Below are 56,649 nucleotides of genomic sequence, written 5' to 3'. Positions count from 1 at the left end.
GCAAATGGCCGGGCCACCGCAATTTTGACGAGCTCTACCGTAGCCGGCGTATCGGATGTGCAAGCGATTTCCGGGGCGGCACATGACGACGTAGAAATTGCGTTTATCCCGGGTTCACCGGCGGTTGGGGCGAGCGGTCTGACTATAACCGCAACACCTGCAACCATTCCTGCCGATGGCGGTAGCACCTCGACCCTCAATGCGCTGGTGCAAGACCGGTTCGGCAACCCTGTCGCAGCCGGTGTGATGGTGACGTGGACCACCAGCCGCGGAACTCTGGCCAGCAGCTCGACCGCTACCGACTCCACAGGCGTGGCGCGCGTTCAGCTGACTAGCAGCACCGTGTCAGGCACGGCCAATATCGGCGCAAGTGCTGGCCCGGCGAACAATACTGGCGCGGTTACCTTCGGTGCGCCCGTTCCGGCTCACATCGCCGTAACGCCTGCCTCGGCATCCATACAGGGCGATGGCGCCAGCAGCACAGTGGTGAACGCGACGCTCTCGGACGCTCGCGGTATGCCAATGGGTGCTGGTGTGGTGGTTCAGTGGACCACTTCGGCCGGCACGTTAACCACAGATTCTTCCATTACCAACGCCCTCGGCGTGGCGACTACCACATTGACCAGCGCTCGCTCGGGCGATACGGCGTCCATCGTGGCGTCGGTGGGTAGTGTGGAGGGCACCGGTAAGGTGGTGTTTGTTGTAGGCGCGCCGTCCGTACTGACAATAACGCCTAGCCAGTCTTCGATTCTCGCGAATGGCAATTCAACATCCACATTGACTGCTCGCGTATGGGACGACAAGCGCCAGCCAGTAGGCGCAGGTGTAACGGTTTACTGGACCACTACAGCCGGAACGTTGAAGGACAGTTCCTCAACCACCGACGCAACGGGTGTCGCCACCATGGAGCTCACCAGTTCTGCTGAATTGGTAACCGCTGTGGTACACGCCACCGCAGACAGTGCCAGTAACTCCACCAACGTGCGGTTTGTAGCCGGTGTTACGACCTCGCTCGAGGCGTCGGCGTCGCAAACCTCAATTGTTGCTAATGCCAGCAGCACGACGCGCTTGTCTGCCGAGGCGCAAGACATTGGTGGTCACCCGGTTGCGGGCGCAACAGTTCAGTGGTCCACCACTGAGGGCACGTTGGCCAATAAGACATCTATTACGAACAGCTCAGGTGTCGCCACCATGGTACTGACCAGCTCGCGCAATGCGGGACCGGTTGAGGTGCTGGCGTCTGTCGGTGCGGTCGAAGCTAAAACCAACGTTACGTTTACGCCGGGCGTAGCGGGTGGCCTGGTTCTTTCACCGAGCCCGGCCGCAATCGTAGCCGACGGCAGTTCTACTTCAACCATCAGTGCTCAAGTGCTTGATGAACACGGTGTAGCGGTGGGTGGCGGCGTTGTTGTTCGCTGGACTACCAATGCTGGCACATTGGCTGGTTTGTCCTCAAAAACGGATGCCAACGGCATCGCCACGATGGTGCTCACCAGCTCGACAACCATTGGCACTGCTGTGGTTGAAGTGTCAGGGGGCAACACCGTTCGCACAGTTAATGTTCGGTTCACCGCAGGTGCCGCTGCATCGTTGACGGTTGCCGCCACGTCAGCGCGCATTCCAGGTGATGGGGCCAGCACCACTACCGTGAAAGCAACGGTTAAAGACGTAAACGGCAACCCGGTAGGCCAGGGCGTTACCGTCAACTGGAGCACTTCTGCCGGGACGCTTTCTGCCGCAAGTTCGCAAACCGACAGTTCGGGCGTCGCCCAGATTACGCTGACCAGCGCCAATGCCTACCAAACCGCGACTGTTACAGCCAAATCCGGCCCCGGAACGAACACCGCGCAAGTTGAATTTGTGCAAGTTGTTCTGTCTTGGAGTACCACTAATTCCCAAGCAAGTGGTCCGGTGACTTATGTAGTGTTGGTCAAAGATGCGCAGGGTAAAGCGCTACCTGGCGTGACTATTAATTGGCGGGCTGTGTTTACGCCGGTCCACGCCGTTGAGTCAGAAAAAGGTTTTAAGCCAGATTTGACTAGCTCGACCAGTGATAACGCGGGTTATGCGAGAATGATTTTTAGAGCATCGAGCGGAGGGGATAGTATTTTTGCTGCTCATTACGTTGTATCGGCAGGGGTTGGGAGTAATTTTCTTACACCGCAACAAACTACTACCTACGTTTTCAAATAAATAAGCGCAACAAGCCCCGGGTTAACCCCCGGGGTTTTTTTATGCTTTCGAAATCGACCCGTACCCAGCGAGGCCAATTGCAATCGCTGACGGCGACAGCTTTACCCCGGAACAACCCAGCGTTACCCCTCCCGATACAACCGATTCAACAACCCCAACAGCTGCTCCCTCTCCTGCGCACTCAACGCCGCCGTGGCGTCCAGATCGCTCTGCACCACCACGTCTTTTAACGTCTTCAACAGCTGCTCTCCGGCTTTGCTGAGAAACAGGCCGTAGGAGCGTTTGTCCGGGTTGCTGCGTACGCGCATTGCCAGGCCGCGTTCTTCGAGTTTGTTCACCATCAGCACCGCTTGCGGCGGTTCGATGGCGAGCGCTTTGGCGAGGTCGGCCTGCATCAGGCCGGGCGACTGCTCGATGATGCTCAGCGCGGTGAATTGCGCGGGGCGGATGGCGTGTTCTTCCAGGCGGGCGGTGAGGTGTTGGAAGATTTTCAGCTGCACGCGCCGCATCACATAACCCACCAAATTATCCAGCGCAGCGTCGAGCGTCGTCGGGTCGGCGGGCGCTGCCTGGGTTTTGGCTTTGCGGGGCATGGTGGCGTCCTGATGAGAAAAAGCATGGTCAACCTGTTCCCGCGCCGCGTGAGTGACATGCGCCCCTTGCTGGAATTTGCCCGCGAAGTGAACGCAGTGAAGGTCAACACCATCGCCCAGGTGATGCCGGTGAGCGTGGCCGGCGCCGTGCCGTTGATCAATCGCTGGCTGGATGAAGCGCAAAGCATGGGCATTGAGTTGCTGTTTGAAACCCACCGCAACGGCATCCTCAACGACCTGTACTTCACCCTCGAAGTGCTCGACGCCATTCCCGAACTGCAGCTCACCGCCGACCTTTCGCACTTTGTGGTCGACCGCGAATTTCCCCTGCCCATCAGCGCGCGTGACCAAGGGTTTATCCAGCGCATTCACGAACGCACCGACTGCCTGCAAGGCCGCATCGCCACCGCCGAGCAGGTGCAAATTCAAATCGATTTTCCGCAACACCAAGCCTGGGTCGAGCAGTTCAAAGTCTGGTGGAAACAAGGCATGGCCAGCTGGCGCGCGCGCAGTGCGGCGGATGCGACCTGCTTGTTTCTCTGTGAACTGGGGCCGCCGCCGTACGCGATTACCGGGGGCGATGGGTTGGAGCTGTCGGATCGTTGGCAAGAGGCGTTGGTGATTAAGGGGTGGGCGGAAGAATTGTGGGGGGAGTTGGACAGATGAGTAGTCGCACATGGCGCTTCACTGCGATTTTGGTCTGACTTTTTAAGTGCTTTTGTCGATGCGTGATTCCGGGACGCAATAGGTTGGTGGCGTCGGTGTCCGATTCGAATTGCGGAACAGTCTTACGTATCCAGCGGATGTCGATCCGGGTCGCGTTTTGAACAAAAGGCTTCGCCTCGGACGACCGATAGCGCCCGAGGCCAATGTATGCAAGGGCTAGGGGTCTCAGGGGAAGAGTCGTTCCTAATTTTACTTTGGTTTCCTTGCAGGCAAATACGTACGTTAAAACCGCCAGATCACCCAGTGTGCAAAAAGAATTCGGAGGTGGGCCATTCGGAATGGCCCTACCGGCCGTGTTTTCCCTTCTGACCGAATTCGCTTCGCTGTGATGGAAGTATTCGCCGCCTAACCGCCACCCGGCGCCCATAGGCAGCATATGACCATGACTCAACCGCAATCGTTTTTACGCAAGTCTCTTGCCGTATACCTATCTGTTTGCACGCTGTTTGCGCCCATCGCGCCAGCGTTTGCGACCTCCGATCCACCTCCTTGCTCGTGCGCCGCAAAGCAAGACCTACCTGAGTTGGGTGGCAGCGTTGGCAAGCCCTCGCCGAAGAGTGCGGACTCAGCATGGCTTGCCCAGCCACACGACGTTGACCTCGCGCCCAGCGTCCTGCGTGACCGCACCAAAGGTGCCGATGAAGCAGTAAGCATGGGCTCGGGAATGCTTTCCGGCGCTGCTAGCGCCGCTACTGAAAGTTGGCTTGCAGGGCACCACATCACATCGGCGGTCTCACTCAATATCGAGGACGGTGGCCTTCGTAGCGGCAGCCTCGACATGCTCGTACCGTTCTACAACGCGGGCAAAAATCTAGTCTTCACCCAGATTGGCATGCGCCGCGCGAACTCCTACACCGCCGACTACCGCTACACATACAACATGGGCCTTGGTTATCGCCACGAGACGAATGGCTGGCTTCTTGGCGTGAATAGCTTTCTGGACCGCGATGCGCAGGGCGAGCATGACCGCCTGGGTATGGGTGTGGAAGCGTGGACTGATTTCCTGAAAGTCAGCGCCAACAGCTACAAGCGCTTATCGAACTGGAAGGATTCTCCCGACCGTGCCGATTACCAGGAGCGCCCAGCTGCTGGCTGGGATGTGCGTGCGGAAGGTTATCTGCCCGATTACCCACAATTGGGCGGCCAGATGATTTTTGAAAAATATTACGGCGATGAGGTGAGCCTGTTCTCGGCCAACGATCGGCAGAAGAACCCCCACGCCATGACCCTTGGCGCTATATACAATCCGGTGCCGCTACTAAGTCTCGGCGTCAATCACCGCATCGGCCAGGACGGTCTGTCAGATACCTCTGCCAACCTTACGTTCAATTACCGATTGGGCGAGTCCTTCGCCAAACAGGTTTCATCGTCGAGCCTCATTGCCAGCCGACTGGTGGCCAACGCGCGGTACGACCTTGTCGCACGTAATAATGAGATCGTGCTGGATAACCGCAAAAAAGCGCTAGAGCTGAAACTTCCGGCGGCGGTTAGCGGCAAGGGCAATGAAACCGTAGTGTTTACGGTCACCGGAGCGAGCAACTTCGCGTCGCTTTCCTGGGTGGGCCCTGCTGCCAGCTTCGCCAGTTCCCCCTCTGTTGATGGTACTGCCAGCCTGACGTTGCCTGAGCATATTGACGGCGGCGTTAACACCTACACCTTGCAAGCCATGGGTATGGACCGTTCGGGTCGTAGCCAGCTGTCCAACGTGATGACGGTCAATGTGCTGACTACGGTTCTGCAGATTGACGCGGCTCCCGCCACTATCGCTGCCGACGGCTTCAGCACTACCACGCTCAGCGCTTATCCGGTGGATTCACTTGGTAAGGGCACGCGTACCAGTCAAACCGTGACCTGGACTACTAGCGCCGGCACGCTGGCTAGCGACACATCTGATACAGACAGCCGCGGCGTCGCGCGCGTGGTTTTGACCAGTCCTACGTCGGCCGGACTGGCCAAGATTGAAGCGCAGATGGGTACCGTCAAAGGCACGACCTCCGTACGCTTTGCGGCGGGTCTTCCAAGTGCCAATAGCAGCGCGCTCTTGTTGGAGGCAACACCGCTTTCCATCACCGCCGACGGCGTCAGCACTTCCTCGCTGACGGCGACCATTTACGACGACCTAGGCAACCCGGTCGATGCCGGCCATGCGGTGGCCTGGGAAACGACCTCTGGACAATTGGCCGATACAGCGTCGCTTACCGATGCCACTGGTGTGGCTAGGATGAAACTGACCAGCTCGATCAAAGCCGGCGTAGCCCAGGTTCAAGCCAGCATTGGCCCGGCCAAGCAGCGCGTCCCTGTGAGCTTCGTTCCCGGCATTCCAGCGACCGGCAATAAAGGTCTGGCGCTTAGCGCTACGCCTACGACCATAAAGTCAGATGGTATTAGCACTTCGACGCTAAGCGCGCTGATTTCGGACGACAAAGGAAACCCCGTGGAAGCCGGCGTAACGGTCAACTGGAGCGCCAATGCCGGCTCCCTCACTGGTGATGTTTCGTATACCGACACCGATGGCGTCGCCACGATGACCTTGACCAGCGAAGCATCGCCAGGCGCGGCGAAGGTCAAGGCAAGCGCAGGCGCGTCCAATAACGAAGTGACCGTTACCTTCGCCGCGGGTGTGCCTGCGGCAGGCAGCGCCGGGCTTGTTCTAGTCGCCTCCCCTGATTCGATTACAGCCGACGGTGTCAATACATCCGTGCTGACGGCTACCGTACTCGACAACCAAGGCGCCCCCGTCGGCGCCGGCGTGCAAGTGGATTGGAGTACCTCGATCGGTACATTGACGAGCGAGGCCACCAGTACCGATGTAAACGGTGTGGCCACGGTCACATTGATCAGTTCGACGATCACCGGCACAGCCACGGTAGACGCCTCTGCCGGCGTGGCATCCAACGCGGTGGACGTTACCTTCGCGGCGGGGGCTCCGGCCGCCGGCAACCGCGGTCTGGCGATCAATACTGCTCCTTCGGTGATTGAGGCTGATGGTATTAGCACCTCGGCGCTGACCGCTGTGGTTAAAGATGAACACGGCAACACCGTTGCCGCTGGCGTGAACGTGACCTGGACAACCAGCGCCGGCAGTGTGACTCCGTCTAACGCCGTCACCGATGCGACCGGTAAGGCTACTGCCGTGCTCACCAGCACTGCATTGGTAGAGACTGCGACCGTGCAAGCTGAAGCCGGCGCCGCGCAAAATTCTGCGGATATTCTGTTTGTCCTCGGCGCCGCGACCATCACCAGTGCGACGCTAAACCTGGCCGCTTCGCAAAGCTCGCTGCTCGCCGATGGAGCAAGTACGTCCAGCCTGACCGCGACGGTGAAAGACATTAAAGGTCAGCCAGTTGGCGCGGGTATTCCGGTGAACTGGACAACATCGGCCGGTCAATTGAACGTGACGGTTTCCACTACCGACTCGAACGGTCAGGCCAATGCCGTGCTTACCTCGTCGACCGTTTCGGGAAGCGCGGATGTGCAGGCTGTGTCGGGCGCTGCCCACGATCAGCTTGACATCACCTTTGCTCCGGGCGTGCCAGCTGCTGGCGCAAACGGTTTGACGATCACGGCTACACCTGCGGTTATTCCCGCCGACGGCGGCAGCACGACCATGCTCAGTGCGCAGGTGCGCGATCGGTTCGACAACCCGGTGGCGCCCGGCACTATGGTCACCTGGACCGCCAGCCGCGGCCTGTTGGCCAGCACAATTACCGGCACCGATGTCAACGGCGTGGCGCGCGTACAGCTGACAAGCGGGACGACTCCCGGCGCCGCCAATATTGGGGCAAGCGCCAACGCCGCCAATAACGCCGCAAGCGTGACCTTCAGTCCGCCCGCGCCGACCCATATAGCGGTCACACCCGCAGCAGCCTCCATTACCGGCGACGGCGTTAGCAACACCGTGGTGAGCGCGGCGCTGACAGATGTAAGGGGAATGCCGCTAGGCGCAGGGGTTTTGGTTGAGTGGAGTACCTCAGTGGGAACGCTTATGAGCGATGAGTCGATGACAAATGCAAATGGCGTCGCTAGTACCACCCTCACCAGTATTCCGGGCGCGCATGTTGCTTTGGTAGACGCCAAGGTGGGTGCGGTGCAGGGCTCGGCTAAGGTGGTCTTCACTGTGGGCGCGCCGGCAGCCTTGACGCTCAGTGCGAGCCATACTTCCATCGTTGCGGATAGCAACTCGAAATCTACTTTAAGTGCGCAAGTCTGGGACTCTAACCTACAACCGGTAGGTGCAGGCATCGTGGTTTACTGGACGACCACTGCAGGTACGCTTGGTAAGAGCTCATCCACGACTGATGCCAGCGGCGTTGCAGTTATGGAACTGACCAGCGCTTCAGAACTTGTCACTGCTACGGTTCATGCCACCGCACAGAGCGCGACTAATCTCACCAATGTGCGCTTTACCGGTGGCGTAACCGCGAACCTTCAACTGACGCCTACCCCTACAGTCATCGATGGGGACGGCAAAAGTACGTCGCTATTAAGCGTTGCGGCGACAGACATTAGCGGCAACCCTGTCGTTGGCGCAGTGGTTCGATGGACGACCAGTGCAGGCACCTTAGTAAATGATGCTTCAACTACAAACGCGTTAGGGATTGCCACTATGACCCTGACTAGCTCGAAAACCGCTGCGGTAGCTAAGGTCGTTGCGACGGTAGACAAGATAACTGGCTCGGCGGAAGTGACGTTTGCCCCTACAGTGAATAGCGTCACGGTCTCAGTATCGAATGCGGCGATTATCGCCGATGGTTATACGAGCTCAACTATCTCGGCTTCAGTCGTCAACAACCAAGGCAAACCGGTAGGCGCAGGTGTGGCGGTGCAGTGGACATCGAGTGCTGGCTCTCTCTCAGACAAAACGTCGTTGACGGACGCCGCTGGTGTAGCCAAAACAGAGTTGACCAGTTCCGACGCGGTTTCCAATGCTGCCATCGAAGCATCGGTGGGTTCGGTTAAAGGTCGTGCAAGCGTAGCCTTTACTGGCGGTCAATTGAGGTTTGGAACAATACCAGACTTGGCTGCGTCACTAAGGGGGCAGGCGACATTTAACGCGGTGGTAACTGATGATCAAGGGCGACCAGTTAAAGGAGTGAAGGTATATTGGAAAGCAACTTACGTTGATTTAGACCTGGATATTTGGAACAGCCATGTATCCGACATTCACTTCCTGCCAACCCAGTCATTTTCAGTCACTGATTCTGCAGGTAACGCGCAAATGACGTTTGCTCCCAAGCTGCATCACTACTGGGCTCAGGCATATACAGTTTCGGCTGGAGTCGGAAGCGGTTTCCGCTCTACCGTCGAGACACCAATCTTTGGTGTGTATAACCCTTATTAAGGTCCTGTTTTAATTGTATAAGAAGCCCCTGGATAAGCACCTGGGGCTTTTTTTTGCGTCTTGGAAGATGGAGTACTTGCCTGCCTGTGCCACGCGATAGCGAACTTGATTGATAACGCGCCGGGCGAGTTGCACGCCATTAGTGCCGGGCCGATCGCCATTTTGGCGGATTTGCATGGGCATCAGGACCTGATCGCTTCTGCGAGTGGCTCGCCGCGACTAACGACGATCGCGCCGGTATGGCATTACCCCTCCCGATACAACCGATTCAACAACCCCAACAGCTGCTCCCTCTCCTGCGCACTCAACGCCGCCGTGGCGTCCAGGTCGCTCTGCACCACCACATCCTTCAGCGTCTTCAACAACTGCTCACCGGCTTTGCTGAGAAACAGGCCGTAGGAGCGTTTGTCCGGGTTGCTGCGTACGCGCATGGCCAGGCCGCGTTCTTCGAGTTTGTTGACCATCAGCACCGCTTGCGGCGGTTCGATGGCGAGCGCTTTGGCCAGGTCGGCCTGCATCAGGCCGGGCGACTGCTCGATGATGCTCAGCGCGGTGAATTGCGCGGGGCGGATGGCGTGTTCTTCCAGGCGGGCGGTGAGGTGCTGGGAAATTTTCAGCTGCACCCGCCGCATCACATAACCCACCAAATTATCCAGCGCAGCGTCGAGCGTCGTCGGGTCGGCGGGCGCTGCCTGGGTTTTGGCTTTGCGGGGCATGGTGGCGTCCTGATGAGAAATGGTTAGGCATGTTAATAATTTTTCCGCCCAGATGCACAATCGGGACGAATATTTAGTTATTAGTATTAACCGGTTAGGCTCGAGATTGCCCTGTATTTGAGGCTATTACCAGCGTTTCTGCGGACCTCCAGCTAAAGGTGTAGATTGTTTTTCGAAACCTAGAACCGATTTATAGTTAATTGACATAACTAAAAATCCGGCTTAACTTCGCCTCATCCAACCCAGACATGAGGCAGTGACATGAGTACCTACGAAGGCCGGTGGCAAACCGTGAAGGTGGAAGTGGACGAAGGCATCGCCTGGGTCATTCTCAATCGTCCGGAAAAACGCAACGCCATGAGCCCCACGCTCAACCGCGAAATGGCCGACGTGCTGGAAACCCTGGAACAAGACGCCGACGCCCGCGTGCTGGTGCTGACCGGCGCCGGTGAGTCGTGGACAGCCGGCATGGACCTCAAGGAATACTTCCGCGAAGTGGACGCCGGCCCGGAAATTCTTCAAGAGAAAATTCGCCGCGAAGCTTCGTACTGGCAGTGGAAGCTGTTGCGCATGTACAGCAAACCGACCATCGCCATGGTCAACGGCTGGTGTTTCGGTGGCGGCTTCAGCCCGTTGGTGGCGTGTGACCTGGCGATCTGCGCCGACGAAGCGACCTTTGGCCTGTCGGAAATCAACTGGGGCATTCCACCGGGCAACCTGGTGAGCAAGGCCATGGCCGACACCTGCGGCCACCGCGAATCGCTGTACTACATCATGACCGGCAAGACCTTCGGCGGGCAGAAAGCCGCGGCCATGGGTCTGGTCAATGAAAGCGTGCCGTTGGCGCAGTTGCGCGAAACCACAGTCGAATTGGCGAAGAACCTGCTGGAGAAAAACCCGGTGGTATTGCGCGCGGCGAAAGTCGGCTTCAAGCGCTGCCGCGAACTCACGTGGGAGCAGAACGAGGACTACCTCTACGCCAAGCTCGACCAGTCGCGGTTGCTCGACACCGAAGGCGGTCGCGAAGAAGGCATGAAGCAGTTCCTCGACGACAAAAGCATCAAGCCCGGCCTGCAAGCCTACAAACGCTGATTCCGGAGGTGTTCCATGTTCGACGTGCCTTTACTGATTGCCGGCCTGGCCCGGCCCGCCGCTGACGGTCGCACCTTCGACCGCTTGAGCCCGTTCACCGGTGAGGTGGTGTCACGCGTGGCCGCCGCCACGCTGGAAGATGCCGATGCTGCGGTGGCAGCGGCCCAGGCCGCGTTCCCGGCGTGGTCGGCATTGGCGCCGGGCGAGCGGCGCTTGCGGTTGTTAAAGGCCGCCGAACTGATGGAAGCACGCGCCCCCGAATTCATGGCCGCCGCCAGCGAAACCGGCGCCGCCGCCAATTGGTACGGCTTCAACGTGCAACTGGCCGCCGGCATGTTGCGTGAAGCCGCGGCGATGACCACGCAGATTCTCGGCGAGGTCATCCCGTCCAACGTGCCCGGCAGCTTCGCCATGGGCCTGCGCCAACCCTGCGGCGTGGTGCTTGGCATTGCGCCGTGGAATGCGCCGGTGATTCTCGGCGTGCGCGCCCTGGCCATGCCGTTGGCCTGCGGCAACACGGTGGTGCTCAAGGCTTCGGAAGCCAGCCCGTTCACCCATCGCCTGATCGGCCAGGTGCTGCACGAGGCCGGCCTGGGTGACGGTGTGGTGAATGTGATCTGCAATGCACCGCAAGATGCGCCCGCCATCGTCTCCCGGCTGATCGCCAACCCGGCGGTGCGGCGGGTGAATTTCACCGGCTCCACACACGTCGGTCGTATCGTCGCCGAGCTGTGCGCGCGGCAGCTGAAGCCGGCCTTGCTGGAACTCGGTGGCAAGGCGCCGCTGCTGGTGCTGGACGATGCCGACCTGGACGCCGCCGTCGCAGCCGCCGCCTTTGGTGCGTATTTCAATCAGGGGCAGATTTGCATGAGCACCGAACGCCTGATCGTCGATGCCAAGGTGGCCGATGCCTTTGTCAGCAAGCTGGCTGCCAAGGTGGCGCAACTGCGCGCCGGCCCGGCGAACGAAAGCGGTGCCGTGCTCGGTTCGCTGATCGACGCCGCCGCTGGTGAGCGCATTCAAGCCCTGGTGGACGACGCCCTTGGCAAAGGCGCGACGCTGGCAGCCGGTGGCGGTGTGCAGGGCAGCATCATGCAGCCCGTGCTGCTCGATAACGTCACCGACAGCATGCGTTTGTACCGCGAAGAGTCGTTTGGCCCGGTGGCCGTGGTGCTGCGTGGCGAGGGCGACGAAGCGCTGCTGCGCCTGGCCAACGACTCGGAGTTTGGCCTGTCGGCTGCCATTTTCAGCCGCGACGTTTCCCGTGCTCTGGCCTTGGCGCAACGGGTGGAATCGGGCATTTGCCACATCAACGGGCCGACCGTGCACGACGAAGCGCAGATGCCCTTCGGCGGGGTGAAATCCAGCGGCTACGGCAGCTTCGGCAGCCGCGCTTCGATTGAGCATTTCACCCAGCTGCGTTGGGTCACGGTGCAGAACGGGCCGCGTCACTACCCGATCTGAAACACGCCGGTCCATCCCGCAATAACAAGAACAAACAAGCCCCCCCGCCGCCAGACCGGTGAGGGCGGGCGCGCACAGAGGAAAGGCTCGTGAATGGAGAATTCGTAGCTACCCGCGCTGACCACGTGGTGCGCTATCGCCAGGTGGCCATCGGCAATCCAGGGGTGAACATCACCCAGGCGGACGACGGCACCATCTACCTGCGCGCGCAGGAGTCACTCAAGCCTGCCCCGGCGCGCCTGCTCGACCGGCTGCTGCATTGGGCGCAGGTGAAACCGCAGGCCACGTTTGCAGCGCAGCGCGGTGATGACGGCAAATGGCAAACCCTCAGCTACGGCGAAATGCTCAGCAACGTGCGCGCCCTCGGCCAAGCGCTGTTGCGCTACGACCTGAGCGCGCAGCGGCCGCTGATGATTCTGTCGGGCAACGACCTGCAGCACCTGCAACTGGCCTTCGCTGCCATGTACATCGGCGTGCCGTATTGCCCGGTATCGCCGGCCTATTCGCTGCTCTCGCAAGACCTGGAAAAGCTGCGCCACATTGTCGGCCTGTTGCAGCCAGGCCTGGTGTTTGCCGCCGAGGCGCAGCCGTTTCAACGCGCCATCGAACGGGTGCTGGCCGATGACGTCGCGCTGGTGTTTACCCATGGCACCCTGCCTGATCGGCATAGCGAGCGCTTTGCCGATCTGCTCGCCACCGGTAACGTCGAGGCGGCCGATATCGCCTTTGATGCCACCGGCCCAAACACCATCGCCAAGTTCCTGTTTACCTCCGGCTCCACCAAGCTGCCCAAAGCCGTGCCCACCACCCAGCGCATGCTCTGCGCCAACCAACAAATGCTGCTGCAAACCTTCCCCGAATTCGCCGCGCAGCCGCCTGTGCTGGTCGACTGGCTGCCGTGGAACCACACTTTTGGCGGCAGTCATAACGTCGGCATCGTGCTCTACAACGGCGGCAGCCTGTACATCGACAACGGCAAGCCAACGCCCAACGGCATGGCCGAAACCCTGCGCAACCTCAAAGACATTTCCCCCACCGCCTACCTCACCGTGCCCAAAGGCTGGGAAGAACTGGTCACCGCCCTGGAGCAAGACGCCGAACTGCGCGCGCGTTTTTTCGCCAAGGTCACGCTGTTCTTTTTCGCCGCTGCGGGTTTGTCGCAAAGCATCTGGGATCGTCTCGACCGCATCGCCGAGCAGCACTGCGGCGAGCGCATCCGCATGATGGCCGGCCTGGGCATGACCGAAGCCTCGCCCTCGTGCACCTTCACCACCGGCCCGCTTTCCCTGGCCGGTTACGTCGGCCTGCCGGCGCCTGGCTGCGAGACCAAACTGGTGCCGGTAGACGGCAAGCTGGAAGCGCGTTTTCGCGGGCCGCACATCATGGCCGGTTACTGGGGCTCGCCGCAGCAGACGCTCGACGCCTTCGATGCAGAAGGCTTTTACCGCTCCGGCGATGCGCTGAAATTTGCTGACCCCGAGCGGCCCGAGTTGGGCCTGATGTTCGACGGCCGCATTGCCGAAGACTTCAAGTTGTCGTCCGGCGTGTTCGTCAGCGTCGGCCCGCTGCGCAACCGCGCCGTGCTCGACGGCACGCCCTATGTGCAAGACGTAGTCGTCGCCGCACCGGACCGCGAGTGCCTGGGCTTGCTGGTGTTTCCGCGCCTGGCCGACTGCCGCGTGTTATCCGGCCTGCCCAGCGTGGCCAGTGACGCGCAAGTGTTGGCCCACGAGCGCGTGCGCGGCTGGTTCGCCGACTGGCTCAAACGCCTTAACCAGAGCGCCACCGGCAATGCCACGCGTCTGGAATGGATCACCCTGTTGAGCGAACCACCCTCGATTGACCGGGGCGAAATTACCGACAAAGGCTCGCTCAACCAGCGCGCGGTGTTGCAGCACCGCAGCGCGTTGGTGGAAGCGCTGTACCGAGGCCAGGCGCCGCAGATCATCCGCTACAGCGCCTAAGCAAACGCCGCGCACAACAATAAAAATTGAGGTTCACATGCTCACTTCTACCGCGCAGAGCGACGCGTCGCTGCGCACCATTGCCCTGTGTTTTATCGTCGCCATGCTTGAAGGCCTCGACCTGCAAGCCGTCGGCGTCGCGGCGCCGGCCATGGCCCAGCACTTCGCCCTGAACTCGGCCGCGTTGGGCTGGGTGTTCAGCGCCGGCTTGTTCGGCCTGTTGCCGGGCGCGGTGTTCGGTGGCTGGCTGGCCGACCGCTTCGGGCGCAAAAGCGTGTTGGTGGCGGCCGTGGTGTTGTTCGGTTTGTTTTCGCTGCTCACCGCCCACAGCGCCACTTACGAGCAACTACTCGCGGCGCGTTTGGTCACCGGGCTGGGCATGGGCGCCGCGCTGCCGATTCTGATCGCGCTGTCCTCGGAAGTCGCCAGCCCGGGCTTGCGCAACCTGGCCGTGAGTCTCACGTACTGCGGCGTGCCGCTGGGTGGTGCGGTGGCGGCGCTGTTGGGGATCTTTTCAGTGTCGGGCGACTGGCGGCTGGTCTTCTACGTCGGCGGCTTTGCGCCGCTTTTCATCGCCTTGCTGCTGATGCGCTGGCTGCCAACGCCCGCCGCGCGCCAAGGGCAGTCGTTGCCGGTGGGCGCCATCAGCCGCGAACTGCTCGGGCAACGCCGTGGCGCGTCGACCCTGCTGCTGTGGGGCGCCTGTTTCTGCACGCTGACCATTCTTTACATGCTGCTCAACTGGCTGCCGACCTTGCTCATCCAGCGCGGCCTCAGCCGCCTGGATACCGCCACCATTCAAGTGCTGTTCAACATCGGCGGCGTCGCCGGCTCGCTGCTGGCCGGACGCCTGATGGACAGCGGCAAGGCAATGCTCGCGGTGCTGCTGGCTTACCTCGGCATGCTCGCCGCCTTGCTGGCGCTGGGCAGCGTTGAACAGGCGCAAGGGCTCTACCTCGCTGGCCTGGCCGCGGGTGCCTGCGCGGTCGGCGGGCAACTGATTCTCTACGCCCTGGCGCCGCGTCTGTATCCCGCCAACGTGCGCGCCACGGGCGTCGGCGTGGCCGTTGCGGTGGGGCGTTTGGGTTCGATGAGTGGGCCATTGGCGGCCGGCCAGTTGCTGGCGGCCGGTGCTGGCGTCAGCGGTTTATTGCTGGCTGCTACGCCGTTGGTGGCGATAGCGGCGTGTGCTGCCGCCGTGCTGCTCAAGCGTGACCTGAACAACTGAATTCCCGAGCGACACACATCCTCAGCTCCACTGGACTCCACTGAGGATGATTTTTACCGCGCCGCAGCCTTAAGCCCGCTACGGCGCGGTTTTTTTTTCGCGTTTTTTATTGCGCCGAATAACGCGGACGCGGCGTGGCCACCGGAATCGGGCTGGTGCCATCGAGCGGCAGAAACTCGGCACGCTCGGCGTCGTAAGCGCGAATCTCGCAGGTGTCGATGCTGTAGACCCAACCGTGAATAAACAACTGACCGCTGGCCATGCGCGAAGCCACCGAAGGATGGGTGCGCAAGTGCTGCAACTGCGCGACCACGTTTTCCTCGGTCAGCACGCCCAGGGTTTCGTGCTCCGTGCCGCAATTGCAGTTATCCGCCACCATGATTTTTGCCACTTCGGAATGACGCAACCAGGCTTTGACCGTGGGCATTTTTTCCAGCGTGTCGGGGTTCATCACCGCGCGCATGGCGCCGCAATCGGAATGGCCGCAGACGATGATGTGGTGTACGCCCAGCGCCAGCACCGCGTACTCGATGGCGGTGGAAACGCCGCCGTTCATTTGCCCATACGGCGGCACCACGTTGCCCACGTTACGGGTGACGAACAGATCGCCCGGCGAGCTTTGCGTAATCAGCTCGGGAACGATGCGCGAGTCGGCGCAGGTAATAAACATGGCGCGCGGGCGTTGCGCGGTGGCGAGCTTTTGAAAGAGTTCTTCCTGCTCGGGAAACACTTCGGTGCGAAAGCGTTGAAAGCCGGAAACGATCTGCTGCAACGCCTCATCGGCACCCTCGCCTTCGGCCTGGTCGAGGCGATCGAGGTTCTGTTGGTCGCGCGTGTTCATAAAAAACTCCTGAGCGAGAAACGGGGCCTGGATGACTATAGGCGGCTATTGTTCCAGCTTCGCCCTTCACGGGCTATCTTCGGTCCGCTGATCGACCTAACCGCACCACCGAGCTAGCGGTGTGACTAGTTTTTGGCATTGGCGTTCTGTTGTGAGTACAGTCCTTTCGGCCTATTTCACTGCGAGCGCCCCATGCCGTCGATTTACGACCTCAAACCCCGCTTTCAGAACGTGCTGCGCCCCTCCGTTACCCGTCTGCATGCGCGTGGCGTCACCGCCAACCAGGTGACGCTGTTTGCCTGCGCCATTTCGATTGTGGTCGGCGCACTGGTGGCGGTATTCGCCGAACACCGCGCGGTGTTTGCGCTCCTGCCGCTGTGGATGCTCCTGCGCATGGGCCTGAACGCCGTAGACGGCATGTTGGCGCGCGAGTTTGGCCAGCAATCACGCCTGGGCGCTTACCTCAACGAGATCACCGACCTGGTTGCCGATGCCGCGTTGTACCTACCGTTTGCCTGCCTGGCCGGCGTCTCCGGCGCGGCTGTCGGCGCCGTGGTGCTGTTGGCCTGGCTAAGTGAATACGCCGGCGTGCTGGGACTGATGGTCGGTGCTTCGCGCCGTTACGACGGGCCAATGGGCAAAAGTGACCGCGCCTTCGTCTTTGGCCTGCTGGGCTTTCTATTGGCCCTGGGCATCGCGGTCGAACCATGGCTGACGGCGATCATGGCCGTGCTGGCGGTCTTGCTGGTTTACACCACCCTCAACCGCGTCAAGCGCGGCCTGGCAGAGCAACCTGCCCACTAATCTCGATTCATTACAGGAATTCTACGGATGGAAACTCAACGCCAGCAGCACCACGCAACGTTTCCCACCCATGACGGCGTAGACCTCTTCTACCGCCACTGGCCTGCCCACGACGCCGCCGCTGACACCCCGCGCAAAGCCATCGTTTTCCTGCACCGTGGCCATGAACATTCCGCGCGTATGGCGCACCTGGTGGACGAACTCAATCTGCCGGATTTCAGCTTTTTTGCGTGGGACGCCCGTGGCCATGGCCACTCGCCAGGCGAGCGCGGCGACAGCCCGAGCTTTGCCGCCAGCGTGCGCGACGTGGAAGACTTCGTCGCCTTCATCCAGCGCGAGCATGGCATCGCCATTGAAGACATTGCGGTGGTCGCGCAAAGCGTCGGCGCCGTGCTTGCCGCTACCTGGGCCCATGACTACGCGCCGCGCATCCGCTGCATGGTGCTGGCCTCGCCGGCCTTCGACATCAACCTGTACGTCCCCCTGGCGCGCCCCGGCCTGACCTTGCTGCGCAAGCTCAAAGGCAACTTCTTCGTCAAAAGCTATGTGCGCCCCGGCATGCTCACCCATGACAAGGCGCGCGCCGAGAGCTATGCCAACGACCCGTTGATTGCCAAGGCGATTTCGGTCAATCAGCTGCTCGGACTGTATGAAGCCGCTGACCGTGTGGTGGCCGACGCCGAGGCCATTCAGGTGCCGACTCAACTGCTGATTTCCGGCGCCGATTTCGTGGTCAAGCGCAAACCGCAAGAGCTGTTTTTCCAGCGCCTGGGCACGCTGCAAAAAGAGCGTCATCTGCTCCCGGGTTTTTACCACGACACCCTCGGTGAGGCTGATCGCCACCTGGCTGTGAACAAGGCGCGTGGCTTTATCGAACTGCTGTTCAGCCAGCCGCTGAGCCGGCCGGAACTGCTCACGGCCGACCGCATCGGCTTCACCAAGGCCGAAGCCGAAGGCCTGGCCACACCGCTGCCGCCGCTGTCGCCAACCGGCCTGTATTGGCGCGCCACCCGCGCCTCGATGGGCCTGGGCGCCAAGTTGTCGGCTGGGGTAAAGCTGGGTTTCGACACCGGCTTCGACTCGGGCAGCACCCTGGATTACGTGTACCGCAACACCCCGACTGGCACCGGTTCGCTTGGCCGGATGATCGATACCAACTACCTCAACTCCATCGGTTGGCGCGGCATTCGTCAGCGCAAGCTGCATATCGAGGAGCTGCTGCGCGACACCCTGCAAACGTTGCAGGCGCAGGGCAAGCCGACGCGCATCGTCGACATTGCTGCGGGCCACGGCCGCTATGTTCTCGAAGCACTGCAAGGTCTTGCTCAGCGCCCGGACTCGATTCTGCTGCGCGATTACAGCGACCTTAACGTCAGCCAGGGCCAAGCGCTTATTAGCGAAAAGGGTTTGAGCGATGTCGCTACGTTTGTAAAAGGCGATGCCTTTGATCCGGCCAGCTTGGCGAGCCTGGATCCCAAGCCGACCCTGGCGATTGTTTCCGGCCTATATGAACTGTTCGGTGATAACAGCATGGTCAGCGCTTCGCTGGGTGGCCTGGCGCAAGCCGTGGAGCCAGGCGGTTATCTGATCTACACCGGTCAGCCATGGCACCCACAGTTGCAACTGATTGCCCGCGCGCTGACCAGCCACCGCGGCGGTCAGGCCTGGGTGATGCGCCGTCGTACGCAGGCGGAAATGGACCAATTGGTCGAAGCCGCCGGATTCCGCAAGGTGACTCAGCGCATCGATCAATGGGGCATTTTCAGCGTCAGCCTGGCGCAGCGGATCGAGGCATGAGCGAGGCCCTCACCCTGGCGCCGGTTTATCCGCAACTGAGCGTGCGCCAGCGTTTTCCCCGGGCGCTGGTGTGGCTGCTGATTTTGGCGCCACTGTTTTTTGCCACCTACAGTTTGGCCAACTGGTTTACCAGCCAGCGCGCGGACGTCGGCACCCTGGTGTTTGCCTGGGAACAGCACACGCCATTTTGGGCCTGGACCATCGTGCCCTACTGGTCCATCGACTTGCTCTACGGCTTGTCGCTGCTGCTGTGCAGTAGCCGCCATGAGCTGGATATTCATGCCCGGCGCTTGCTCAGCGCGCAGGTTCTGGCGATTGCCGGGTTCTTGTTATTTCCGCTCACGTACACCTTTTCCCGCCCGGAAATGACCGGCTTTTTCGCCTGGATGTTTGAGGTGTTGATGGGTTTTGACAAACCCTTCAACCAGGCGCCGTCGCTGCATATCGTGCTGCTAATTGTGCTGTGGGTGCGCTACGCCGCTCACACGCCGGAGGGCTTGTCGCGGTGGTTGCTGCACCTCTGGTTTGGGCTGATCGGCCTGTCGGTACTGACCACCTACCAGCACCACTTCATCGACTTGCCCACCGGCGTTCTGGTGGGCTGGCTGTGCATTTGGCTGTGGCCGCTGGACCGCCCCAGCCCGCTGGCGAACTTGCGCTGGCAGCCGCAGGCCAAAGGGCGCCGTCTGGCGTTTTACTACGCGCTTGGCGGCGTGGCGCTCGGTGCGCTGGGGGTCAGTGTCGGAGGTCTGGGTTGGTGGCTGACCTGGCCGGCCACGGCGTTGTGCCTGGTGGCCCTGAATTACCTGATGGTGGGCGCGACCGGTTTCCAGAAGCACAGCGACGGCACGCTCAGTTGGGCCTCGAACTTTCTGTTCGGGCCCTACCTGATAGGCGCCTGGGTGAACTCGCGGTTGTGGACCGCGCGCCAGCCGGCGCCGGTTTTGATCATGGATGACGTGTGGCTGGGGCGAATTCCCAACAAAGGCGAGCTGGACGACACGCCAATCCGCGCCATTGTCGACCTGTGCGCCGAATTGCCGTGCGCCAGCGGCGGCCGCGCTTACCGAGGCCTGCCCACGCTCGACCTGTTGCCGCCGAGCCCCGAGCTGCTGCGCGCGGCTGCCATGGCCATCGAGCAGGCGCGTCTGCAAGGCCCGGTGCTGGTGTGCTGCGCCCTTGGTTATTCGCGCAGCGCCGCAGCGGTAGCCGCATGGCTGTTGCATAGCGGCCGTGCTGCCAACCCGCAAGTCGCCGAAGCGATACTGCGTCAGGTCCGCCCCGGCGTAGTGCTGCGAGAAGGGCACCTGCGCAATTTGGCTGCGATGGAAGCCGGCACATGAGCGACCTGCGTTTGCTCAGCTGCGCGCGCTTGCTGGAGCAGGGGCAGCGTCTGGATCAGTTGTCCACCGGCCTTAGCGTCGTGGCATTGGCCAGCGCCTTGCTGGTGACCATTCACTACCAACTGCTGCTGGTCGCCGGGTTGCTGGTGCTCACGTTGCTGGCAGGCGCTTTGGAAAAATACTGGGCCATGCGCGTGGCCTTCGACGCAGCGCTATTTGCCCGTCTGGCCGATGCCGCTGACCTGAGCGCGGCCACCGTGGAACTGGACAACGGCTTGCTCGGCCTGGGCCTGATGCCGGCCGCCAACGTGGGACGTGACTGGACCCTGCGCTGCAACGGAGCCATGGGCCTGCTGCGCAAGCAGGGTCTGGCACTCGCTGTACAACTGCTGTTAGCGCTGGCTGCTGTGGCGGCTGGCGCGTTTGCCTAGAGGACGGCACATGTCACGTGTATCGCAATACAGCTGGCGCGGCGCCTTTGTCGCCCGCCTGATCATCGGTTTTGCTGCGGCAATCACCGGCGCCCGCGCGCTGTGGGTGGGCTGCACGCCTGAGCCCAAAGCACGGGTGTACTTCGCCAACCACAACAGCCACGGCGACTTCGTGCTGCTGTGGTCGTCGCTGCCCAGCCACATGCGCGGCAGCACCCGGCCAGTGGCCGGCGCCGATTACTGGGCCAAGGGCGGTGTGCGCAGTTTTCTGATCAACAAGGTGTTTCGCGGCGTGTTGATCGCGCGCTCGCCCACCGCAACCGACCCCAACCCCATCGACCAGATGGCCGCGGTGCTCGAAGGCGGCGAGTCGCTGATTCTGTTCCCCGAGGGCACGCGCAACCTTGAAGACGGTTTGCTGCCGTTCAAGAGCGGCCTGTTCCACCTCGCCAGCCGTTGCCCGGACGTCGAGCTGGTGCCGGTCTGGATCGATAACCTCAAACGCGTGATGCCCAAAGGCCGCACGCTGCCGTTGCCGTTGCTGTGCACCCTGACCTTCGGCACGCCCCTGCAGTTGCTCGAAGGCGAAGCCAAGGCGGACTTTCTCACCCGCAGCCGTGAGGCATTGCTGGCCCTGACGCCCAAGGAGTCCTGACGTGGATCGGCAAACGCTCAATGTATTTATCGCTGTCGGTTTATTCCTCGCGCTGGCCTCGCTGGTGGGGCAAATCCTCAAGTGGAAAAAAGGCGCAACGCCAGTCATCGACAACCTCAACGCGCGGATCAACGCGTGGTGGGTGATGGTCGCGGTGCTGGGCGTTGCGTTCTTCTTCGGCAAGCCCGGGGTGTTGCTGCTGTTCTACTTGCTGTCGTTCTTCGCCCTGCGCGAATTCATCACCCTGACGCAAACCCGTGGCGGCGACTACCCGGCACTGGTGGCCGCGTTCTACTGCGTGCTGCCGTTCCAGTACTTTCTGGTGTACATCGAGTGGTACGGGATGTTCAGCATCTTCATCCCCGTGTTCGTGTTCCTGCTGATGCCGTTTCTGGCGTCCTTGGGCGGCGACACCACGCGCTTTCTGGAGCGCACGGCCAAGGTGCAGTGGGGGCTGATGATTTGCGTGTTCAGCATTTCCCATGTGCCAGCGTTACTGACCCTGAACATCGCCGGCTACGAAGGCCGCAACTTGCTGCTGATCGCCTTCCTGGTTCTGGTGGTGCAGTCCTCGGACGTACTGCAATACATCTGGGGCAAGCTGATGGGCAAAACCAAAGTGGCGCCAAACCTGTCGCCCTCGAAAACCCTGGAAGGCCTGATCGGCGGCGTGGTATCGGCCACTCTCCTGGGTGGTGCGCTGTTCTGGATGACGCCGTTCAGCTTCCTGGGTGCGCTGGCCTTGGCGTTTGTGATTTGCCTGATGGGCTTTATCGGTGGGCTGGTGATGTCGGCGATCAAGCGTGACCGTGGGGTGAAAGACTGGGGCCATATGATCGAAGGCCACGGCGGCATGCTCGACCGCCTCGACTCCGTGTGTTTCGCCGCCCCGGTGTTCTTCCACCTGGTGCGCTACAACTTCACCTGAGCCTGGGCGATCGTCTGCCGTGGGCGTTGAGGCCGGTTAAACCACCACCTCATGCGCCCTGGGCAGATCCGGCCCGGTGCGCGAGCAGGTGACGGCAGCGGCTGCCACCGCGTAGCTCAGCAATTCAGCGAGCCGCTCCCGGCTCAACCGCGCCATTCCTTCCGGGCTGTCCAGCTCAGCCCGCGTCAGCCATGCCAACAACGCCGCTTGAAAGGTATCGCCAGCGCCGACGGTGTCGCGCACGTCGATCTGGCGTGACGGCACCGACACCACGCCATGCTCACGGCTAAACGCGGTGGCGCCTTGGCTGCCACGGGTCATCACCACCAGTTGGCAACGGCCACCGAGCCAGCGCTGAATAATCTGTTCCGGCTCAATGCCGGGGTAGAGCAAGCCCAAGTCTTCGTCGCTGACTTTGATCAGGTCGGCCAACTGCGCCAGTTCTTCCACGCGCTCGCGCCACAGCTGGGCATCGGGCTGGGGGTTGAGGCGTACGTTGGGGTCGAGGCTGATCAGGCGCTTGCCGCTTTCGCGACGGACCAGTTCCAGCAGGGTGTCGCCGATGGGTTGCACCACGAGCGAGAACGAGCCCACGTGCACACCGCGCACCTCGCCGCTCAGGGCCGGCAGATGTTCCGGGAGCACGGCGCGGTCGGCGCAGCCTTCGCCGCGAAAGGAGTAGTGCGGGTGGCCGTTGCCGTCGAGGGCGACCATGGCCATGGTCGTGGGGCAGTCGCTGGCGATCAGGAAGTCTTCGCGTACGCCTTCTTCTTCCAGCACCCGGCGCAGGCGGGCACCGAGAAAGTCGGTGGACAGACCGCCAAACAGCGCCGACTCCACGCCCAAGCGGCGCAGGCCCACGGCCACGTTAAAGGGCGAGCCACCGGCGATGGCTTTGTAGTCCAGCTCGCTGCTGCGCGCGCCGGCCGCCTGGGTGAAAAAGTCGAACAACGCTTCGCCGCAAACCAGGTACATGTCGAACTCCTGAAACAAAGGGGATTGGCTGTTTTTACGCCTGTTGCACCTGCATCACCTGCTGGCGGTAACGCTGGTAGACCGGCTCGTACGCGGCGCTGGCTGCGGGGTTCGGCTCGGTGCGCGTGCGCAGGTCGAGGCTCACGCAGCGGTCGCACAACGCGTGCAAGCTGCCTTCGCCGCCGCTCCACGCCGCCTGAATCGCCGCGCCCAGGGCCGCCGCTTCGGTGTGCTGCGGGCAGACCAGTGGGGTGGCCATGATATCGGCGACTACTTGCCGCCACACCGAGCTTTTTGCGGCGCCGCCGATCAAGCGAATTTCTCGGCTTTCGATGCCGCTGGCGCGCAGCAAATCCAAGCCGTAGCGCAGGCCAAAGCACACGCCTTCCAATACGGCGCGGCAGAGGTTGGCGCGGGTGAGGTTATCGCTGGTCAGCCCCAGCAAACTGGCGCTGGCGTTGGGCAGTGCCGGTACCCGTTCGCCGTTGAGGAAGGGCAGCATCAGCACGCCGCCGGCGCCAATCGGCGCTTGCATGGCCAGGGCGCCGAAGCTGGCGAGGTCCAGTTCCAGCAGCTCCTGGATGGCGCCGGTGGCGTTGGTCAGGTTCATGGTGCAGATCAAGGGCAGCCAGCCGCCGGACGATGAACAGAACGTGGCGACCGAGGCGTGCGGGCTCACCTGGGGTTGGTCGGCGAAGGCGTACAGCGTGCCCGACGTGCCCAGGCTCATGGTGATGGCGCCGGGGCTGATATTGCCGGTGCCGATGGCGCCCATCATGTTATCGCCGCCGCCGCTGGCCACCTGCGCGCGTGGGTTCAGGCCCAGCCGCGCGGCAATGTCGGGCAGTACGGTGCCGACCGATTCGTTGGCGCCGATTAGGGTGGGCAGCGCGTTGTTAAGGCGCCCGCTGGGGTCGATCAGGCGCAGCAGGTCGTGGTCCCAGTCGCGGGTGCGCACGTTGAAATAGCCGGTGCCGGAGGCGTCGCCGTATTCGCTGCAGTCGCGGCCGGTGAGCCAGAAATTCAGGTAGTCGTGGGGCAGCAAAATGTGGGCGATGCGCTTGTAGAGGGCCGGGTGGTGTTTTTGCGTCCAGAGCAGTTTCGACACCGTGTAGCCCGGCGCAATGGCCACGCCAAGGCGTTCCAGCGAGCCCTGCTCGCCGCCGAGAAAATCCAGTAACTGCTGATTTTCTGCCGCCGATTCGGTGTCGCACCACAGCTTGGCCGGGCGCAGCACCTGGCCTTGGGCGTCGAGCAGCACCAAGCCGTGTTGTTGGCCAGAAACACCGATGCCGACAATCGCCTCACCGCTGATACCTGCATCGGCAAGTGCCGCGCGAGTGGCCTGTTCGAAGGCGCTGAGCCAGTCCGCCGGTTGCTGTTCGCGATGGCCGTTGGGCCCGCTGATCAGCCGGTGCGGCGCGCCGCCCGCGCCCAACACCTGCCCGCTGCTGGCGTCGAGCACCAGCGCCTTGGTGCCTTGGGTGCCGCAATCAATGCCGAGGTACAAGGCCATGGCCGGACCTCAGCGCTGATGGTTCAGCGGATCGGCACGCCCGTCGCCGTCGAGCAACGTCTGCAACGTGCCGGTTACGCCGAGGGTGCGCAGGTTATGCAGCTGGCGCTCGAAGGCAGCAACAAACGCAGCCGAGGCTGGAATGGCCGGGCCGAAGACGCGGTCGGCGCCAAACAAGCGCGTGGTGAGCGAGGCTTTGTCGGCGACTAGACCTTGCGCCCATTCGCCGTGCGGATCGGGAATGCGGTACGCGGTGCCGTTCTCGTCCACACCATCGAGGTACACCGCCCAGGCCGCGACCACCAAGGCAGCGCGGTCGAGTTCGGCGCCGTCGGCTATCAAGCGGTTCAGGGTCGGCACAATGAATTTAGGGAATTTCGAGGTGCCGTCGGAGCACACGCGCTCCAGTTGGTCGGCGATGGCCTGGTTGGAAAAGCGCTCGATCAGCGTGTCTTTGTAATCGCTCAGGTCGATGCCGGGCACGGGTGCCAGCTGCGGGGTCACGTCCAGGTCCATAAAGCGCCGCACGTAACGGCGGAACAGCTCGTCGTTCATGGCTTCGTGCACGAAACGGTAGCCCTTGATAAAGCCCAGGTACGTGAGCGCCAGGTGGCTCCCGTTGAGCAGCTTTATTTTCATCTCTTCATACGGCGACACGTCGTCGGTGAACTGCACGCCGACCGCTTCCCATGCCGGGCGGCCGTTAACGAATTTGTCTTCCAGCACCCATTGTAAAAACGGTTCGCAGACCACCGGCCAGGCGTCGTCGATGCCGTGTTCGCGCGCCAATTGTTGGCGATGGGCGTCGCTGGTCATGGGCGTGATGCGGTCGACCATGGCGTTGGGAAAGCTGACGTTGGCGTCGATCCATGCGGCCAGTTCGGCGTCGGCCAGCCGCGCGTAACTGAGCAGCGCTTTTCGGGTGACGGCGCCGTTGTGCGGCAGGTTATCGCACGACATCAACGTAAACGCCGGCGTGCCTTCGGCGCGGCGTTTGGCCAGGGCGGCGCAGAGAAAGCCGAACACGGTGGTCGGTGCCTGCGGGTTCGCCAAGTCATGCTGAATGGCCGGCAACTCGGCGAGAAATTCGCCGCTGGCGTCGTCGATGCAGTAACCGCCTTCGGTGATGGTCAGCGAGACGATGCGAATGGTCGGCTCGGCCAATTTGTCGATCACCGCCTGCGCGCCGTCGGCGGCCAGCAGCATGTCGCCGATCACGCCGACCACGCGGACTTCCAGGCTGGGCACGTCGCCCAGTTCCACCTGCGTGTAGAGGTAATCCTGGCCGGCGAGCGCGTCGCGCATGGCTTTGTCTTCGGCGCGCAGGCCGATGCCGCAGATGCCCCATTCCATGTCCTGGCCGCTGTTGTGCAGCGCTTCGGTGTAGATGGCTTGGTGGGCGCGGTGAAAACCGCCGACGCCGATATGGGCGATGCCTTGCTGGCGCGCGCCCAGGTCATAGGTGGGCACGGCGATGTAGGGCACCAGGCGGGACAACGTGGAGCGACTGAGTTTCATAAAAGTCCTTACGCCGCCTGCTCGGTAGCGCTGCGTTTGTCGATGGCCGTGCCATTGGCGTCGAAGAGGTGGCAGTGGGCAGTGTCGAAGGCCAGCTCCAGCGGTTGGCCATAGGCCGGGCCGAAGTCGCCGCGCACGCGGATGGTCAGCGCCTCGCCGGAGGCGGTGCGCACGTGGCAATAGGTGTCGCTGCCCAGGCGTTCGCTGACATCGGCGACCACCTGCAACTGGCCTTGCCCGGCCGGCACGATATTGAAATGTTCAGGCCGCACGCCCAGGGTCACGCTGGCGCCCGCCGACAAAGCGCAGGCCTCGCGCGGCAGGTGCAGGTTGGCGCCGGCATCAAGTTGCACTTCGCAGCTGCCGCCATCTACCTGGCCAACCGTGCCGCGCAAAAAGCCCATCTTTGGCGTGCCGAGGAAACCGGCAACAAACAGGTTGGCCGGGTGGTTGTACAGCTCCAGCGGCGAGCCCACTTGCTCCACGCGGCCGCCGTTAAGCACCACTACTTTGTCAGCCAGGGTCATGGCTTCGACCTGGTCGTGGGTCACGTAAATCATCGTGGCCTTCAGCTCTTTGTGCAGGCGCGCCAGTTCCAGGCGGGTTTGCACGCGCAGCGCGGCGTCGAGGTTGGACAGCGGTTCGTCGAAGAGGAAAATTTTCGGGTTGCGCACAATCGCCCGGCCGATGGCTACGCGCTGGCGCTGCCCGCCAGACAACTGCTTGGGCTTGCGTTCCAGCAGCCGCTCCAGTTCGAGAATGCGCGCGGCGTTGTCGACTTTGGCTTGCACGGTGGCCTTGTCGACGCGCGCCAAGTCCAGGGCGAACGACAGGTTTTTGCGCACCGTCATGTGCGGGTACAGCGCGTAGGTTTGGAACACCATGGCCAGATCGCGCTTAGCCGGGGCCAGGTCGGTGATGTCTTTGCCGTCCAGCGAGATGGTGCCGCTGCTGACTTCTTCCAGGCCGGCGATCAGGCGCAGCAAGGTGGATTTGCCGCAGCCCGAGGGGCCGACAAACACCACGAACTCGCGGTCGCGTACGTCCAGGTCGATGCCTTGGATGATGGCGTGGCCATCAAAGCCTTTTTGCAGATTGCGGATGCTGAGGTCAGCCATGTGAGCACTCCTTGGAAACCAGGCCGGTCATTTCACGGCACCAAAAGACAGGCCACGCACCAGCTGCTTCTGGCTGATCCAGCCAAAAATCAGAATGGGCGCGCAGGCGAGGGTCGAGACGGCGGATAACTTGGCCCAGAACAAACCTTCCGGGCTGGAATAGGACGCCACCAGCGCAGTGAGCGGGGCGGCGGCAGACGAGGTGAGGTTGAGCGACCAGAACGCTTCGTTCCAACACAAGATCAGCGACAGCAACATGGTCGAGGCCAGGCCGCCGCGGGCGATGGGCAGCAGCACGCGGCCGATTTCCTGGAAGGTGGTGGCGCCGTCCAGCCGCGCGGCTTCGAGGATATCGACCGGAATATCTTTGAAGTACGTGTAAACCATCCACACCACGATCGGCAGGTTGATCAGCGTGTAGATCACGATCAGCGCCAGGCGCGAATCGAGCAGGCCCATGCTTTTGCACAGCAGGTAAATGGGCATGAGCACGCCCACCGGCGGCAGCATTTTGGTCGACAGCATCCACAGCAGCGTGCGCTTGGTGTGGCGGCTTTCATGGAAGGCCATGGAGTACGCCGCCGGCACCGCAATCAGCATGCACAGCGCCGTGGCGGCGAAGGAAATCAGCACGGAGTTCCAGGCAAAACTGAAGTAGTCGCTGCGCTCGTTAATGTGCAGGTAGTTCTCCAGCGTCGGCACAAAGAACAGCTGCGGCGGCGTGGCGATGGCGTCCATTTCGGTTTTGAAGCTGGTGAGGATCATCCAGAAAATCGGGAAGAACACCAGCAGCGCCACCGCCCAGGACAGCGTGCCCACGACCACGCTTTGCAGGCGCCGGGATTGCTTCAAGGTCAGCATCGTCAGGCACCTTTTACGGTTGGTCAGTGAGGTTTTTGCCAATCATCCGCACCAGGATGATGGCGGCGATATTGGCGATCAGCACGGCGATCAAGCCGCCCGCCGAGGCCATGCCCACGTCGAATTGCAGCAGCGCCTGGTTGTAAATCAGGTACGCCAGGTTGGTCGATTCGTAGCCCGGCCCGCCGCTGGTCGTGGTGAAGATTTCGGCGAATACCGAGAGCAGAAAGATGGTCTCGATCATCACCACCACGGCAATCGGACGCGCCAGGTGCGGCAGGGTCAGGTGCCAGAAAATGGCGATGGGGCCGGCGCCGTCGAGGCGCGCGGCTTCTTTCTGGTCTTGGTCGAGAGACTGCATGGCCGTCATCAAAATCAGAATGGCGAACGGCAGCCACTGCCACGACACGATAAAGATGATCGACAGCAGCGGATGGTGCGCCAGCCAGTCCACCGGCTGGGCGCCGAAGAAGCGCCACACGGCTGCGAGAATGCCGGACACCGGATGGAATATCAGGTTCTTCCACAGCAACGCGCTGACGGTTGGCATGATGAAAAAAGGCGAGATCAACAGCACACGCACAATGCCGCGACCCCAGAATTCGCAGGCCTCCAGCAAGGCGCTAATCAGCACGCCGAAGATCACGCTTATGGCCAATACGCTGCCCACCAGGGTTAGGGTGTGCAGCGCGCCGGGCATAAAACCGGGGTCGGTGACGAAGAACTCGAAGTTCTCCAGGCCGACGAATTCGTTCTCGCCGGGCGACAACAGGTTGTAGCGGATCAGTGAGAAATACACGGTCATGCCCAGCGGCACGATCATCCACAACAGCAGCAGGGCGACGGAGGGGCTGACCAGAAACCAGCCCGGCTTCAACGCACGGCGCCGGGCGCGCGGTGCGGCGGCGGGTGCGTTGGCAACGGTGTCGAGAACCGAGGAACTCATGGCGACTCCATGACAGGGTTGGAACGCCGGCGCGGGGGAGCGTGCCGGCGGGGTGCCTCTACGGGGGAAAGAAGGCGTTACGTCGGCTGACTATTTCGGGTAGCCCGCGCGCTTCATCTCGCGCACGGTGCTGGCCTGCGCGGCGCTCAGCGCCTGGTCGACCTGCATCTGCCCGGTCAGCGCGGCGGCGAACAGCTTGCCGACTTGCGTGCCGATGGCCTGGAACTCCGGAATGGTCACCAACTGAATGCCCACATACGGCACCGGGCGCACGCCAGGGGCGGTCGGGTCGGCGGCTTTCAGCGATTCCAGCGTGACCTTGGCGAACGGCGCGGCGCTCATGTAGGCGTCGTTGTAGGTCGAGGCGCGGGTGCCTGGCGGCACGTTGGCGACGCCATCTTTCTCGGCGACCAGCGCGCCGTATTCCTTGGAAGTGGCCCAGGCGCTGAAGAGTTTGGCGGCGTCTTTGGCTTTGGAGCTGGTGGGAATGGCCAGCGCCCAGGAGTACAGCCAGGTTGCGCCTTTGTCGGTGACTTGCTTGGGCGCGAAGGTGAAGCCCACGTGGTCGGCGACCTTGCTCTGCGCTTTGTCGGTCACAAACGAGCCGGCCACGCTGGCGTCGACCCACATGCCGCATTTGCCGCTGTTGAACAGCGCCAGGTTTTCGTTGAAGCCGTTGCTCGAGGCGCCGGGCGGGCCGAATTTATTCATGGTGGTGACGTAGAAATTCAGCGCGTTTTTCCATTCGCTGCCGTCGAATTCCGGCTGCCATTTTTCATCGAACCAGCGTGCACCGTAGGCGTTGCCGATGGTGGTAATCAGCGCCATGTTTTCGCCCCAACCGGCTTTGCCGCGCAGGCAGATGCCGTACTGGCCCTGGTCAGGCTTGTGCAGTTTTTCAGCGAAGCTGGCGATTTGTTCCCAGGTCGGGTGCTCGGGCATTTCCAGGCCGGCGGCCTTGAACAGGTCGGTGCGGTAATAGGTGATGGAGGCTTCGGCGTAGAACGGCAGCGCGTAAAGCTGACCCTTGGCCGACAGCCCTTCGCGCACGGAAGGGAACACGTCGTCGAGGTCGTAGGTGGCGGGCAGGTCTTTCATCGGTTCGAGCCAACCCTTGGCGCCCCACAGCGAGGCTTCGTACATGCCGATGGTCAGCACGTCGAACTGGCCGCCCTCGGTGGCGATGTCAGTGGTCAGGCGTTGGCGCAGGACGTTCTCTTCGAGAACCACCCACTTCAGTTTGATATCGGGATGCTGCTCTTCGAAGGTTTTCGAGAGCTTTTGCATGCGGATCATGTCGCTGTTGTTGACCGTGGCGATGGTCAGGGTTTCGCCCGCCAGGGTAACGGCGGACGACGACAAGCAGAGGGCGGCAACCAGTGCCTTGAGCGTGTGGTTCATGGTGTTGAACTCCTCTTGGCAGCCAGGTCGGCGGCGCAAGACATTATTGTTTTTGTTTGACCGGGGTCGATTACACGCCGCCTCGCCAGCGCAAACAACGCCTTGCCTGCACCGCGACCGATACTTTTTTGCAGTCCGTCTGTAGGGCAATTCGCGCAAAAGTGTACGCCGCGCCGCTTTAGCACGCTGATTTGAGGCGGAAGTGGTGAGTCAGGCGGTGTGAATCAGTACCGGTTTTGCTCGGTCATGCGTTGTGTGACCAGCCGTCGGTAACCGGACGGCGTCATGCCTTTGAGTTGCTGGAAGCGCCGGTTGAAGTTCGACACGTTGCTGAAGCCGGATTCGAAGCACACGTCAGTCACCGGCTTGTCGCTGGTGCTGAGCAACTCGCAGGATTTGCTCACCCGCAGGCGATTAACAAACTCCACGAAACCGCGCCCGGTGGCCTGCTTGAAAAAGCGCGAGAAGTACGTTGGCGTCATGCCCAACTGCTCGGCGACCTGCTCCTGGGTGAGGTCTTGCACGTAGTGCTGAAAGATAAAATCCACCGCGCGGTTGATGCGCTCCACATTGCTCTCGTCGGCCAGTTGCGTGGCCCGCACGCCGGAGAGCAGTTGGTAATCCTCGGTGGCGGCCAGCAGCTCCATCAGAATCAGAAAATGGCCCAGGCGCGTCATGCCGCTGGACTCGGCAATGCGCTGCATCAGGCCGCGCGCTTCGCTGATCAAACGCGGGCAGCGAAATTCGATGCCGTATTGCGCGCGGCCCAACAGCGGCGCCAAGCCCTGAAGTTCGGAAAACACCGCGCTGCCGCTGTCGAGCACTTGGTCGGTGAAATTCACCAGCATGTCGCGCTGCGGATACACCTCATCGGCTGCTACCTGGCTGATCCAGTTGTGCGGCAAATTGGGGCCGGTGAGAAACAGCGTGTCGGGGGCGAAGTTGCCGATGTAGTCGCCGATAAACACCTTGCCCGAGCTGGCCACGATCAGGTGCAGCTCGTACTCCTTGTGGAAGTGCCAACGCACCAGCGGGCTGGGGAAGCCGTGCTGGCGATAGATCAGCGAATGACCTTCGTGGTCATCCATCAACTCGTAGGAGGGGTCGGTAATTCGCGACGTACGGGCCATGCTGCGCTACCAGAAACAGAGAGGCTGAGGCGCTAAACCTTAGCGCGAGCCGCCTGCGCTGCCCAGCGCTTAGATCAGCGACATTTGTGCGCCGGGCGGGCAAAACTGCGTGCAATCCAGGCCGTAGTCGCCGCGTCGGTTGAGGTCCAGGCGCTTGATGGCCAGTTTGAAACGCTGGCTCAGCAGTTCGGCGAATACGCCTTCGCCTTTCATGCGCACGCCGAAACGGCTGTCGTAATTTTTGCCACCGCGCGACTGGCGAATCAGGCTCATGACATGGGCGGCGCGGTCGGGGAAATGGCTGGTCAGCCACTCTTCAAACAGCTCGGCGATTTCCAGCGGCAGGCGCAGCAGCACATAACCGGCTGAGCGTGCGCCGGCCTCTTTGGCGGCGGCGAGAATCTGCTCCAACTCCATGTCGGTAATCATCGGAATCACCGGCGCCACCATGGCGCTCACCGGCACGCCGGCTTCGTGCAGCTCTTTCATGGCCCGCAAGCGTGCCTTTGGCGAGGCGGCGCGCGGTTCCATGATGCGTTTCAGTTCGTCGTCCAGCGTGGTCAGGCTAAAGGCCACGCTCACCAGGTTGCGGCTGGCCAATTCACTGAGCAGATCGAGGTCGCGCAGGATCAGCGAACTCTTGGTGATGATGTGCACCGGGTGGCGGTAGCGCAGCATGATTTCCAAGCTGCGGCGGGTCAGCTGTTGCTCGCGCTCGATGGGCTGGTAGGCGTCGGTATTGATGCCCAGGGCGATGGGCGCCGGCTCGTAACCGGGCTTTTGCAACTGTTCTTCCAGGCGGCTGGCGAGGTTGGTTTTGGCGATCAGCTTGGTTTCAAAATCGATGCCGGGTGACATGTCCCAGTAGGCATGGCTCGGGCGGGCGAAGCAGTAGATGCAGCCGTGTTCGCAGCCGCGATAAGGGTTTACCGAGCGGTCGAAGCCAACGTCAGGCGAGGTGTTGCGGGTGATCACGCTTTTGGCGAACTCTTCACGCACTTCGGTGGTGAAGGTCAGCGGGGTTTCTTCCTGAAACCAGCCGTCGTCTTCGCGCACCGAGCGATGGGCGGCGAAGCGGTTGTGCGGGTTGCTGGCCGTACCTCGGCCACGGGGCGGGAGAAACTGCGACATGGCGCACCTGCAAACGATTTAACTGGATGGATGTACAGTAAATCGTTTGCTGGAAACACGCCAGTGCGCGCGGGGAAGTTTCCGCTCAGCGGCTTTCTGCGGTCGCGCTGACCTCGGTTTCATTGCGCTCGGCGTAGCGCTGGGCCAGCACGGCGCAGACCATCAGCTGAATTTGGTGGAACAGCATGAGCGGCAGAATCAGCAGGCCGATGCTGCCGCCGGCGAACAACACCTGCGCCATGGGCACGCCGGTCGCCAGGCTCTTTTTCGAACCGCAGAACAAAATGGTGATGCGGTCTTCCATGTTGAAACCCAGCCACTTGCCAAGCAGGTGAACCAGCACCAACACCAGCGCCAAGAGCACGCAGCAGGCCAGCACCAGCCAAAGCAGTTTCGGCAACGGCACTTGATGCCACAGGCCTTCGATCACGGCCTCGCTGAACGCGGTGTAGACCACCAGCAGAATCGAGCCTTGGTCGACGAAGCGCAGCCAGTTTTTGTTAGCCGCCACCCAATTGCCGATCCAGCGCCGCGCGATTTGGCCGGCAATGAACGGCAGCAGCAACTGCACACTGATTTTGACGATGGCATCGAGGGTAGAGCCGCCGTCGCCGTGCACGTCGAGCAACAGCGTGACCAGCAGTGGTGTCAGAAAAATCCCAAACAAACTGGAGGCAGCGGCGCTGCAAATAGCCGCCGGAATGTTGCCGCGCGCCAGCGAAGTGAAAGCGATGGCCGACTGCACCGTGGCGGGCAACGCGCACAGGTACAACATGCCCATATACAACTCGGTGCCCACCAGCGGCGACAGCACTGGCTTCAGCGCCAAACCCAGCAGTGGGAACAACACAAAGGTGCAGGCAAACACCAACAGGTGCAGGCGCCAGTGGCCGGCACCGGCAATGATGGCCTCGCGCGACAATTTGGCGCCGTGCAAGAAGAACAGCAGGGCGATAGCGATGTTAGTGATCCAGCCAAACGCCACCGCCGCCTGGCCGCTGCACGGCAGCAGGCTGGCCGTGGCGACGACGGCGATCAGGGTGAGGGTGAAATTGTCGGGGAGAAGTCGGGAGCGGGCCATGGGCGGTGGTTCCGGTCGGGTTGCCAAAGAGTAGGGCGGACTTTACCGTGGGGCCCTTGTTACCGACTAACGCAAGAAAGCCAGAATATGCCGGCAAACGGACAGATTTTTCTCGGGCAACGCCAAGTGCCGGACCTTCCGCGCCTGCCACGCCCCGTGTATTCCCGCGCTGAGTCGCTGCCGCTGCAAGTCAGCACGCCGCGTCATAGCCATCCGTGGGTGCAACTTTCCTACGCCATCCAGGGCGTGCTGCACGTGCACACCAATGCTGGCAGCTTCGTTGCGCCGCCGCAGCGGGCCATCTGGATTCCGGCGGGCCTGGAGCATGAAGTGATCAGTTCGCCGCGCACTGAATTGCGCGGCTTGTACCTCGATTGCGCCGTCACCGACTGGGCGCCCAGCCATTGCCGCGTGTTGAGCGTGAGCCCACTGACCCGCGAACTGATCAGCCGCTTCGCCGAGCTACCGGTGGAATACGACGAAGCCGGCGCCGATGGCCGCCTGGTGCAGGTGTTGTTGGATCAGCTACGTAACGCCGAGGAAGTGCGGCTGTCGCTACCGTTGCCCACCGATCCGCGTTTGCAGCAGCTGTGCCGCCAGTTGCAGGCGCATCCCGAAGATGGCCGCAGCCTGAGCGACTGGAGCAAGCAATTGGGCGCTTCGGAGAAAACTTTGAGCCGGCTGTTCTTGCGCGACACCGGCCTGACCTTTCGCGCCTGGCGGCAACGGCTGCGCTTGCTCGGCGCGCTGTCGCCGCTGGAGCAAGGGGCGCGGGTCACGGATGTGGCGTTGGGGTGCGGGTATGACTCGACGTCGGCGTTTATTGCGGCGTTTCGGCAGCAGTTTGAATGCACGCCGGGGGAGTTTTTTCGGCGGGGCTAGTGCCTGAATGCAAGGTTTGCAGGGATCGAGGCTGAAGCCTCTCCTACAGGTGAGCGGAGCGGTGACTTCTGTAGGAGAGGCTTTAGCCTCGAGCTTTTAATCGCCCAAACCTAACCCAGCCTCCGAACCTCCAACCCCCCATAACTCAAAGCCTCAGCATCCGCCGAAAACGCCAACCGCCCCATCTTCGCCAATTCCCGGGCTCGCCAAAATACAAAAAAGTCGGTGGCGAAAAACCCGTCGCTGCGCTTCATCACCTCGGCCATCACCCGCGCCAACGGCTGCCATTCCTGGGTACACGCTGCCAGTAGGGTTTCGTCGGTGGTGAGGTAACCCTCGCCTTGGAAGCGGTTGTTCGACCAGCGCCGAACTCCCGCATTTTCCGCCACCACCTGCCGCCATTGCCCCGCCAATTGCTGGCGCCGCGAAGAGCTAACCAGCCGGGGTTGATAAAGGCTGAGCAATTCATCCGGTGCATGCATGGCCACGGCGCGGCGCCAGGCTACGCGGCTGTCGCCGGTGCCGCAGGGCACTTCGAAGAAGGGCAGGCTACTGCGCTGCAACGCAGCGGCCACGCGACAGAGCATCAGTTGCTCCGAGGCACTGTCGCCATGCCACACGGTGACCGGTTTGGTTTCGTTGGCGAGGCTGGCCAGCCAGTGCACGTCGTCGCCCAGGGTGGAAAAGTCCGGGGCCGGTTGCACGGCGGCGGGCCACACGGCTTGCCAGAACGCAGCGCGCTCGGTGCACGGCGGCTGGTCGACATCTACCAAAGGCCCAACCGCCAGGTCATCGCGCAACACTTGCAGCGATAACCCTTCACCCACCACGCGTGTTACGCCCTTCACCGCGTTGTCGCCACAAACGACATGCCACATAGACGCTACTCGCTTGGTTTCTTCAGCTTGGGATTCGGAAAGAATTGCACGCCCTGCACTTTCGGGTCCGCCGGTTTCGCGGCGTTTTTGTTGACCCGTGTGCCCAGCTCTTTCGGAACCGACTGGCCTTGCTCGTTCAGCGTGTCAGCGTAGCCGCAGGCCACGCATTCGCGGTGGGGAACGCCGTCGACGTCCCACATTTGAATTTTGTCGCCCTCGCTGCACGCCGGGCATACGGCGCCGGCGATAAAGCGTTTTTTGCTGGTGGTCATTACGCGGCCTCCGCGCTCAGGCCGAGGTGGCGCAGCAGGGCGTCGATGCTCGGTTCGCGGCCACGGAAGTCGACAAACAGCACCATCGGCGCCTGCGAGCCGCCCCGGGCCAGAATGGCTTCGCGGAAGGCGCGGCCGGTGTCCGGGTTGAGCACGCCGTCTTCTTCGAATTTGGAGAAGGCATCGGCCGACAGCACTTCAGCCCATTTGTAGCTGTAGTAACCGGCCGCGTAACCGCCGGCGAAGATGTGCGCGAAGCTGTTGGGGAAGCGGTTGTACGCTGGCGGACGCATGACCGAGACCTCGGCGCGGATGTTTTCCAGCACGTCCAATACCGAGCGGCCGTCGCCATTGGTGGCGTGCAATTCGAAGTCGAACAGCGAGAATTCCACCTGCCGCGCCATCATCAGGCCGGACTGGAAGTTCTTCGCCTCCAGCATTTTCTCCAGCAGGTTTTGCGGCAGCGCCTCGCCGGTTTTGTAGTGCCCGGAAATCAAGGCCAGACCTTCCGGCTCCCAGCACCAGTTCTCCATAAATTGGCTCGGCAGCTCCACGGCATCCCACGCCACGCCGTTGATGCCCGACGCCCCGGCGTGTTCGACGCGGGTCAGCAAGTGGTGCAAACCATGGCCGAATTCGTGGAACAGGGTGGTCACTTCATCGTGCGTCAGCAGCGCCGGTTGGTCGCCAACCGCGGGCATAAAGTTGCACACCAAGTTGGCCACCGGGCTGACGATGCTGCCGGCTGCGGTGCGGCGTTTGTCGCGGGCGCCGTCCATCCAGGCACCGCCGCGTTTGTTGGGGCGGGCGTAGAGGTCGAAGAAGAAGCGGCCGACGTGCTCGCCGTTTTCCTTGATTTCGAACAGGCGAACGTCCGGGTGCCAGGTGTCGAAGCCTTTCAGCTCGGTAATTTCGATGCCGTACAGCTTTTGCACGATGGCGAACAGGCCGCTCAACACTTTGTCGATGGGAAAGTAGGCACGTAGGATTTCCTGGGAAATGCTGTAGCGCTGCTCGCGCAGTTTCTCGCTGTAGTAACCGACGTCCCAGCTTTGCAGGTCCGCGCAGCCTTGCTCGGCGGCATAGGCTTTGAGCTCGCTCAAGTCCTGTTCGGCAAACGGTTTGCTGCGCTGCGCCAGGTCGCGCAGGAAGCTCAGCACCTGCTCGTTGTTCTCGGCCATTTTGGTCGCCAGGCTCAGCTCGGCAAAGTTGGCGAAGCCCAGCAGTTGCGCCAGTTCCTGACGCAAGTCGAGAATTTCTGCCATCACCGGGCCGTTGTCGTTCTGGCCGGCGTTCGGGCCTTGGTCCGAGGCGCGGGTGCAGTAAGCGGCGTACAACTCTTCGCGCAGGGCGCGGTCGTTGGCGTAGGTCATCACCGCGTAGTAGCTGGGGAATTCCAGGGTGATCAGCCAGCCATCCAGTTCTTTGGCGGCGGCGGCCTGGGCCATTTGCGCTTTGGCCGAATCCGGCAGGCCGTCGAGGGCGGCTTCGTCGGTAATGTGTTTGGTCCACGCTTGGGTGGCGTCGAGCAGTTGGTTGGAAAAGCGGCTGCCCAGCTCAGACAGTTTCATTTGAATGGCGCCGTAGCGCTGTTGCTCAGCCGGCGGCAAGTCGATGCCCGAGAGGCGGAAGTCGCGCAGGGCGTTTTGCAGGATGGTCTGCTGCGCCACGTCAAAGCTGGCGGCGGCCGGGCTGTTGGCCAGCCCTTCGTAGGCTTGGAACAGCGCGCGGTTCTGGCCCAGTTCGGTCCAGTATTCCGACAGTTTCGGCAGGCAGGCCTCGTACGCTTCGCGCAGTTCCGGGCTGTTGCGCACGGCGTTCAAGTGGCTCACCGGGCTCCAGGCGCGACCCAGGCGTTCGCCTTGTTCGTCCAGCGCCAGCACCAAGCCTTCCCAGGTGGGCGTGGCGGGTTGTTCGGCGAGCAATTTGGCCAACGCCGCGCGCCCTTCGGCCAGCAATGTGTCGACGGCAGGCTCAACGTGTTCAGGGCGGATGGCGGAATAGGGTGGAAGGTCGAAGGCTTGCAGTAAGGGGTTGTTCTCGCTCACGACGGTCACCTGTCTGGCTATGAATGGTGTGCTTCAGTTCATTGGATGCGCTGGAGCAGATATGGCGCCATCTTAATTACAATCAACCTTTAACGCAGCTTTAGAGGTTTCTATCGTGGCTATTCGAACGTACCAGGGCACCACGCCGCAGCTCGGCGCAAACGCATTTGTCGACGCGTCGGCCGTGGTGATTGGCGATGTGGTGGTGGGCGATGACAGCTCGGTGTGGCCGCTCACGGTCATTCGCGGCGACATGCACCGCATCCGCATCGGCGCGCGCACCAGCGTGCAAGACGCCAGCGTGTTGCACATCACCCACGCCGGCCCGTTCAACCCCGACGGCTTCCCGCTGTTGATCGGCGATGACGTGACCATCGGCCACAAAGTGATGCTGCACGGCTGCACCGTGGGCAATCGCATCCTCATCGGCATGGGCTCGACGGTGATGGACGGCGCGGTGATTGAAGACGAGGTGATCCTCGGCGCCGGCAGCCTGGTGCCACCGGGGCGCGTGTTGGAGAGCGGTTTTCTGTACGTGGGCAGCCCCGCCAAACAAATGCGCCCGCTCACCGAAAAGGAGCGGGCGTTTTTTACCTACAGCGCGGCGAATTACGTGCGCTTGAAAGATCAGCACCTCGCCGAAGGTTACGACCAACTGGGCGGCTAACACCCTGTAGGAGAGGCTTCAGCCTCGATGCTTTCAGATCAAACGCATCGAGGCTAAAGCCTCTCCCACATAAGCAGCCGCGCAGGGCCTTACAAAAACATACCGCCCGACGCCTCGATACGCTGGGCGTTGATCCAACGGCTGCCGTCGCTGAATAGCAGGGCGATGGCGGCGCCGATGTCGTCGGGCACGCCGACCCGGCCCAGGGCGGTGTTGCTGGCGACCATGGCGTTGAGGTCAGCGTTATCGCGTACCGCGCCGCCACCGAAGTCGGTTTCGATCGCGCCGGGTGCCAGGGTGTTCACGCTGATACCACGCGCGCCCAACTCCTTGGCTTGATAGCGGGTGAGCACTTCGATGCCGCCTTTCATCACGGCGTAGGCCGCGTAGCCCGGCAAGGCGAAGCGGGCCAGGCCCGACGACACATTGAGAATGCGCCCGCCATCGGCCAGCAGCGGCAACAGGCGTTGGGTCAGAAAGAACGGGCCTTTGAGGTGCACGTTCACCAATTGATCGAACTGCGCTTCGCTGGTTTCGGCAAAGCTGGCGTGGATGCCCATGCCGGCGTTGTTCAGCAGGAAGTCGAATTTATCGGTATCAAAATGGCTGCCCAGCGCGGTGCCGACGGTGTCGGCAAACGCGGCAAAGCTGGCGCTGTCGCCGACGTCCAGTTGCAGCATCACAGCGCGGCCGCCGGCTTCTTCGATTTGCTTCACTAGCGCATCGGCGTCGTCGCGGCGGCTGTGGTAGGTGCCGATAATGTCGATGCCCTGGGCTGCCAAGTGCAGCGCTGCGTTTTTGCCGAGGCCGCGGCTGGCGCCGGTGATAAGAGCAATTTTACGCGTCATGGTGGTTTCTCCCGGTGGGCTGGTGGTGAAGTCGATGCCACTGTAGGCTCGGCGTATAAGCCGATAAAGACGAAGAATCTGCACATACCATGCGGATTAACCGAACAATAAGGCCGCCGCCATGAACAAGCTTGAGCTGTATAAAACCTTCGCCCGCGTCACCGAATTGGCCAGTTTCACCGGCGCCGCCGACAGCCTGGGGCTGCCGAAATCGACCGTGTCCGAGCACGTGCGTTTGCTGGAGGAAATGCTCGGCGCGCGCCTGCTGCAGCGCACCACGCGCAAGGTGCAAGCGACCCAAGACGGCTTGGTGCTCTACGAGCGGTGCAAAGACATGCTCGACCAAGTGGACGAATTGGAAAGCCTGTTCCGCCAGGATCAGAGCGTGCGCGGCCGCTTGCGCATCGACATGCCCACCGTGACCGCCCGTGAGTTTGTGCTGCCGCGTCTGGCCGAATTCAGCGACCAGCATCCGCTGATCGAAATAGAAGTGAGCGCCACCGACCGCCTGGTTGACCTGGTACGCGAAGGCTTCGACTGCGTCATGCGCGTTGGCGAATTGCCCGATACCACGCTGGTGGCGCGTCCGCTTGGCGCGTATCGCCAAGGCAATTTCGTTAGCCCCGGCTACCTGAAGCGCTATGGCACGCCGCGCTCGTTGGCCGATCTGGCCGAGCACCGGCTGGTGCATTACGCGTCCACCTTTGGCTCGCGCCCGACGGGGTTTGAATACCAGCTGCATGGCAAACGCCACTGCCTGCCGATGGCGGGCGCGGTGACGGTTAACAACGCCGATTGTTACTACGCGGCATGCCTTGCGGGCTTCGGCATTATTCAGGCGCCGGTGGCCGGCAAGCGCGACAGCCTGGCGCGGGGTGAGCTGGTGGAGGTGTTGCCCGAGTTCGTCCCGGCGCCCATGAAGGTCACCTTGCTATACGCGCACCGGCGCAATTTGCCCAAGCGGGTGCGGGTGTTTATGGATTGGTTGGCGCAGGTGCTGGAGCCGCAGCTGAGTGCGTAAGGGGTTGGCTAGGAAGTGACCTAGCATCGCCGCTAAAAGCCGCTTTCAAGGTTTTTGACCGAGTTGTGCTTGCTATCATGGCGCCCCCCGAAGCCTTGGGCCCGCCTAGCCATGCATCAACAAACCATTCTTTTTGACCTCGACGGCACCCTCACCGACCCCCGTGAAGGCATCACCCGCTCGATTCAATTTGCCCTCGCCCAACTCGGCATCGACGAGCCAGACCTGCGCCTGCTCGAGCACTTTATCGGCCCGCCGCTGCTGCAAGCCTTTATGCAGTTTTACGGGTTCGACGAAGCCAAAGCCTGGCAGGCGGTGAATTTTTACCGGGAGCGTTTCAAGGTCACCGGTCTTTATGAAAACCGCGTGTTCGACGGCGTCGGCGAGTTACTCGGCAGCCTCACCGCGCAAGGCCGCACGTTGTACATCGCCACCTCGAAACCCCACGTGTTCGCGCGCGAAATTGCCCGCCATTTCGACTTCGCCAAGCATTTCAAAGTGATTTACGGCAGCGAGCTGGACGGCACCCGCACCGACAAGGTCGAGCTGATCGCCCACCTGCTGGAGCAGGAGCAACTGGACCCGGGCCAGACGCTGATGATCGGTGACCGTAAACACGACCTCATCGGCGCGCACCGCAATGGCCTGCAAAGCGTGGCGGTGGGCTATGGCTTTGGCAGCGAAGAAGAGATCCAGGCGCAACACCCGACGTTTCACTTCCGCACGCTGGCCGAGCTGCACCAGGCATTCGCGCGTTAACGGCCTTCGCGTTGCAGCTGAGCCAGGCGGGCTTGTCGCTCGTTGTCCGGTAACTCGCCGAGGCGTTTGACCTCGGCGTAAAAGCGCGGCCAGTCGCCGTGCACCTGTTTGAACAACGCGGCAAAGGCCGGCTGCCATTGGTCATACAGGCCGAAAGGCAGCAGCTTGGCGTTGTTGAGCGGGCCGAACATCCACGCGTCGTAACGACCATCGCCGGCCCAGGCGGTGGTTCGCAACGCGAGATAGTCGCGGCGCAGGCGCTCGAATTCCGCCGCCTTTTCCACGCGCATCTGCGCCTCGGGTTTGCCGCTGGCATACAGGCTTTGCAGGCGTTCACGGCTGGCCAATACCAGGGCGCTGAACTGCTCGCGTTGCTTCTCCCGCGCGCCGTCCTCGAGGGCTTTTAAACCGCGAGCCTCACGCCATTGGCGCAGGCCTTCGGTCTCAACAAAGCTGGCGTACGACTCGTTGAAGGCGGTGTCGCCCGGCAAATAAAACTGCTGGTGCGCCAGCTCATGGAAGATCACCGCCACCCAGCGTTGGTCGTCCCAGCGCAGCATGGTGTTGAGCAGCGGGTCGGCAAACCAGCCGAGGGTGGAATAGGCCTCGATGCCAGCGACGTAAGTGTCGAGCCCTTCCTGCTTCATTAGCGCCGCCGCGCCGCGCGCACGGTTCTGGTCGTAAAAACCGCGATAGGCCACGCACCCGGCAATCGGGAAGCAATGCGTCTGCGGGTCCAGAGAGAACTCCGGCGTGGCGAACACATTCCACACCACATAAGGCCGGCCGAGGTCGGCATACAGGCGATAGCTTTGGTTATCCGGCAGCGCGAGTTGGGCGCTGGCGAAGCGGCGCGCCTCCTCCGCCAGCTGCAAGCGTTGGCGCAGGCCGGGGTCGAGGTCCGGCTTGGCGAGCAATTCGCTGATGGGTTCGCGGCGCCTCAGCAGGTCGACCTGGCCGGTGAGCAGCTGCGTGTAGTAGCTGCAACCGTTCAGCAGCAAAACCAGCAGCAGCGGAACCCAGCGCCAGCGCGGCAGGTCGAGTAACCAGGATAAGCAGGGCAGCATCGGGCGATCCGGGCAGGGCGGTGGCGAAGCCACAAAACCTACCCCATCCCGACGGCGCGCTCCAGGCTCGTCCTTATAAAAATCAGACCGACCACGGAGCCCGAACCATGCGCCGATTTTTGCTCGCCACCAGCCTGCTCAGTTTTGGTGGCTGCGCCATGATGCCGTCCCCCGACCCCAGCCAGGCGTGGGTCGATTTACGCACCAGCGAAGCCAACACCCTGCAAGCCGCGAAAGTAGACGCCAGCGAGCTGGAAGATGATCGCTATTTCCAAGTGACCCCCGGCCAGCACGAGTTGCACATGCGCCTGCAATTCGCCGTGACGCCCAGCAACATCGGCCCCGACAGCCAGGGGCTGGAACGCACCTGCGTGCTCAAACTCGACTACCCCGAATTCGCCGCCGGCCAGCGCTACAAGGTAGTGGCCGGCAGCATCGGTTTTCGCCCATGGGCCAAGCTCTATGATCAGCAGCACCAACTGCTGGCGCGGGCGCGGGAGAGCCGTTGCGGCGAGGTGTAATTGCTCCGATGATGCGAGCTTGTAAAAAAGAGAGACGACCATGCGCCTGCTGCCAATTTTGCTCTGTGCCTTGCCCCTGACCGCCTGCGCTGCGGCGCTGCCTGAGCCCGACCCGCAGCAAGCGTGGATCGAGCTGTACAGCACGCCTGGCAATACGTTGATGGCGCAAAAGCTGGACGGCAAAAAAGTCAGCGACGGCCGTTTTTTCCAAGTCAGCCCCGGCAGCCACGAGCTACGCGCGCGCTTTCAATTCGAAGTGGAAACCGGCGGCGGCATGATGGGCAATCCTAGGCAGATCACCTGCCATTTGAAGGTCAACTACGACTTCGTCGCCGGTCAACGCTATCGCCTGGAAGCGCGGCCGGTGGCAATGAGCACACAAGCCTGGCTGTACGCCTCGCCGCGCAAAGCGCTCAAGCAAGTGAGCGTGGAACGATGCGGGCCCGTGTGAGCCCTGCGATGGCCTGAACCTAACGGCGTGCCGCTGCCTCGAACCTAGATAGCGCGCCGTCATCCCGAGGCGCCAGGCACCTGGGGCATTTCAGGCGATGAGCTTTCTGCACTGGATGGCGGTGCTCGGCAGCATTCTGCTGATTCTCACCTTGGCTTCGGCCTACCTGCGTTGGTTACCGGTTTCCACCTCTGCCCTGTATTTGTTGTTTGGCCTGGCAATCGGGCCATTGGGGCTGGGCCTGTGGGAAATGAAATTCGAAGACGTGGCCCCCTGGCTCGAACACCTGACTGAAGTGGCGGTGCTGTTTTCCCTGTTCAGTGGCGGCATGAAACTGCGCCTGCGCTTCTCCGACCCGGCCTGGCGCAGCGCTTACTTGCTCGCCGGGCCGGTGATGGTGGCGTGCATTCTCGGGGTGGCGCTGGTGGGCCATTACGGGTTCGGGCTGGGCGTTGGGTTGTCACTGATGATCGGTGCGGTGCTGGCGCCAACCGATCCGGTGCTGGCGAGCCTGGTGCAGGTGAACCACGCGCGCGACTTTGACCGGCTGCGCTATGGCCTTTCAGGCGAAGCGGGGCTGAACGATGGCATGGCCTTCCCCTTCGTGTTTTTTGCCCTGCTGTGGATTCAGCACGAAGGCGCGCCGCAGGAATGGGCCGGCGAATGGGCGCTGCATCGCCTGCTATGGGCGGTGCCGGCCGGTCTGTTGATCGGCTTTGTGCTCGGACGCGGCGTCGGGCGCTTGGCCATCTACCTGCGCACCCGCCACCGCGACGCGGCGATTTCGCCCAATGACTTTTTGGCGATGGCCTTGATCGCGTTGTCGTACTGGCTGGCGGAAACGGTCAGCGCCTGGGGCTTTCTCGCCGCGTTCGCCGCCGGCATCGGGCTTCGGCACGCGGAAGTGGCCTCGTCCGATAACTCCAGCGTGCCCGCCGAGGAGGTGGCCATGGCCGTTCCCAAAGAGGGCGGCACCCTGGATGAAGTGAAAGAGCAAGTCAGCCATACCGACGAACCGAAAGTGGTGGCCGGGTTGTTGGTAGGGGAAATTCTGTCGTTCGGCGACATTGTCGAGCGGGTGCTCGAAGTGCTGCTTGTCACCTTGCTCGGCGCGCTGCTGGCCTTTCACTGGGACTGGCGCGCGGTGCCGCTTGGGCTGGCGCTGTTCTGCATTGTTCGACCGCTGAGCGTGGTGGCCCTGGTGCGCGGCAACTCATTGAGCGAAGGGCAGCGTTGGCTGATGGGCTGGTTCGGCATTCGCGGGATCGGCAGCTTGTACTACCTGGCGTACGTGCTGAACCACGGCTTGGAAGGCCCGGCGGCGCACGAAGCGATTGGGCTGACGCTGTCGGTGGTGGCGTTGAGTATTTGCGTGCATGGACTGACGACGCAGCCGTTACTGGATCGGTATGAGCGGGTGAAAGCGCGGCGCGAGGGCAGAGATTAGCGTTTGCAGGAATCGCGGCTAATCGGAATGCCGCCCAGCCGCTCCTACAGATATATCAATACCCTGTAGGAGCGGCTTCAGCCGCGAGCTTTTTTCAGTTTTCCAGCGTCGCTTCCAGCGTAATCTCCGCGTTCAGCACTTTCGATACCGGGCAACCGGTCTTGGCGGTTTCCACGGCTTTTTCAAATGCATCACGGTCGGCGCCCGGAATCTTGGCGCTGAGTTTCAGGTGCACGGCGGTGATGGCGAAGCCGCCATCGACTTTGTCGAGGGTCACTTCGGCGTGGGTGTCGATGCTTTCGGCGGTCATGCCGGCTTCGCCGAGTTCCTTGGACAGGGCCATGGAAAAACAGCCCGCATGGGCGGCGCCGATCAGCTCCTCCGGGTTGGTGCCCGGGCCATCTTCAAAGCGGGTGTTAAAGCCGTAGGGGCTTTGTTTCAACACGCCGCTTTGTGTGGAGATGGTGCCTTTGCCGTCTTTGATGCCGCCTTGCCAGTGAGCAGATGCTGTCTTTTTCATCGTCGTTCTCCTTACCTGTGGGTATAGGTTTCAGAGGCGGCGAAGCGGCAGTCGTTCGTATTTTTTTGGCCAGGCGTCGCCGTTCGGCTTAGCGCAGGCTGGCCAGCACTTCGTAGGAGTGCAGACGGTCGACGAAGTCATACATGTCGCTGGTGAAAATCAGCTCGTCGGCGTCGGTCTGTTCCAGCAACTGGTTGACGTGGCTGCGGATCGTTTCCGGGCCGCCCACCATCGCCAGACCAAAAAACTCACCAACTGCCTGGCGTTCATGGGGCAACCACAGGCCTTCCATGCTCTGCACCGGCGGCTTTTGCACCAGGCTCTGGCCGCGCAACAGGGCGAGAATCCGTTGATAGGCACTGGTGGCCAGGTATTGCGCTTGCTCGTCGGTGTCGGCTGCCAGCAGCGGTACGCCGAGCATCACGTAAGGTTTGTCGAGCACCGCCGAGGGCTTGAAGTGGTTGCGGTACACGCGAATCGCCTCGTGCATCATGCGCGGCGCAAAGTGCGAGGCGAAGGCATAGGGCAAGCCGCGCTGCCCCGCCAACTGCGCGCTGAATAGGCTGGAACCGAGCAACCAGATCGGCACTTCGGTGCCGGCGCCGGGCATGGCGATCACGCGTTGATTGCGTTGCAGCGGGCCGAGGTAGGTTTGCAGCTCGGTGAGGTCTTCGGGGAAATCATCGGCGCTGCCCGAGCGCTCCCGGCGCAGGGCGTGCGCAGTGTATTGATCGGCGCCCGGCGCGCGACCAAGGCCCAGATCGATGCGGCCCGGGTACAAGGTCGCCAGCGTGCCGAACTGTTCGGCGATCACCAGCGGCGCGTGGTTCGGCAGCATCACGCCGCCGGCGCCCAGGCGTATGGAGCTGGTGCCGGCGGCGAGGTAGCCAATCAGCACCGACGTCGCCGAACTGGCGATGCCATCCATGTTGTGGTGTTCAGCCACCCAGAAACGGGTGAAGCCCAGTTTTTCTGCGTGTTGGGCGAGGGCCAGGGAATTGCGCAAAGCCTGCTCGGGACCGCCGTCGGCACGGATAGGCGCGAGGTCGAGAACGGAAATTTTGATGTCGGAAATGGTCTTCATACATGCACTCCGAGGGCGATTTTCAAGCCGGAGCCGGAAATCTGAGAGGGGGAAATCAGTAATACCCGACTGTTTAAGTGGGGCTTAATGTACTGCTCCACAACCCCACGGGCAAAAAAACAGCTGTTTTTGCGATTTCAGCCCCCCAGAAATCGAGAGCGAGCGAGCTAGAGCAGTGCAAGGCGAAACGTCGTTTTGAAGCGCAATTGGCTGTAGCCAATGAGCAGTCAAAGCGGCGTTTCAACGCAGCAATGCCGACGCGCAGCCGCTCGCCCCCGTACTTAAAAAAAAACCGGCGCACGGGGCGCCGGTTATCTACTCAAGCGCGATCAATTGCGCGCGTAAACGATCTCTTTGCTTCCGGCTTCACAGGTGCCAACCACTTGCTTGTCGCCGGCGCTGCCTTTCTCAACAATTTCCAGGCTGTAGGACGTGGCGCCCTTGGCTTGGATTTTCGCGTCAATTTCAGATTTCAGCTCTTCGCAGGGTTTCGCCGCCGCAAAGGCCGAGCCGGTCATCACTAACAGGCCAACGGCCAACATCACTTTTTTCATGGGGTAACGCTCCCTCGTTGGTAACAACAAATGCTCGAACACCGCGCCTAACCTCGAGCAGCAAAATTGGCGACCTAAGTCGCCAAAACAGACACCGGGCGGGCCACGGTGGATGCAGGCGGCCACGAGCCGCCGTGCGTTAACAGGTCAATCAGCTCGCGTCGATACGGAAGCCGACTTTCAAGGTCACCTGATAGTGGCCCACTTTTCCGTCAACAATGTGACCGCGGGTTTCGACCACTTCGAACCACTCCAGATTGCGCACGGTTTTCGCCGTTTCGGCGAGTGCGCTTTGAATCGCATCTTCAATGCTGGTAGGCGACGAACCGACGATATCGAGCAGTTTGTAGGTGTGATGATCCGACATGCTGAAGTCCTCTTCTTGTGGAAACGCTTGTACAGATTCAGTCCCGCCTAGCGCTTGATAAGTTCAGATTAGCTGCACTTTCCCACACGGTCGCAGTCACACCCCTACGAGCTACTTAATCGATAGGAGTTACGGACCATGGCTATTTTTGCATCCCGCAATAAATCGCTGCACAGCATCGAAACGGAAATCGAGCACCTGATCTCCAGCCTCGACAGCTTAAAGAGCGAAGTAAGTGATGAATCGCAGAAATCGCTGAAAAGCCTGCGTACCAGCGCTGAGCGTGTGCTCGGCCATTCCCGCGACCTGCTCAGCGACACCTACGCCGACGTGAAGGAAAAAACCTACCAGACCGGCGTGGCTGCCCGTGACTACACCCGCGAGCACCCGGTTGCCTCTGCTAGCCTGGCGCTGGGGGTGGTGGCATTGGCCGGCTACCTGATCTTCCGCAACAACGATTGATCACCCGGCGACACTAGCCGAGTTGGCGCGCCAGCCACTGCGCCAACTCGGCGGCCCGCGCCGATGGCGTGCGCGCCGGCACCCAAAGCGCCAGCTTTGCGGTGGTTTCAACAAAGCCCCAGGGCGCGACCAGCCGCCCCGCCGCCAGCTCATCGGCCACCAGTTGCTGTGGCGCAATCGCCACGCCTAATCCCGCAACCGCCGCCTCCAACAAGTAATACAAATGCTCAAAGCCTTGCCCGAGCTGTAGTTTCGCGCGCTCGATATTCTGACTGTTTGCCCACTGCGGCCACGCCTGCGGACGTGAGGTGGTATGCAGCAGGGCTTCGCCCGTGACCGCGCTTGGCGTGGCTTCATTGAGAAGAGCAAAGCCTGCGTAGCGGGGGCTCAGCACGGGCCCGATGCGCTCGGCCGCCAGCTCAAACACCTGCATGTCCGCCGGCCACGGCGGTTCGGCAAACCATAGGGTGGCGTCGATGCCGGGCCGGCGAGGGTCCAGGTCGCCATCGCTGGCCGACAACTGCAAGCGCAAGTGCGGCAGCTCGCGGTTGAGCCGGTCCAGGCGTGGAATAAACCAGCGCGCCAACAGGCTGCCCGGGCAGGCCAGCACGAACGGCGCGTCTGCGGTTTGCTGTTTCAGCTCGGCGCAGGCGCTGCGCAAGCGCTCGAAGGCGTCGGCGCTGGCATCACGTAAGCGACTGCCGGCATCTGTGAGTTTTAAGCCTCGCCCGTCTTTGCTGAACAGCGCCAAGCCCAGGTCTTCTTCCAATACTTTAATTTGCCGGCTCACGGCGCCGTGAGTCACGTTAAGCTCGAGCGCCGCTTTGCTCAGGCTCTGCAGGCGCGCCGCTGCTTCAAACGCGCGCAGGGCATTGAGGGGAGGAAGATCGCGAGCCATACCGGTTTAACCTGTGAGTTTTTCTAACAGATGGTGGCGATCTTATCGCTTTATTCCGGCGGACGTCGCGCCTAGAGTGAACGCCATCGAAATCCAGCTTCCAGCAGGAGCCCACCATGACCCAGACTTCCTACCGCAGCGGCCCCGACGCCACCGGCCTGTTCGGTTCGTTCGGCGGCCAGTACGTTGCCGAAACCTTGATGCCGCTGATTCACGACCTGGCGGCCGAGTATGAAAAAGCCAAAGAAGACCCGGCGTTCCTCAAGGAGCTGGCTTACTTTCAACGCGACTACGTCGGCCGTCCAAGCCCGCTGTATTTCGCTGAACGCCTGACCGAGTTCTGCGGCGGCGCGAAGATTTACCTCAAGCGCGAAGAGCTCAATCACACCGGCGCGCACAAGATCAACAACTGCATCGGCCAGATTCTGCTGGCGCGGCGCATGGGCAAAAAACGCATCATCGCCGAGACCGGCGCCGGCATGCACGGCGTGGCGACCGCTACCGTGGCCGCGCGTTTTGGCCTCGACTGCGTCATCTACATGGGCACCACCGACATCGATCGCCAGCAGGCCAACGTGTTCCGCATGAAGCTGCTGGGCGCTGAGGTGATTCCGGTCACCGCCGGCACCGGCACCCTGAAAGACGCGATGAACGAAGCCTTGCGTGATTGGGTGACCAACGTCGACTCCACCTTCTACCTGATCGGCACCGTCGCTGGCCCGCACCCCTACCCGGCCATGGTTCGTGACTTCCAGGCCGTAATCGGCAAAGAAACCCGCACCCAATTGCAAGATCAGGAAGGCCGCCTGCCGGACTCGCTGGTCGCCTGCATTGGCGGCGGCTCCAACGCCATGGGCCTGTTCCACCCGTTTCTGGACGACCAAGGCGTGCAGATCATCGGCGTGGAAGCGGCCGGCCACGGCATCGAAAGCGGCAAACACGCCGCCAGCCTGAACGGCGGCGTACCGGGCGTGCTGCACGGCAACCGCACCTTCCTGCTGCAAGACGACGACGGCCAGATCATCGACGCCCACTCGATTTCCGCCGGCCTGGACTACCCCGGCATCGGCCCGGAACACGCCTGGTTGCATGACATCGGCCGCGTTGAGTACACCTCGATCACCGATAACGAAGCCCTCGCCGCGTTCCACAAATGCTGCCGCCTGGAAGGCATTATTCCGGCGCTGGAAAGCGCTCACGCCTTGGCCGAAGTGTTCAAACGCGCCCCCAAATTGCCGAAAGACCACTTGATGGTGGTGAACCTGTCGGGCCGTGGCGACAAGGACATGCAAACCGTCATGCACCACTTCGACGAACAGGAAGAACACATATGAGCCGCCTGCAAAGCCGTTTCGCCGAACTCAAACAACAGAACCGCGCCGCCCTGGTGACCTTTATCACCGCAGGCGATCCGGGCTACGCCACCTCGCTGGAAATTCTCAAAGGTTTGCCGGCAGCCGGCGCCGACGTGATCGAACTGGGCATGCCCTTCACCGATCCGATGGCCGACGGCCCGGCCATTCAATTGGCCAACATCCGCGCGCTGGCCGCCAAGCAAGACCTGGCAAAAACCCTGCAGATGGTTCGTGAATTTCGCGAAGGCAACAGTGACACGCCGCTGGTGCTGATGGGCTACTTCAACCCGATCCACAAATACGGCGTGCCGGCGTTTATCGCCGATGCCAAGGAAGCAGGTGTCGACGGCCTGATCGTGGTGGACCTGCCGCCCGAACATAACGCCGACCTGTGCGACCCGGCGCAGGCAGCGGGCCTGGACTTCATTCGTCTGACCACGCCGACCACCGACGACAAGCGCCTGCCGAAAGTGCTCAACGGCAGCTCCGGCTTCGTTTATTACGTGTCGGTTGCCGGCGTAACGGGCGCGGGCTCGGCTACCCTGGAGCACGTTGAGCAGGCCGTGGCCCGCCTGCGTCGCCACACCGATTTGCCCATCAGCATCGGCTTCGGCATCCGCACCGCTGAACACGCCGCGACCATCGCGCGTTTGGCTGATGGCGTGGTCGTGGGCTCGGCGCTGATCGACCACATCGCCAACGCCGGCAGCCAGCAAGAAGCCGTTAAAGGCGTGCTGGGCCTGTGTGCCGAACTGGCCGAAGGGGTACGCGGCGCACGTAAATAAGCGCAGCGTCGCCCAATAAAAAACCGCCACATCCGCAAGGGTGTGGCGGTTTTTTATTGGGCGACGCTGTTGTAGGAGCCAGCAAGCTGGCTCCTACGGGCGAGGCCGGCGTTTCCGCTTAAACCCGGAAATGGCTCACCAACTGCTGCAACTGCCCGCCCAAACGCGCCAGTTCCACGCTGGACGCTGCGGTCTCATCGCTTGCGGCGGCGGTCTGCTCTGACACGTCGCGCACGTTCAGAATGCTGCGGCTGATTTCTTCGGCCACGGCGCTCTGTTCCTCCGCGGCAGCCGCAATCTGCTGGTTCATCGACTGAATGTTGGACACCGTGGCGGTGATGCTTTCCAGCGCGGTGCCGGCTTTGCGGGTGAGCAGCACGCTGCTGTCGGTGAGGGTGCGGCTGTTGCTCATCACGGTGGCGACCCGCTGCGAGCCGCTTTGCAGGCCAGCGACCAGCCCGGCAATTTCTTCGGTGGATTGCTGGGTGCGCTGGGCCAGGCTGCGCACTTCGTCAGCCACCACGGCAAACCCACGGCCCGCTTCACCGGCACGCGCCGCTTCAATGGCGGCGTTGAGGGCCAGCAGGTTGGTCTGGTCGGCGACGGCTTTGATCACGTCCATCACGCTGCCGATCTTGTCGCTTTCCTGTTGCAGCACGTGCATGGCTTCGGTGGAGCGCGCCACTTCCTCGGCCAGGCGTTCGATCTGCGCGATGGCTTCGCCCACCACACGGTCGCCTTCGCGGGCTTCCTGGTCGGCGAGGCTGGCAGCTTGAGACGCGTCTTCGGCGTTGCGCGCGACTTCCTGCACGGTGGCCGACATTTCATGCATGGCGGTGGCCACCTGATCGGTTTCGATTTTCTGGCTGTTGACGCCCGCGCTGGTCTGCTCGGTGACGGCAGACAGCTCTTCGGCGGCGCTGGCGATCTGCGTGACGCCATCGCGAATGTGGCCAATCAAGTCGCGTAGGGTGGTGCCCATGCGCTGAATGCCTTGTTGCAGCACGCCCAGTTCGTCGCGGCGCGTTACGTTTAGGTTTTGCGTGAGGTCGCCATCGGCAATGCGCTGCACCACGGCCAAGGTTTCCGCCAGCGGACGGGTAATCTGCCGGGTGATGACCACGGCGGCCAGCACACCGAGCAGCAACGCCAGCAGCGTGGCGCCCAGTTGCAGCTCACGGGCCTGGGCGCTTTCGGCGTCGCGGCGGGTGATCTGGATTTTATTCAGCGCCTCGTTCAGGGAAACGATGGCGGCGCCTTGGTCGGTCATTTCTTTACGCGCCAGGGCAATGGCGTCGGTGGCGGCTTTGAAGCGGCCCAGCGCGGCGCGGTAGTTCTGCAGGTGGCCTTCGAGTTGTTTCAGCTCGGCCGCATGGGTCTCGCCAAACGGACCCTGCAGGCTTTGCAGGCCAGCCACGGCGGCGTCCAGCTGTTTGATGGCTTTCTGCTCGGTGTCGGCGTTTGGCGCGGCGGTGTAACCGCGTACTTCGTAGCGCGCCAGAATCAGCTGCTCGCGCGCCTGGGTGATGGTTTGAAAGGTGTCGAGGCTCGCGCGTTGCACGGCGTCGGCGTTAAGCGTGTCGAGCAACTTGAGCGCGGCTTCGGCGTTGCTGCCCATCTCCGTGCGCGCGGCGTTGTTAGCGGCGTAGCCGGCGCGCATGGCGTTGAGGGATTTCTGATACGCCTCGATTTGCGCTTTCTGCTCATTCAGCAGCTTGAGGTTGTCCGGGCTTTTGAAGGTGTTCAGTAGGCTCTGTTGCTGCTTGGCAAAGCTTTCGAGGGTGGTTTGCACCGTTTGCGCGACGGCCTCGTCGCCGTTGGCGATCATGTATTGCAGCCGGCTCACCCGCAGTTTGGTCAGCGCCGCATCGAGCTGAGCAATGTCGCCCATCCACATGCTGCGGTTGATCAGGCCGCCGAGGCTGTTCCAGCCAGTGACGGCGAGAATCACCGTGAGGGCCAGAACCAGGCCGAAGCCGAGCCCGAGTTTCCTGTTGACGCTGATGTTGCCGAACCATTCGTTCATAAACACTCCAGTGCTTTTTGCGCGTCTTCGTTGGCATTTGAAGACACTGCTTACGGTTAAGTCGGAAAGGAAACCTGGAGGTCTTGTAGTTTTTGAACCAGCTCTCGCGTTGCATCGACGCCCCGGATGGCGCTCAGGCCACGGAATCAGTGTGGCTGACTGGCGATAAACTGCATTTGCGTCACACTTGTGCGCGAAACGCGGGGCCGGCCCGCTCAGTTGTGAGCATCGAGCAACAATGAAAACGACTCTGGATGAACTGTTGGCCTTTACCTCGGTGGTCGACAGCGGTTCGATAACCGCCGCTGCGGAGCAGTTGGGTCAAACCGCTTCGGGCGTCAGCCGGGCGCTGAGTCGCCTGGAAGAAAAACTCGACGTCACCCTGCTGCACCGCACCACGCGGCGCTTGGAGCTGACCGAAGAAGGCCGCGCGTTTGTGCAGCAAGCGCGGCGCATCGTCGCCAGCGTGGAGGAGGCCGAGGAGCAAATGGCGTTGCGCCGCCAACGTCCGGCAGGGCGCTTGCGCGTGAACGCCGCCTCGCCTTTTATGCTGCATGTGATCGTGCCGCTGGTGCCGGGCTTTCGCGCGCTGTACCCGGACATCGAACTGGAACTGCACAGCAGCGACCAAATCATCGACCTGATCGAACAGCGCACCGATGTGGCGATTCGCATCGGCCCGTTGCGCGATTCCACCTTGCACGCGCGGCCGCTGGGCAGTAACCGCTTACGGGTGCTCGCCAGCCCCGGCTATCTCGAACAATGGGGCGCGCCGCAAACGGTGGAGGAGCTGAGCGAGCGCAGCGTGCTGGGCTTCACTCAGCCGGAAACGCTCAACCAATGGCCGCTGCGCCATGCCTCGGGCCAGCATTGGCAGACGACGCCGACAGTCAAAGCGTCCAGCGGCGAGACGTTGCGGCAGTTGGCGATCGAAGGGGTGGGGCTGGTGTGTCTGGCCGATTTCATGACCCACGACGACCGCGCCGAAGGGCGGCTGGTGCAGGTGCTTGAGGCGCACACCGTCGAGGTCCGCCAGCCCATTCACGCGGTGTACTACCGCAACACCGCGCTGGCCTCGCGCATTACCTGCTTTCTGGATTACGTCAGCGAGCAGATGAAGCCGTAGCGCCGAACTACACCGCCAACTCAAGCAACTCGCCCGTCACCTGGCCGTCGGCAATGTGCAGAAAGCCGACGCTGATGGGCAGCTTGAACCGGCGCGGTCCGGCGCTGCCGGGGTTGATATAGAGCACGCCGTGCTGCTGTTTTTGCAACGGCTTATGGGAATGGCCTGTGACCACCACGTCGATGCCGGCGGGCAGTTGTTCCGGCACATCGGCCATTTCATGCACCACATAAACGCCGATGCCATCAATGCGCAGCACCGCATGGGTCGGCACGCTGCTGGCCCAGGTGTCGTCCTGGTCGTTATTGCCGCGCACCACAGTGAGCGGCGCACGGTCGCGCAGGGCTTCGAGGATCTCCGGTTTGCCAATGTCGCCGGCGTGCACGATACGGTCGCATCCCTCAAGCGCGGCCAGTGCTTCGGGGCGCAGCAAGCCGTGGGTGTCGGAGATCAGGCCGATCTTCATGGGCGTTTCCTCCTACAGGCTAAGCCGTTTAAAAACATAGGGTTGTGGACGACGAGTCGTTTTCGCCGCGTTTTGCTGACGTTTTCACGACAGTGGATGGCGCGCAGAGCGAGCGCGCTGTCGTTGCCGGACCGGGCCTGTCATGTCCATTTGTTAGCGTCGGGCTTTCATTCTGGAGGATCGACGATGACATTCGCCCACACCGTATTCGCCGCCGCCGTTGCGCTGAGTCTGGCCGGCCCGGCCGCTGCTGCTACTGAACTCAAGCACTGGCCCGCCCAAGCCGCCAAGCAACTGGACGCCATGATTGCGGCGAACGCCAACAAGGGCAACTTCGCTGTCTTCGATATGGACAACACCAGCTACCGCTATGACTTGGAAGAATCCCTGCTGCCGTTCATGGAAAACAAGGGTGTGCTGACCCGCGAAAAGCTCGATCCGTCGTTAAAACTGATCCCCTTCAAAGACACCGCCGAGCATAAAGAAAGTCTGTTCAGCTACTACTACCGCCTGTGCGAGATCGACGACATGGTTTGCTACCCGTGGGTGGCGCAGGTGTTTTCCGGCTTCACGCTGAGCGAGCTCAAAGGCTATGTCGATGAGCTGATGGCCTCGAACAAACCGGTACCGAGCACCTACTTCGAAGGCGATGTGGTGAAGACCATCGAGGTGCAGCCGCCGAAGGTATTTGCTGGCCAGGCCGAGCTGTACAACAAACTGATGGAGAACGGCATCCAGGTGTACGTGATGACCGCCGCCTCGGAAGAGCTGGTGCGCATGGTCGCTTCGGACCCGGCGTACGGCTACAACGTCAAACCGCAGAACGTCATCGGCGTAAGCCTGCTGCTCAAAGACCCCAAAACCGGCGCGCTGACCACCGCGCGCAAACAGATCACCGCCGGTACTTACGACGCCAAGGCCAATATGGGCCTGGAAGTCACGCCGTATCTGTGGACGCCCGCCACGTGGATGGCCGGCAAGCAGGCGGCCATTCTCACGTACATCGACGAATGGAAAAAACCGGTGCTGGTGGGGGGCGACACGCCGAGCAGCGACGGCTACATGCTGTTCCACAGCGTCGACGTGGCCAAAGGCGGCATTCACCTGTGGGTTAATCGCAAGGACAAATACATGGGCCAGATCAACGCCATGATGGCCAAGCATGCCGCGGCGCAAGCCAAGGAAGGGTTGGCGGTGACGGCGGATAAAAATTGGGTGGTGGTGAAGCCGGAGGAGATTCAGTAGGGCGCAAGCGACAGCCCCTCACCCCTAGCCCCTCTCCCGCGAGCGGGAGAGGGGAATCGAATGGCGGTGCAACGCCAAGCGCGGTCTGACCCCCTCTCCCGATTCGGGAGAGGGTTGGGGTGAGGGGCCCTTGATGTCGATACACAAGAAAAAGCCCCGCACGAGGCGGGGCTTTTTCATTTCAGCGCTAAACCATTACAGCCCGTCGAGCATGGCCTTGTTACGTACGGCGCCCTTGTCGGCACTGGTGGCCAGCAAGGCATAAGCCTTCAACGCAGTGGTCACTTTGCGTGGGCGCTTTTCCACAGGCTTCCAGCCTTTTTTGTCTTGCTCGTGGCGGCGGTGGGCTATTTCTTCGTCCGTCACCAGCAGGTTGATGCTGCGGTTGGGGATGTCGATCAGCACTTTGTCGCCGTCGCGCACCAGGCCAATGGCGCCGCCTGCGGCGGCTTCCGGCGAGGCGTGGCCGATGGACAGGCCCGAGGTGCCGCCGGAGAAACGGCCGTCGGTGAGCAGGGCGCAGGCTTTGCCCAGGCCTTTGGATTTCAGGTACGAGGTCGGGTAGAGCATTTCCTGCATGCCCGGGCCGCCTTTCGGGCCTTCGTAGCGAATGATGACGATGTCGCCTTCTTTCACTTCGTCGGCGAGGATGCCGCGCACGGCGCTGTCTTGGCTTTCGAAGATTTTCGCGTTGCCTTCGAACACATGAATCGACTCATCGACACCCGCAGTTTTCACCACGCAGCCGTCCAGGGCGATGTTGCCGTACAGCACGGCCAGGCCGCCTTCTTGCGAATAGGCGTGCTCGAAGCTGCGGATGCAGCCGTTTTCACGGTCGTCATCCAGGGTTTCCCAGCGGGTCGACTGGCTGAACGCGGTTTGGGTCGGAATGCCCGCCGGGCCGGCTTTGAAGAAGTGGTGCACGGCTTCATCGTCGGTCTGGGTGATGTCCCATTTGGCGATGGCTTCGGCCATGGACTTGCTGTGCACGGTCGGCAGGTCGGTGTGCAGCAGGCCGCCACGGGCCAGCGAGCCGAGAATGCTGAAGATCCCGCCGGCGCGGTGCACGTCTTCCATGTGGTACTTCTGGATGTTTGGCGCCACTTT

51 protein-coding genes (2 of these 51 running past the window's edge) are annotated in these 56,649 nt (G+C 62.0%); 25 read left to right on the top strand and 26 right to left on the bottom strand.

Annotation, left to right across the window (positions count from 1 at the left end):
- Nucleotides 1–2,193 carry the final stretch of an Ig-like domain-containing protein gene (locus tag ACZZZU_RS14120; RefSeq protein ID WP_463550958.1) on the top strand. 3,033 nt of this gene lie to the left of the window's left edge, so 2,193 of the gene's 5,226 nt are visible here — the last part of the coding sequence; the start codon falls outside the window, past its left edge; the stop codon is at nt 2,191–2,193.
- Nucleotides 2,194–2,315: 122 nt separating this feature from the next.
- Here ACZZZU_RS14120 and ACZZZU_RS14115 read toward each other — a convergent pair whose 3' ends face one another.
- A complete protein-coding gene (locus tag ACZZZU_RS14115; protein ID WP_463384238.1) occupies nt 2,316–2,786 on the bottom strand; it encodes a MarR family winged helix-turn-helix transcriptional regulator in 471 nt (156 codons plus the stop codon).
- Nucleotides 2,787–2,810: 24 nt separating this feature from the next.
- Here ACZZZU_RS14115 and ACZZZU_RS14110 point away from each other — a divergent pair, with 24 nt between their 5' ends.
- Together ACZZZU_RS14110 and ACZZZU_RS14105 are read left to right on the top strand one after the other, a co-directional pair.
- Nucleotides 2,811–3,452 carry an apurinic/apyrimidinic endonuclease family protein gene (locus ACZZZU_RS14110; protein WP_463550957.1) on the top strand — a complete coding sequence of 214 codons (642 nt, stop codon included), beginning with the start codon at nt 2,811–2,813 and terminating at the stop codon, nt 3,450–3,452.
- 442 nt (nt 3,453–3,894) lie between these two features.
- A complete protein-coding gene (locus tag ACZZZU_RS14105; protein ID WP_463550956.1) occupies nt 3,895–8,853 on the top strand; it encodes an Ig-like domain-containing protein in 4,959 nt (1,652 codons plus the stop codon).
- Between the two features lie 245 nt (nt 8,854–9,098).
- Here the strand turns inward: ACZZZU_RS14105 and ACZZZU_RS14100 are convergent, their stop codons facing one another.
- On the bottom strand, nt 9,099–9,569 hold the full coding sequence (locus tag ACZZZU_RS14100; protein ID WP_122492195.1) for a MarR family transcriptional regulator: 471 nt from the start codon (nt 9,567–9,569) through the stop codon (nt 9,099–9,101).
- Nucleotides 9,570–9,830: 261 nt separating this feature from the next.
- On the opposite strand from ACZZZU_RS14100, the gene ACZZZU_RS14095 reads away from it, so the two are divergent.
- From ACZZZU_RS14095 to mhpT, 4 genes are all read left to right on the top strand, one after another.
- The gene (locus ACZZZU_RS14095) at nt 9,831–10,661 is read left to right on the top strand and encodes a p-hydroxycinnamoyl CoA hydratase/lyase (protein WP_463384237.1); all 831 of its coding nucleotides are present in this window, start codon (nt 9,831–9,833) and stop codon (nt 10,659–10,661) included.
- A gap of 15 nt (nt 10,662–10,676) precedes the next feature.
- Nucleotides 10,677–12,125, top strand: coding sequence for an aldehyde dehydrogenase (locus tag ACZZZU_RS14090; RefSeq protein WP_463384236.1), 1,449 nt, complete (start codon nt 10,677–10,679; stop codon nt 12,123–12,125).
- An 89-nt stretch (nt 12,126–12,214) separates the two neighbouring features.
- Nucleotides 12,215–14,089, top strand: coding sequence for a feruloyl-CoA synthase (locus ACZZZU_RS14085; protein ID WP_463550955.1), 1,875 nt, complete (start codon nt 12,215–12,217; stop codon nt 14,087–14,089).
- 37 nt (nt 14,090–14,126) lie between these two features.
- Nucleotides 14,127–15,317 carry a 3-(3-hydroxy-phenyl)propionate transporter MhpT gene (mhpT, locus tag ACZZZU_RS14080; protein WP_463550954.1) on the top strand — a complete coding sequence of 397 codons (1,191 nt, stop codon included), beginning with the start codon at nt 14,127–14,129 and terminating at the stop codon, nt 15,315–15,317.
- Nucleotides 15,318–15,423: 106 nt separating this feature from the next.
- On the opposite strand, the gene ACZZZU_RS14075 is transcribed toward mhpT, so the two are convergent.
- Nucleotides 15,424–16,158 carry a carbonic anhydrase gene (locus ACZZZU_RS14075; protein WP_122492190.1) on the bottom strand — a complete coding sequence of 245 codons (735 nt, stop codon included), beginning with the start codon at nt 16,156–16,158 and terminating at the stop codon, nt 15,424–15,426.
- A gap of 192 nt (nt 16,159–16,350) precedes the next feature.
- Between ACZZZU_RS14075 and ACZZZU_RS14070 the strand changes: the two genes are divergently transcribed.
- The 6 genes from ACZZZU_RS14070 to ACZZZU_RS14045 are packed head-to-tail and all read left to right on the top strand — an operon-like array spanning nt 16,351 to nt 22,116.
- Entirely contained in the window at nt 16,351–16,962 is a 612-nt protein-coding gene (locus tag ACZZZU_RS14070) for a CDP-alcohol phosphatidyltransferase family protein (protein WP_463550953.1), read from the top strand.
- A gap of 27 nt (nt 16,963–16,989) precedes the next feature.
- Complete coding sequence (locus ACZZZU_RS14065) at nt 16,990–18,759, top strand: bifunctional alpha/beta hydrolase/class I SAM-dependent methyltransferase (RefSeq protein WP_463550952.1); 1,770 nt, start codon at nt 16,990–16,992, stop codon at nt 18,757–18,759.
- On the top strand, nt 18,756–20,102 hold the full coding sequence (locus tag ACZZZU_RS14060; RefSeq protein WP_463550951.1) for a phosphatase PAP2/dual specificity phosphatase family protein: 1,347 nt from the start codon (nt 18,756–18,758) through the stop codon (nt 20,100–20,102). The genes ACZZZU_RS14065 and ACZZZU_RS14060 overlap by 4 nt, the downstream gene beginning before the upstream one ends.
- Complete coding sequence (locus ACZZZU_RS14055) at nt 20,099–20,533, top strand: hypothetical protein (RefSeq protein ID WP_463550950.1); 435 nt, start codon at nt 20,099–20,101, stop codon at nt 20,531–20,533. Before ACZZZU_RS14060 ends, ACZZZU_RS14055 begins: the two co-directional genes overlap by 4 nt.
- A gap of 10 nt (nt 20,534–20,543) precedes the next feature.
- Nucleotides 20,544–21,188, top strand: coding sequence for a lysophospholipid acyltransferase family protein (locus ACZZZU_RS14050; protein ID WP_122450040.1), 645 nt, complete (start codon nt 20,544–20,546; stop codon nt 21,186–21,188).
- 1 nt (nt 21,189) lies between these two features.
- Entirely contained in the window at nt 21,190–22,116 is a 927-nt protein-coding gene (locus ACZZZU_RS14045; protein ID WP_122492185.1) for a phosphatidate cytidylyltransferase, read from the top strand.
- A 36-nt stretch (nt 22,117–22,152) separates the two neighbouring features.
- Here the strand turns inward: ACZZZU_RS14045 and ACZZZU_RS14040 are convergent, their stop codons facing one another.
- The 10 genes from ACZZZU_RS14040 to ACZZZU_RS13995 all read right to left on the bottom strand — a co-directional run bounded on the left by ACZZZU_RS14040 (nt 22,153) and on the right by ACZZZU_RS13995 (nt 33,793).
- Entirely contained in the window at nt 22,153–23,091 is a 939-nt protein-coding gene (locus tag ACZZZU_RS14040) for a carbohydrate kinase family protein (protein WP_463550949.1), read from the bottom strand.
- Between the two features lie 34 nt (nt 23,092–23,125).
- Entirely contained in the window at nt 23,126–24,607 is a 1,482-nt protein-coding gene (gene xylB, locus ACZZZU_RS14035; protein WP_463550948.1) for a xylulokinase, read from the bottom strand.
- A 9-nt stretch (nt 24,608–24,616) separates the two neighbouring features.
- Entirely contained in the window at nt 24,617–26,125 is a 1,509-nt protein-coding gene (locus ACZZZU_RS14030) for a mannitol dehydrogenase family protein (RefSeq protein ID WP_463550947.1), read from the bottom strand.
- A gap of 8 nt (nt 26,126–26,133) precedes the next feature.
- Nucleotides 26,134–27,243 carry an ABC transporter ATP-binding protein gene (locus tag ACZZZU_RS14025; RefSeq protein WP_463550946.1) on the bottom strand — a complete coding sequence of 370 codons (1,110 nt, stop codon included), beginning with the start codon at nt 27,241–27,243 and terminating at the stop codon, nt 26,134–26,136.
- Between the two features lie 27 nt (nt 27,244–27,270).
- Entirely contained in the window at nt 27,271–28,104 is an 834-nt protein-coding gene (locus ACZZZU_RS14020) for a carbohydrate ABC transporter permease (RefSeq protein WP_122492180.1), read from the bottom strand.
- Between the two features lie 13 nt (nt 28,105–28,117).
- On the bottom strand, nt 28,118–29,050 hold the full coding sequence (locus ACZZZU_RS14015; protein WP_122492179.1) for a carbohydrate ABC transporter permease: 933 nt from the start codon (nt 29,048–29,050) through the stop codon (nt 28,118–28,120).
- 90 nt (nt 29,051–29,140) lie between these two features.
- Nucleotides 29,141–30,451: an ABC transporter substrate-binding protein gene (locus ACZZZU_RS14010; protein ID WP_463550945.1), complete on the bottom strand. Its 1,311-nt coding sequence runs from the start codon at nt 30,449–30,451 to the stop codon at nt 29,141–29,143.
- Between the two features lie 224 nt (nt 30,452–30,675).
- On the bottom strand, nt 30,676–31,581 hold the full coding sequence (locus ACZZZU_RS14005; RefSeq protein ID WP_122492177.1) for an AraC family transcriptional regulator: 906 nt from the start codon (nt 31,579–31,581) through the stop codon (nt 30,676–30,678).
- 69 nt (nt 31,582–31,650) lie between these two features.
- On the bottom strand, nt 31,651–32,712 hold the full coding sequence (locus tag ACZZZU_RS14000) for a PA0069 family radical SAM protein (RefSeq protein WP_463550944.1): 1,062 nt from the start codon (nt 32,710–32,712) through the stop codon (nt 31,651–31,653).
- Nucleotides 32,713–32,797: 85 nt separating this feature from the next.
- Nucleotides 32,798–33,793 carry a bile acid:sodium symporter family protein gene (locus ACZZZU_RS13995; protein WP_463550943.1) on the bottom strand — a complete coding sequence of 332 codons (996 nt, stop codon included), beginning with the start codon at nt 33,791–33,793 and terminating at the stop codon, nt 32,798–32,800.
- A gap of 87 nt (nt 33,794–33,880) precedes the next feature.
- On the opposite strand from ACZZZU_RS13995, the gene ACZZZU_RS13990 reads away from it, so the two are divergent.
- Complete coding sequence (locus tag ACZZZU_RS13990; RefSeq protein ID WP_463550942.1) at nt 33,881–34,675, top strand: AraC family transcriptional regulator; 795 nt, start codon at nt 33,881–33,883, stop codon at nt 34,673–34,675.
- 110 nt (nt 34,676–34,785) lie between these two features.
- On the opposite strand, the gene ACZZZU_RS13985 is transcribed toward ACZZZU_RS13990, so the two are convergent.
- The 3 genes from ACZZZU_RS13985 to prlC are packed head-to-tail and all read right to left on the bottom strand — an operon-like array spanning nt 34,786 to nt 37,873.
- Nucleotides 34,786–35,553: a DUF1835 domain-containing protein gene (locus ACZZZU_RS13985; protein WP_463550941.1), complete on the bottom strand. Its 768-nt coding sequence runs from the start codon at nt 35,551–35,553 to the stop codon at nt 34,786–34,788.
- Between the two features lie 5 nt (nt 35,554–35,558).
- Nucleotides 35,559–35,825, bottom strand: a complete 267-nt coding sequence (locus tag ACZZZU_RS13980) for a YheV family putative zinc ribbon protein (RefSeq protein WP_122492172.1) — start codon at nt 35,823–35,825, stop codon at nt 35,559–35,561.
- Nucleotides 35,825–37,873: an oligopeptidase A gene (gene prlC / locus ACZZZU_RS13975; RefSeq protein ID WP_463550940.1), complete on the bottom strand. Its 2,049-nt coding sequence runs from the start codon at nt 37,871–37,873 to the stop codon at nt 35,825–35,827. Before prlC ends, ACZZZU_RS13980 begins: the two co-directional genes overlap by 1 nt.
- A gap of 115 nt (nt 37,874–37,988) precedes the next feature.
- On the opposite strand from prlC, the gene ACZZZU_RS13970 reads away from it, so the two are divergent.
- Nucleotides 37,989–38,540 carry a gamma carbonic anhydrase family protein gene (locus ACZZZU_RS13970; RefSeq protein ID WP_463550939.1) on the top strand — a complete coding sequence of 184 codons (552 nt, stop codon included), beginning with the start codon at nt 37,989–37,991 and terminating at the stop codon, nt 38,538–38,540.
- 89 nt (nt 38,541–38,629) lie between these two features.
- On the opposite strand, the gene ACZZZU_RS13965 is transcribed toward ACZZZU_RS13970, so the two are convergent.
- Nucleotides 38,630–39,388: an SDR family NAD(P)-dependent oxidoreductase gene (locus tag ACZZZU_RS13965; RefSeq protein ID WP_463550938.1), complete on the bottom strand. Its 759-nt coding sequence runs from the start codon at nt 39,386–39,388 to the stop codon at nt 38,630–38,632.
- A 121-nt stretch (nt 39,389–39,509) separates the two neighbouring features.
- Between ACZZZU_RS13965 and ACZZZU_RS13960 the strand changes: the two genes are divergently transcribed.
- The gene (locus ACZZZU_RS13960; protein WP_463550937.1) at nt 39,510–40,409 is read left to right on the top strand and encodes a LysR family transcriptional regulator; all 900 of its coding nucleotides are present in this window, start codon (nt 39,510–39,512) and stop codon (nt 40,407–40,409) included.
- A 111-nt stretch (nt 40,410–40,520) separates the two neighbouring features.
- The gene (locus ACZZZU_RS13955) at nt 40,521–41,168 is read left to right on the top strand and encodes an HAD family hydrolase (RefSeq protein ID WP_463550936.1); all 648 of its coding nucleotides are present in this window, start codon (nt 40,521–40,523) and stop codon (nt 41,166–41,168) included.
- Here ACZZZU_RS13955 and ACZZZU_RS13950 read toward each other — a convergent pair.
- The gene (locus ACZZZU_RS13950; protein ID WP_463550935.1) at nt 41,165–42,235 is read right to left on the bottom strand and encodes an aminopeptidase; all 1,071 of its coding nucleotides are present in this window, start codon (nt 42,233–42,235) and stop codon (nt 41,165–41,167) included. The two genes, ACZZZU_RS13955 and ACZZZU_RS13950, sit on opposite strands and share 4 nt — an antisense overlap.
- Nucleotides 42,236–42,342: 107 nt before the next feature.
- Here ACZZZU_RS13950 and ACZZZU_RS13945 point away from each other — a divergent pair, with 107 nt between their 5' ends.
- From ACZZZU_RS13945 to ACZZZU_RS13935, 3 genes are all read left to right on the top strand, one after another.
- Entirely contained in the window at nt 42,343–42,756 is a 414-nt protein-coding gene (locus tag ACZZZU_RS13945) for a PA0061/PA0062 family lipoprotein (protein WP_463550934.1), read from the top strand.
- 40 nt (nt 42,757–42,796) lie between these two features.
- On the top strand, nt 42,797–43,207 hold the full coding sequence (locus ACZZZU_RS13940) for a PA0061/PA0062 family lipoprotein (RefSeq protein WP_122492164.1): 411 nt from the start codon (nt 42,797–42,799) through the stop codon (nt 43,205–43,207).
- A gap of 97 nt (nt 43,208–43,304) precedes the next feature.
- A complete protein-coding gene (locus ACZZZU_RS13935; RefSeq protein WP_463550933.1) occupies nt 43,305–44,654 on the top strand; it encodes a cation:proton antiporter in 1,350 nt (449 codons plus the stop codon).
- Between the two features lie 94 nt (nt 44,655–44,748).
- On the opposite strand, the gene ACZZZU_RS13930 is transcribed toward ACZZZU_RS13935, so the two are convergent.
- From ACZZZU_RS13930 to ACZZZU_RS13915, 4 genes are all read right to left on the bottom strand, one after another.
- The gene (locus tag ACZZZU_RS13930; protein WP_122492162.1) at nt 44,749–45,174 is read right to left on the bottom strand and encodes an OsmC family protein; all 426 of its coding nucleotides are present in this window, start codon (nt 45,172–45,174) and stop codon (nt 44,749–44,751) included.
- An 88-nt stretch (nt 45,175–45,262) separates the two neighbouring features.
- A complete protein-coding gene (locus ACZZZU_RS13925; protein ID WP_122492161.1) occupies nt 45,263–46,258 on the bottom strand; it encodes an LLM class flavin-dependent oxidoreductase in 996 nt (331 codons plus the stop codon).
- Between the two features lie 329 nt (nt 46,259–46,587).
- Nucleotides 46,588–46,812, bottom strand: a complete 225-nt coding sequence (locus ACZZZU_RS13920; protein ID WP_463550932.1) for a DUF1161 domain-containing protein — start codon at nt 46,810–46,812, stop codon at nt 46,588–46,590.
- A gap of 151 nt (nt 46,813–46,963) precedes the next feature.
- The gene (locus ACZZZU_RS13915; protein ID WP_463384208.1) at nt 46,964–47,179 is read right to left on the bottom strand and encodes a dodecin; all 216 of its coding nucleotides are present in this window, start codon (nt 47,177–47,179) and stop codon (nt 46,964–46,966) included.
- 138 nt (nt 47,180–47,317) lie between these two features.
- On the opposite strand from ACZZZU_RS13915, the gene ACZZZU_RS13910 reads away from it, so the two are divergent.
- Nucleotides 47,318–47,641, top strand: a complete 324-nt coding sequence (locus ACZZZU_RS13910) for a DUF883 family protein (protein ID WP_122492158.1) — start codon at nt 47,318–47,320, stop codon at nt 47,639–47,641.
- 13 nt (nt 47,642–47,654) lie between these two features.
- Here the strand turns inward: ACZZZU_RS13910 and ACZZZU_RS13905 are convergent, their stop codons facing one another.
- A complete protein-coding gene (locus ACZZZU_RS13905; protein ID WP_463550931.1) occupies nt 47,655–48,539 on the bottom strand; it encodes a LysR family transcriptional regulator in 885 nt (294 codons plus the stop codon).
- A gap of 116 nt (nt 48,540–48,655) precedes the next feature.
- Between ACZZZU_RS13905 and trpB the strand changes: the two genes are divergently transcribed.
- Nucleotides 48,656–49,873 (top strand): tryptophan synthase subunit beta, encoded by a 1,218-nt coding sequence (gene trpB / locus ACZZZU_RS13900; RefSeq protein ID WP_122492156.1) that lies wholly within the window; start codon nt 48,656–48,658, stop codon nt 49,871–49,873.
- The gene (gene trpA, locus ACZZZU_RS13895) at nt 49,870–50,679 is read left to right on the top strand and encodes a tryptophan synthase subunit alpha (protein WP_122492155.1); all 810 of its coding nucleotides are present in this window, start codon (nt 49,870–49,872) and stop codon (nt 50,677–50,679) included. The genes trpB and trpA overlap by 4 nt, the downstream gene beginning before the upstream one ends.
- Before the next feature lie 118 nt (nt 50,680–50,797).
- On the opposite strand, the gene ACZZZU_RS13890 is transcribed toward trpA, so the two are convergent.
- A complete protein-coding gene (locus tag ACZZZU_RS13890; protein ID WP_463550930.1) occupies nt 50,798–52,705 on the bottom strand; it encodes a HAMP domain-containing methyl-accepting chemotaxis protein in 1,908 nt (635 codons plus the stop codon).
- A gap of 238 nt (nt 52,706–52,943) precedes the next feature.
- Here ACZZZU_RS13890 and ACZZZU_RS13885 point away from each other — a divergent pair, with 238 nt between their 5' ends.
- Complete coding sequence (locus ACZZZU_RS13885; protein ID WP_463550929.1) at nt 52,944–53,831, top strand: LysR substrate-binding domain-containing protein; 888 nt, start codon at nt 52,944–52,946, stop codon at nt 53,829–53,831.
- Between the two features lie 7 nt (nt 53,832–53,838).
- Here the strand turns inward: ACZZZU_RS13885 and ACZZZU_RS13880 are convergent, their stop codons facing one another.
- Entirely contained in the window at nt 53,839–54,297 is a 459-nt protein-coding gene (locus tag ACZZZU_RS13880) for a metallophosphoesterase family protein (RefSeq protein ID WP_122453003.1), read from the bottom strand.
- Nucleotides 54,298–54,483: 186 nt separating this feature from the next.
- On the opposite strand from ACZZZU_RS13880, the gene ACZZZU_RS13875 reads away from it, so the two are divergent.
- Complete coding sequence (locus ACZZZU_RS13875) at nt 54,484–55,542, top strand: HAD family hydrolase (protein ID WP_463550928.1); 1,059 nt, start codon at nt 54,484–54,486, stop codon at nt 55,540–55,542.
- 195 nt (nt 55,543–55,737) lie between these two features.
- Here the strand turns inward: ACZZZU_RS13875 and ilvD are convergent, their stop codons facing one another.
- Nucleotides 55,738–56,649 carry the 3' end of a dihydroxy-acid dehydratase gene (gene ilvD, locus ACZZZU_RS13870; protein WP_122492150.1) on the bottom strand. Its footprint extends 930 nt past the window's final position, so the window shows 912 of its 1,842 coding nt (coding positions 931–1,842); its start codon lies off the right edge, out of view — the gene reads right to left on this strand; it ends in the stop codon at nt 55,738–55,740.

The organism is Pseudomonas sp. AC136, assembly GCF_979258585.1.
This window is presented reverse-complemented; position numbering and strand designations above follow the sequence as displayed.

Coding starts and splice junctions, on each gene's coding strand:
- ACZZZU_RS14070 (WP_463550953.1), top strand. CDS start 16,351: ATGCCGTCGATTTACGACCTCAAACCCCGCTTTCAGAACGTGCTGCGC.
- ACZZZU_RS14075 (WP_122492190.1), bottom strand. CDS start 16,158: ATGAACACGCGCGACCAACAGAACCTCGATCGCCTCGACCAGGCCGAA.
- ACZZZU_RS14065 (WP_463550952.1), top strand. CDS start 16,990: ATGGAAACTCAACGCCAGCAGCACCACGCAACGTTTCCCACCCATGAC.
- ACZZZU_RS14030 (WP_463550947.1), bottom strand. CDS start 26,125: ATGAAACTCAGTCGCTCCACGTTGTCCCGCCTGGTGCCCTACATCGCC.
- ACZZZU_RS13910 (WP_122492158.1), top strand. CDS start 47,318: ATGGCTATTTTTGCATCCCGCAATAAATCGCTGCACAGCATCGAAACG.
- ACZZZU_RS13995 (WP_463550943.1), bottom strand. CDS start 33,793: ATGGCCCGCTCCCGACTTCTCCCCGACAATTTCACCCTCACCCTGATC.
- ACZZZU_RS13885 (WP_463550929.1), top strand. CDS start 52,944: ATGAAAACGACTCTGGATGAACTGTTGGCCTTTACCTCGGTGGTCGAC.
- ACZZZU_RS14090 (WP_463384236.1), top strand. CDS start 10,677: ATGTTCGACGTGCCTTTACTGATTGCCGGCCTGGCCCGGCCCGCCGCT.
- ACZZZU_RS13890 (WP_463550930.1), bottom strand. CDS start 52,705: ATGAACGAATGGTTCGGCAACATCAGCGTCAACAGGAAACTCGGGCTC.
- ACZZZU_RS13955 (WP_463550936.1), top strand. CDS start 40,521: ATGCATCAACAAACCATTCTTTTTGACCTCGACGGCACCCTCACCGAC.
- ACZZZU_RS14105 (WP_463550956.1), top strand. CDS start 3,895: ATGACTCAACCGCAATCGTTTTTACGCAAGTCTCTTGCCGTATACCTA.
- ACZZZU_RS13880 (WP_122453003.1), bottom strand. CDS start 54,297: ATGAAGATCGGCCTGATCTCCGACACCCACGGCTTGCTGCGCCCCGAA.
- ACZZZU_RS13965 (WP_463550938.1), bottom strand. CDS start 39,388: ATGACGCGTAAAATTGCTCTTATCACCGGCGCCAGCCGCGGCCTCGGC.
- ACZZZU_RS14050 (WP_122450040.1), top strand. CDS start 20,544: ATGTCACGTGTATCGCAATACAGCTGGCGCGGCGCCTTTGTCGCCCGC.
- ACZZZU_RS14055 (WP_463550950.1), top strand. CDS start 20,099: ATGAGCGACCTGCGTTTGCTCAGCTGCGCGCGCTTGCTGGAGCAGGGG.
- ACZZZU_RS14020 (WP_122492180.1), bottom strand. CDS start 28,104: ATGCTGACCTTGAAGCAATCCCGGCGCCTGCAAAGCGTGGTCGTGGGC.
- ACZZZU_RS13980 (WP_122492172.1), bottom strand. CDS start 35,825: ATGACCACCAGCAAAAAACGCTTTATCGCCGGCGCCGTATGCCCGGCG.
- ACZZZU_RS14115 (WP_463384238.1), bottom strand. CDS start 2,786: ATGCCCCGCAAAGCCAAAACCCAGGCAGCGCCCGCCGACCCGACGACG.
- ACZZZU_RS13940 (WP_122492164.1), top strand. CDS start 42,797: ATGCGCCTGCTGCCAATTTTGCTCTGTGCCTTGCCCCTGACCGCCTGC.
- ACZZZU_RS14010 (WP_463550945.1), bottom strand. CDS start 30,451: ATGAACCACACGCTCAAGGCACTGGTTGCCGCCCTCTGCTTGTCGTCG.
- ACZZZU_RS14095 (WP_463384237.1), top strand. CDS start 9,831: ATGAGTACCTACGAAGGCCGGTGGCAAACCGTGAAGGTGGAAGTGGAC.
- ACZZZU_RS13960 (WP_463550937.1), top strand. CDS start 39,510: ATGAACAAGCTTGAGCTGTATAAAACCTTCGCCCGCGTCACCGAATTG.
- ACZZZU_RS14110 (WP_463550957.1), top strand. CDS start 2,811: ATGGTCAACCTGTTCCCGCGCCGCGTGAGTGACATGCGCCCCTTGCTG.
- xylB (WP_463550948.1), bottom strand. CDS start 24,607: ATGGCCTTGTACCTCGGCATTGATTGCGGCACCCAAGGCACCAAGGCG.
- ACZZZU_RS14005 (WP_122492177.1), bottom strand. CDS start 31,581: ATGGCCCGTACGTCGCGAATTACCGACCCCTCCTACGAGTTGATGGAT.
- trpB (WP_122492156.1), top strand. CDS start 48,656: ATGACCCAGACTTCCTACCGCAGCGGCCCCGACGCCACCGGCCTGTTC.
- mhpT (WP_463550954.1), top strand. CDS start 14,127: ATGCTCACTTCTACCGCGCAGAGCGACGCGTCGCTGCGCACCATTGCC.
- ACZZZU_RS13920 (WP_463550932.1), bottom strand. CDS start 46,812: ATGAAAAAAGTGATGTTGGCCGTTGGCCTGTTAGTGATGACCGGCTCG.
- ACZZZU_RS14100 (WP_122492195.1), bottom strand. CDS start 9,569: ATGCCCCGCAAAGCCAAAACCCAGGCAGCGCCCGCCGACCCGACGACG.
- ACZZZU_RS14025 (WP_463550946.1), bottom strand. CDS start 27,243: ATGGCTGACCTCAGCATCCGCAATCTGCAAAAAGGCTTTGATGGCCAC.
- ACZZZU_RS14000 (WP_463550944.1), bottom strand. CDS start 32,712: ATGTCGCAGTTTCTCCCGCCCCGTGGCCGAGGTACGGCCAGCAACCCG.
- ACZZZU_RS13945 (WP_463550934.1), top strand. CDS start 42,343: ATGCGCCGATTTTTGCTCGCCACCAGCCTGCTCAGTTTTGGTGGCTGC.
- ACZZZU_RS14040 (WP_463550949.1), bottom strand. CDS start 23,091: ATGTACCTGGTTTGCGGCGAAGCGTTGTTCGACTTTTTCACCCAGGCG.
- ACZZZU_RS13930 (WP_122492162.1), bottom strand. CDS start 45,174: ATGAAAAAGACAGCATCTGCTCACTGGCAAGGCGGCATCAAAGACGGC.
- ACZZZU_RS14015 (WP_122492179.1), bottom strand. CDS start 29,050: ATGAGTTCCTCGGTTCTCGACACCGTTGCCAACGCACCCGCCGCCGCA.
- ACZZZU_RS13990 (WP_463550942.1), top strand. CDS start 33,881: ATGCCGGCAAACGGACAGATTTTTCTCGGGCAACGCCAAGTGCCGGAC.
- ACZZZU_RS13925 (WP_122492161.1), bottom strand. CDS start 46,258: ATGAAGACCATTTCCGACATCAAAATTTCCGTTCTCGACCTCGCGCCT.
- trpA (WP_122492155.1), top strand. CDS start 49,870: ATGAGCCGCCTGCAAAGCCGTTTCGCCGAACTCAAACAACAGAACCGC.
- ACZZZU_RS13935 (WP_463550933.1), top strand. CDS start 43,305: ATGAGCTTTCTGCACTGGATGGCGGTGCTCGGCAGCATTCTGCTGATT.
- ACZZZU_RS13905 (WP_463550931.1), bottom strand. CDS start 48,539: ATGGCTCGCGATCTTCCTCCCCTCAATGCCCTGCGCGCGTTTGAAGCA.
- ACZZZU_RS13915 (WP_463384208.1), bottom strand. CDS start 47,179: ATGTCGGATCATCACACCTACAAACTGCTCGATATCGTCGGTTCGTCG.
- ACZZZU_RS13985 (WP_463550941.1), bottom strand. CDS start 35,553: ATGTGGCATGTCGTTTGTGGCGACAACGCGGTGAAGGGCGTAACACGC.
- ACZZZU_RS13875 (WP_463550928.1), top strand. CDS start 54,484: ATGACATTCGCCCACACCGTATTCGCCGCCGCCGTTGCGCTGAGTCTG.
- ACZZZU_RS14060 (WP_463550951.1), top strand. CDS start 18,756: ATGAGCGAGGCCCTCACCCTGGCGCCGGTTTATCCGCAACTGAGCGTG.
- ACZZZU_RS13950 (WP_463550935.1), bottom strand. CDS start 42,235: ATGCTGCCCTGCTTATCCTGGTTACTCGACCTGCCGCGCTGGCGCTGG.